Origin of the sequence: Acinetobacter sp. AOR34_HL, assembly GCF_027854795.1 — a bacterium.
Lineage (GTDB): Bacteria > Pseudomonadota > Gammaproteobacteria > Pseudomonadales > Moraxellaceae > Acinetobacter > Acinetobacter junii.
In genome coordinates this window covers 57,672-115,342 of sequence record NZ_JAKTID010000031.1, presented here as the reverse complement: position 1 = coordinate 115,342, position 57,671 = coordinate 57,672, and the positions used below count along the sequence as shown (strand labels likewise).

Here is a 57,671-nt window from a genome sequence, read left to right as displayed (position 1 = left end):
CCTGTAACGGATGACGAAACTTATTTCTTATTATCTGATACTAAAGCACAAAAGATGCCGCATTGGATGGTTCCTAAATCAATGCACAACGAAGGGAACTATGTCATTTCTCTTGGTAACGTTGTTCGTTGGTTAGGTCAAAAAGCTGAAGAATTAGAAGTTTCTATTTTCCCTGGTTTTGCTGCATCTGAAGTACTTTATCATGAAGATGGTACTGTAAAAGGCATCCAAACAGGTGATATGGGTATTGGCAAAAATGGTGAGCCAACACACAACTTTACTCCTGGTTATGAACTTCATGCGAAATATACATTATTCGCTGAAGGTTGCCGTGGTCACCTCGGTAAGCGTTTAATTGCTAAATACAATTTAGATAAAGATGCTGATCCACAACATTATGGTATTGGTATCAAAGAACTTTGGGAAATCGATCCTGCAAAACACAAGCCTGGTCTTGTAATGCATGGTGCGGGTTGGCCTTTGTCTGAGACAGGTTCTGCAGGTGGTTGGTGGTTATATCACGCTGAAAATAACCAAGTTACTTTGGGTATGATTGTAGACTTATCTTACGAAAACCCTCACATGTATCCATTCATGGAAATGCAACGTTGGAAAACACACCCAACGATTAAGCAATTCCTAGAGGGTGGTAAGCGTATTTCTTACGGCGCGCGTGCGGTAGTGAAAGGTGGTTTCAACTCTTTACCTAAACTAACATTCCCAGGCGGTTGCTTGATCGGTGATGATGCTGGTTTCTTGAACTTCTCAAAAATCAAAGGCTCACACACTGCAATGAAGTCAGGCATGTTATGTGGCGAGGCTGTATTTGAAGCCATCGCTGCTGGTGTAGCAAAAGGTGGTGATCTTGCCATTGCTCGTGTACTTGAAGGCGATGATCATTTTGCTAAAGAGTTAACTGCTTATACAGATAAATATAACAACTCTTGGTTAAAAGAAGAGTTATATCAAGCGCGTAACTTTGGTCCAGCGATGCATAAGTTTGGTACATGGATTGGTGGTGCGTTCAACTTTATTGACCAAAATGTCTTTAAAGTACCATTTACATTACATGACTTAAAACAAGACTTTGCTGTACTTAAAACTGTAGATGCGTCAACATTCAAACCTAACTATCCGAAAGCTGATGGCAAGTTAGTATTTGATCGTTTATCTTCTGTCTTTATTTCAAATACTGTACACGAAGAGAATCAACCAGCTCACTTGAAGCTGACTGATCCATCTATTCCAGTCAACGTAAACTTACCAAAATGGGATGAGCCTGCTCAACGTTATTGCCCTGCTGGTGTTTATGAAGTGATGGAAAATGATGACGGTTCTAAACGCTTCCAAATCAACGCTGCGAACTGTGTACACTGTAAGACTTGTGATATTAAAGACCCATCACAGAACATTACATGGGTAACGCCAGAAGGTGGCGGTGGTCCAAACTACCCGAATATGTAATTTTTAATTTGTGCTGAAACTCAGTTTTTAGTACGAATTAAGCTAAGAAAGCCTCATGAAATATGAGGCTTTCTTATTTTAATCTTTCTGTTTTTCATCAAATTTTTTATATTGTTTTGATAACAAACTTAAGCTCTTCATCTGCTTGCCAAAACGTCGACACGAACTACACATCACCACATGAAACTGTAAGGCACTCATTTCTTTGAAGTTCAGTGTCCGATCTTGTTTTTCTGAAAGCAATTGGGTCGCTTCTCGGCACGTCAACATGAACAATCCTCCTGAAGTAACCATTTGTTTTCTAAGCATTCACGTAGTCTGGTTCGACTGCGATACATTAAAACGTTCAAGTTTGAGACACTTAGCTCTAATTTCTCACAGATTTCATCTGAACTAAGTTCAATCATTTCCCGCAACATAAACACTTGTGCATACTTTGCTGGTAAATGATTCAAACAGGTATCGAAAATCATCCAAAAATCTTGCTGCTCCATCATTTCCTCAGGATTCAACCATGCTTTTGGTCTTTCTGATTTTTGCCAATGCCCTGAAGCATCAAACAACTCATCCACGCTTCGCTCATTTTCTTCCGTATCAAACAATTCAGACATACTGACTAAACGTTGCTTCTGACGAATCAGATCAACAATTTTATTTTTTAAAATAGCAAATACCCATGTTTTAAATGCTGATCGACCAGAAAAAGAACCTGAATGTTGTAAAGCACTGACTAAAGCTTCTTGCACAACATCCTCAGCTTGATGAAATGAAGAAAGTTGCAATACTGCAAATTTCATCATTTGTTGTCGTAGTTCCATCAGAAAATCATCGTTATACAGTTGCTGCGATGCATTAGCATTCGATGTTGTCATTTCAGGCATCGCGTTTCTCACTATGCTAGTCAGGTTTGTATAACAATTCTAAGCGGATCAAATCTTCTGCAAGTTCATCCAGTTGAGTATTCACTTCACTGAACGATAGATCAGGAATTATTTGCTGGATAAACTCAGCGAGTGCTATTCGCGGCAATGGTTGTTGTGCTAATTGCTCTATTAGATAAGCGGTTAATGGAGTCAATAATTCAACACAAACCCGATCATGTTTGTTTCGCCAAACCATGATGGCACTTGGAGCGGGATCTTTGTTAATTTGATTGATTGACCACTGGTAAACAGGATATTGATACACCAACACCCAAACTTGTGTAGTCAGCTGCCAATTTAATTCGGCATTCAAAGTAACATCTTCAATTTCAAGTGTATCCAAGTACAGTTCAAGCCATTCGTATTGCAACAGCTCAGTAAGCCACGGATATTCAAATAAAATAGGATGCTGTTTTTCTGTGAGAAACTCTCTGAATTGCAATGAGATATCGTTATAAAGCGGAGACTGATTCTGAGATTCTCGAAAAAAATCCGCCAGTAACTGTTGCCATTGCTGCTCAGGCAATAAAGATCGAGCCACCGGATAAACCAAATTGATAAATGAGCAAACATTGTTGAACAACAGTTCTCGATAAACTTGCATACGATCCAAAGCAAAAGGCACTGCTTTTACTGAATTTGGATCACGCAGCCAGTTACAAAAAACATGTTGGGTCTGCTGAAAAGTATGCTCATTCATACTCATACATTCACCCCATCGACCAAATTCTGGCTCATTGGGATTAGTGTGTGTTGATTTGAATATTGATGCTGTAACTGCTGAATCTTATTCAATTCACTCTGAAGTTGCTGCCATGTTGGGATATTAAAATCGCGCTCTAATAACGTTGGTTTCACACCACATACCTGATAAGTGTATTCCAACAATGCCCACACGGGATCACATACTTCAGCACCATGAGTATCAATGAGTAAATCTGTACTCACCTGTTCATGCCCTGCTATATGTAAATAACGAATACGTTGTTTCGGCATAGCTTCAATGAAAGCATAAGCATCTGATTGGTGGTTGATACTATTTACATAAACGTTATTCACGTCCAACAATAATTCGCAATCTGCTTGTGTGATTACTTCACGGACAAACTCTGCCTCAGACATTTCAGCATTCGGCATAAGATAAGTAGAAACATTTTCTAATACTAATCTTCGCCCTAAAATATCTTGAACTTGAGAAATTCGTTCCACTACATACTTCACAGCAGCTTCAGTCATTGGGATAGGCAAGAGATCGTATAGATAGCCACCATCATTGGTATAACTCAGATGTTCCGAATAAATCTCGACTTGATAAGTATCTAAGAATTTTTTGATTTGATGAATAAAATCAATATTTAAGGGATGAGGACCACCAATCGACAAAGAGAGTCCGTGACAAATTAATGGAGATTTTTCTACACACTGAGCTAGAAGTTTCGCATGTCGACCACCAAAGCCCATCCAATTTTCTGGAGCAACTTCAATAAAGTCAGGATGGTGAGTCGCACCTAAAAATGCCTCGATAAAATCTCGTCTTAGACCAAGACCCACACTTGTGATTGCATCCATAAAGAATCCTTTTGGTGAATGACAGCCATCTTTTTAGATGCTGTCATCTACCGTCTGCTTAAGGCTTAATGAGCGCCACACTTCCCATCAGCCACTTTTTTGTCTGCTCCACATTTTGCATCTGCCATCTTTTTGTCTGCACCGCATTTAGCATCCGCAGCTTTTTTATCTGCGCCGCATTTTGCATCAGTAGTTTTGTGTTGTTTTTTCGCTTTATCTGAACCACATTTCGCTTCACCACATTTTGCATCTGCAGTTTTAGTCACATGTGTTTCAGTCGTCGTCGATGCTGCCGAAACTTGGGTTGCTGCACCAACCATAGATAATGCAACTAAAGCGGCAACCGAAGTCATTGAGTTTAATTTATTCATTGTGAAGTTCCTTTTAAGTAAATATTGCTTTTGTACTAGGTACATAAAATTAGACGTGCGAACAATCAAATTATTACAGTCAAATTTAGATTTTTTTTGTGTAAGAAATCAAAAATTCAAACGACTAATAACTAATAAAACTTATTCGTTGTGAATTTCTCATGAAAAATCTAATTTATTCTTTACATAAACGCTATCAGAATTTGGGTTCCAACTTAAATTATTTTGATGGAATCGCTTCTTTAGCGCTTCGCCTATATTTAATTCCTATTTTTTGGATGGCTGGACACAATAAACTACAACATTTCAATGATACAGTTGAATGGTTTGGCAATAGTGAATGGGGCTTGGGCTTACCCTTCCCATTGGTTATGGCTAGCCTTGCAATTTCGGCTGAGTTAGGTGGTGCTGTCTTACTTGCCTTAGGTCTTGCAACGCGACTGATTTGTATTCCATTGATTATCACTATGCTGGTCGCTATCTTTACTGTACACATTCAAAATGGATGGCAAGCCATTGCTGATCCACATGCTCCTTTTGCAAATATGCAAGTAATTGAATCGGCTGAAAAACTAGAGAAAGCGAGAGAGATTCTGAGCACTTATGGAAATTATGATTGGCTTACATCAAGTGGCTCATTTGTCATATTGAATAATGGCGTTGAGTTTGCAGTGACCTATTTGGTTATGTTGGGTGCACTACTGGTTCTTGGCGGTGGAAGATATGTAAGTTGTGATTACTGGATCAGTCGAAAAGTAATTAAATCAAAAAGATAGGTGCATAAACACCTATCTTAATAGTGAAAGTGCGATCAACCACATGATACAGCCAATCAATAGATCTAAGACTTTCCAAGCTTTAGGATTTGCAAATACAGGACGCAATAATCTCGCCCCAAATCCTAAACTAAAAAAGAATAAAAATGACGCTGATACTGCCCCACTAGCAAAAGAGATCTTATCTGCATATTGAGCAGATATTGAACCTAATAATACAACCGTGTCTAAGTAGACATGCGGATTTAACCAAGAGAAACTGAGACATAAAACTATCGTTTGCCAGAAAGTCGTTGTTTCTTGTTCAGAGGCAATTAAACCTGACTGCGAATTATAAGCATTGTAAAAGCTGCGGGCGCCGTAAATAAATAAAAAAAGTGCGCCGAAATACTTCATAGCTTGAATCAACCATGCTTGTTGACTCAATATTGAAGCAAATCCAAACACACCTAAACAAATTAAAAATGCGTCAGATAAAGCACAGATCAGACATACCCAAAATACATGCTGTTTGAGCAATCCCTGCTTTAAAACAAAAGCATTTTGTGCACCAATTGCGAGAATAAGTGAAAGTCCCAGCGCAAAACCTGAGAAATAGGTCGAAAGCAAACGATTAACCTTTTTGTACTAAATAATGATATTCAGTATTGCTATTTTCATCTAAAGACTCTTCTTTCAACAGTAATTCATGCCCTAGATGCATGCAGAATTTAGGAATATCCCAAGAAGTTGAAGGGTCTGTTGCAAAAACTTCTACCACATCCCCAGATTTTGCTTTACGAATCGCTTGATGCAGCATCATCACTGGTTCAGGACAACGTAAACCACGGGTATTAAGTTGTACTGTTGGGAGTTTGGTTTGTTCAGACATCATATAACTCAAATATGCTAATTTTCACATTTTATCATAAAGTCATACTGTAGAAATCACCTGCACTTTTTTGAAAAACTGTACATTTCTTGCATCGTTTTATTGATGCATATCCGCTTTTTCTTCGGTATGATGAAAATCATCTAATTGATATAGAGAGTCTTTAGGAAAGATCATGGTCGATGAATCCAGTCCGTCGTGGGGTATGCGTGGCTTAAGAAAATGGTTAGGTACTGCACCTGAAACTCGCGATGAATTACTTAAGTTAGTTCAAGATTCACGTCGCTTCTTAGAACCCGACACAGTCGCAATGCTTGAAGGTGTTCTAGATCTGCCAGCAACGAAGATTCGAGAGGTTATGACACCTCGTACTGCAATTATTAGCTTACAAGAAGATGATCAACTGCTTGACATCTTGCATGTTTTAATTGAATCAGCACACTCTCGCTTTCCCGTTTTTTCTGCTGATCAAACTGACAATGTTGTGGGCATTCTTCTCGCAAAAGACTTATTGCCATTTCTCACTGAACGCAATGTCAAAGTCGACATTCGCTCATTGATGCGCCAACCTGTGTTTGTTCCTGAAAGTGCGCGATCAGATCAAGTGCTTCGTATGTTAAAAAACACACAAACGCATATCGCCATTGTGATTGATGAATATGGTTCAACTTCTGGTTTAGTTACTCTGGAAGATATTCTTGAAGAGATCGTTGGTGAAATTGAAGATGAACATGACATTGCTGATGAAGAAGCTTTGTACATTGTTCCTGACAATGATCCAACCACAGCAAATACTTGGATTGTTCAAGCACTTACACCAATTGAACATTTCAACACAATTTTAGATGCAGATTTTTCTGACGATGAAGTTGAAACTATGGGCGGTTTACTGCTGCAAGAAATCGGTTTAGTGAGCGATCTACAAGGTCAGACGATTGAACTTGGTGATTGGGAATTTACCATTATTGAAGCAGATGCACGCACTATTCATCTGATTCGAGCTGTCCGTCAATGAGAAGCTACTTTGAAAAGCTGTTCAACCCATCCCAAACCCACAAACAGCTTCCGTTTATCTTTCCACTCCTGATTGCACTTATTTCAGGTGCAATCTTTAGTTTTGCGCTCGCACCGTATTACTTTTGGTGGTTAGCAATCTTATCTCCTGCTTTACTCTATGCCGTATTACGCCAGCGTAATCCTAGACAGGCATTTGTATTGGGCTGGGCATACGGATTCGGATTGTGGTTCGTAGGTGCATTTTGGTTATATACCTCCATTCACGTCTATGGTGATACTAACTCCTTTTTAAGCGTTTTGATGATTGCCTTTATGGCAGCCGCAATGGGCTTATTTACCGCTTTTCAGACTTGGCTTTACCGTCGATTTTTCCCTGAAACTCCACTGACATTTGCACCACTTTGGGTTTTATTTGAATGGGCAAAGACATGGGTCTTCACAGGATTTCCATGGCTTTTTGCAGGCTATGCATTCACAGAACGATTATTAGATGGTTATGCGCCTTTATTTGGGGTCTATGCTGTATCGTTTGTCGTGATCGTGCTCGCATGTGCTCTTGTCGAAATCCTCAATCGTCGTTGGTTTTGGGCCATCCCATCTGGTTTACTGATCTTAGGTGCATGGGGTGCGGGTTTCATTCAATTTGTACAACCCAAAACAGAAAAACCGCTCAGTGTTTCATTAATCCAAGGCAATATTCCTCAAGACCTGAAATGGTTGACTGAATATCAAATTAAAACCTTGGAAATCTATGCCAACCTGAGTCGTGCTGAATGGGGACGTGATTTAATTGTTTGGCCTGAATCTTCGATTCCTCTGTTTCAAACAGACATTCCTGACTTTTTAAAAACAATGGATGCACAGGCTAAAAAATCAGATACTGCTTGGGTTACGGGTATTCCTTATTGGGACATCCCTAAATCACAACAAGTAGGTGAGCCTTTGTACTACAACAGTATCATGGCTTCTGGTAGTGAATCGTCTGGCTTATATAAAAAGCAACGCCTCGTACCCTTTGGTGAATACATTCCGTTGTCTGGAATGTTGAAATGGGTACTTCCTGCAATGCAGAACGATGTAAGTATGAGTGGTTTTTCTCGCGGAGAATCAGATCAAAAACCATTGTCTGTGAAAGGACATGCGCTTGCAGCTGCAATTTGTTATGAAGTGGCTTATCCAAATCTCACTCGCCGTAATGCGCTCAATAGCGACTTTTTAATCACAGTTTCAAATGATGCTTGGTTTACAGGAACGGCTGGACCTTGGCAACATTTACAAATGGTGCAAATGCGTGCCAAAGAAAATGGTCGTTGGTTTATTCGTGCAACCAATACAGGCGTCACGGCCTTTATTGATCAGAATGGTCATATTGTGAAACAGGCTCCTATGGATCACGAAGCGGTATTACGTGGTGATTTACCAGCGATGCAAGGTCAAACACTTTATAATCGTTTAAGTGATTTCCCGATTCTTATTTTCTCTGTTCTACTTTTAATTATCGGTTGGATATATCGTCCTAGAAAAGTCGATATTTCATTTAAATCACGTCGATAATTTCCAAAGAGCGTTTTGAATCCAAAGCGCTCTTTTTTTATTCATAATATTCAAATTAAAATAAGATTGAAAACTGTACCGTGAGATACGCGACTAAACCAGATAAGAAAAACATCGGCAAAGCTCGATAAGCCTTAAAAATGAATTGTTCATATTTTGGAATTAGATTACTAATATTCCAAATACTGGTTTTCAAAGCACTTAAGAAACAAACAATAAACCACGTACTCAATAAACTGATCGCAAAAAAGCCAATGACGATTTGACTACTTCCTTCAGCCGCTTGCCATAAGTTTAATGCCCCTTCACAGACAGGTAATAAACTTAAAATGAGCAATACAGATTTAAGCATTGCCCAATGAAACTGATTCAGTTCATCTAACAAAAAAAATGCTTTCATCTGATTTCTCCATCACCCATTTAAATGATCTGAATTTATTATGCAAAGCTTTAATCTAAATAAAAAGTTTAATTTAATGAATCACTTCTGTTTCTTGTAACTATTAAATATGGGAATAATTCTTATTATAAATCTCAAATTAGTTTGATTATATTATTATCATGTTTTTCATAAATTTATGATTATTTTATGAATTAAGAAACATTATCACTTCACTCTTGATTTATTTATTCTAAAAGTGAAGTGATCGTTTTAATTAGAATTTATGGTTGATAATAAATATCTGCATCATTACCCTCACCACCCTCTTTTCCATCTGCACCAAACGAATACAAATCAAAAGAGCGACCTTCACGACCTGGAATCACATATTGTAAGTCATTTTCCCAGCTGTCTTTAGGATAACCACCTTTCACATAGCCACCAGGCAACCAATTTTTTGCGGTTGCAGGTTGATTCACTAATGCATCTAAACCACCATCTTGCATCGATGGGTAACGCCCATTATCTAATTTATATTGATCTAAAGCGCCAGCAACACCTTTTAAAGTAATTTGCGTGGTATCAACTTTAGCTTTTTCGCCGCGTCCCATCACGTTCGGAACGATCAATGCAGCTAGAACACCTAAAATGACAATCACAACCATCACTTCAATTAACGTGAAGCCAGATTGCTTCATATACATTTTTTGCTTATTCATTTTCATCTCTTTCATGCAATTCATCAAATCATATTGTTCATATTAATAATTGGCAACATTACCGCAATCACGATCACCAATACAATCGCTGCCATAAAAACCAACATCAGAGGTTCTAGCAGTGCCAATAAGGTGGAGATAAAAGTCGTGACTTCTCGATCTTGCATCGTAGATGCACGATCCAACATGCGGTCTAACTCACCTGAAGCCTCACCACTACGAATCATTTGTACCATCATTGGTGGAAAATAACCGCAACGTTCTAACTGTGTTGCCAAATTACCACCTTCTGTTACACGCTCCATTGCGACTTCAATCGAATCACGTATCACCCAATTGTTACTCACCTCTGCACCAATGCGCAAAGCCTCAACCAAAGGAACACCTGAACGTGTCAAAATTGATAGTGTGCTGGCAAACCGTGCAGCATTTATACCACGTGAAAGTTTACCAAATAGTGGCAATTTGAGTGTTAATCGGTCAAATGCATAATGCCCTGCAGTTGTTCTTAAAAACCTCGTAAACAGAATGAGAGCAATAAAACCAATGATCAACATGCCTATCCATGTTTGACGAATAAACGCACTAATTTTCATCAATAACACGGTGATCCAAGGCAATGCCTCTTTACTTTGTTCAAAGGTTTTTACGATTTCAGGAACAACATAAGTCATCAATCCCATCACGATCCCAAATGACATCAACATCAAGATAATCGGATAGATCATTGCACCTTGAATTTTCTTCTGCATCGCAAAACGATTTTCAGTGTAATCAGAAAGCTGATCCAAGATCAGATCCAGATGTCCAGACCTTTCGCCAGCAGCAACCGTCGCAATATACAATTCTGGAAACCGTCCTGATTGTTGCATTGCTTGTGCCAGTGAATGTCCTTCCAAAACCTTTGATCGAACCGAAATTAAAAGGTTTTGAACGTGTGACTTTTCACTCTGCTTGCTCACAGCTCGCAGTGCTTCTTCCAAAGGAATGCCTGCTGCGACTAAAACAGATAACTGTCGTGTCATCAGTGCCAAATCGTAAGCACTAAAGCTTTTTCTAAACCATGATCGCTGTTGTTGCTTGTCTTTTTGCTCAACCGCATCAACAGCAATCGGTGTCCACGCTTTGTCACGCAACTGTTGACGAATTTGTCGAGCGGAATCGCCTTCCAGCACACCTTTGTGTTGCTTTCCAGCAGCATCGATTGCAGTAAATTGATAAGCAGGCATGGTTCTGTTCTAATTGTCCAAAAATAGTTGTCGTTACTGTTGCATCCATGTAAGGAATAAGGAACGATAGTTCCATTCTATATTCATCAAGATCGTAAAATTACTGTTTTGATTTGAATATTTGATACGCCTTGTGCAAAGCACTTTAGCATAATTCCATGATATGACGTCATGCCATTTTACACGTGAATAAAGCCAATATGCCTACCGAAAATTCTAACGCTATTCTTTACCGTATTCGAGTTGCATTACCCGTCTATGTGTATGACACGTTTGACTATACGGTCAGTGCAGAGCAATACCTGCAAGCTCAAATAGGCGCACGTGTTTCTGTTTCATTTGGTCGCCAAAACCTGATCGGTATCATTACTGAGAAAGTTGATCCAAATGAGCCGTTTACAGGGCAGTTCAAACTTAAACCGATTACAGCACTTCTTGATGAAGATGCTATCTTAGACCAACAAGTTTTAACTTTGTTGACATGGTCTGCGCAGTATTATCAATTCCCGATTGGTGAAGTGATGCAAAGTGCACTTCCTGCACTTTTAAGACAGGGTCGTGCCTTAGATATTTTATTTCACCACTGGAATATTCTTGCGCATGACGATCCAGAATCTTTATTAAAACGTTCTCAAAAGCAATACGATGCCTATCAGATTCTAAAACTTCATCCACATGGCGCTACCGAAAATATTTTAAATCTTAGTGGTGTAGAAACTGCAACATTAAAGGCATTGGAAAAAAAAGGACTGGTTGAATGTCAGCTTGAAGCTCATGACTTTACACCGATGCCTGTACAACTTGCACAAATGCCTTTAACGCCGAACGAAGATCAAAAGCGAGCAATCCAACAAATACTCAAAGCTCAACAACGTTACCAAGCCTTTTTACTAGATGGACTTACAGGCAGCGGTAAAACCGAAGTCTATTTGCAAGTCATGCATGAGGTTCTAAAGCAAGGTAAACAAGTCTTGGTGTTGGTGCCTGAAATTGGTTTGACACCTCAAACAGTCGCACGCTTCAAATCACGTTTTCATTGCGATGTTGCTTTACTGCACTCGGGACTTAATGATTCAAAACGTTTGCAAGCTTGGCAACATGCACAAACTGGTAAAGCATCTATCATCATTGGAACGCGTTCTGCGATTTACACCCCTTTGCCGCATCTAGGTTTGATCATTTTAGATGAAGAACACGATCTCTCTTATAAACAACAAGAGGGTTTCCGTTATCACACTCGTGATGTCGCCCTTTATCGTGGTCATTTACACAATTGCCCTGTGATTTTGGGTTCTGCTACACCAAGTATTGATAGTTATTATCTAGTGGAGTCTGGTAAATTGCATTTACTTGAACTCAATCAACGTGCTGGAACTGCGGTCTTACCGAAAATGCATGTGATTGATCTAAAAGTAGCAAAGAAGAAAAATGGCATCAGTCAAAACCTAATTGATCAAATTAAATTAACTTTAGAGCGCAAAGAACAGGTTCTTATCTTTCTAAACCGTCGAGGTTACGCTCCTGTTTTACTGTGTGAAAGTTGTGGGTGGCAAGCAAATTGCCCACATTGTGATGCACATTTCACTGTACATTCACAGCCTTATTCTTATTTACACTGTCATCATTGCGGTACGATCAATCGCCTGCCAGACGAATGCCCTGCTTGTAAACATCAAACCTTAAAAAGCATTGGTGCTGGAACTGCAAAAGTTGAAGAACAGTTACACGAGTTATTCCCCCATCATGAAGTAATTCGGGTAGATCGTGACAGTACAAGTCGTGTGGGTAGTTGGCAAAAAATCTATGATCGAATTCAACAGAATAAACCAAGCATCTTGTTAGGTACTCAAATGCTGGCGAAGGGACATCATTTCCCACACGTCACATTAGTCGCTATTCTGGATATCGACTCAGGATTATTAAGCGTAGACCCAAGAGCACCTGAGCGCACAGCACAATTAATCATACAAGTTGCAGGACGTGCAGGACGTGGTGAACATAAAGGCAGCGTATATTTACAAAGTTTAAGACCCGATCATCCAATGCTCACAACCTTGATTGAACAAGACTATCGTGCTGTTGCAAAACAAATGCTGAGTGAGCGTAAAGTTGCGATGTTACCGCCTTATCGTTACGCTGTTTTAGTCCGTGTGGAGTCGAAAGATCGTGATTACAGTCAACAGTTTTTGATGGAAGCAGCACAAAGCTTAAGAGCTATTGCAGCAAATATTATTGAAATTTGGGGACCTATTCCTGCCCCAATGGAACGCAAAGCAGGGCGTTATCGAGCGCATATGGTGATTTTATCTGCCGACCGAGCAAAACTGCATTTTTATTTACGTCAATGGTGGCAACAAGTGGTACATTTACCTCGCCAACATCAACTCAGATTATCAATTGATGTTGATCCACAAGAGTTTAGTTGAATTCACGATAAGAATTTTAGATTCGAGGCATTAAATGTCTTTATTGATTACTGTCCTTTTTTTCCTCGTAGCAGCATTAATTTTTGCACCTATCGCAAAGCGTTATACATTCTCAACGATTTTAGGCTTTACGATTGCAGGACTGTTGTTAGGTCCTAGTGTTTTCAAACTGATTGATGATGTTGATGAAATTCAACTTTTAACCGACTTAGGCATGTTGGCCGTTTTGTTTTTCCTAGGTTTTTATTTAAAACCTAAACAACTGTGGCAACAACGTCATCGTGTCTTAAAGCTCTATGCTATGCCTTTGGCTTTGATTAGCATTGTTCTCTGTGTCGTATGCTTTCTCTTGTTGGATCAGTTGTTACTAGGCTGTCTTTTGGGGCTATCCCTGAGCTTTTCATCTGTCTTTTTAGTACAACAATTTATAGAGCAAAAAAATCAGGTTCATAGTCAATTAGGACAAAATAGTTTAACCGCAGCTCAACTACAAAGTTGTTTCGCTGTTATTGTTATTATCCTGTTTCCATTACTCGAAGATACCGCAACTACACGTCATGGTATCGCCTATTTTGCTGCAATCATTGCAACAATCTCGGGGTTATTTTTAGCAAGCCGCTATCTAGTGCGTCCAGCTTTTCATTATTTAGCGCGTCATAAAAGTCTGGAACTTCTTCCCATCCTCAGCACGCTGGTTTTACTCAGTATTTTTTTGATACTACAGATTTTAAATATTCATATCTTAATCGCTGCCTTTTTAGCAGGTCTAGTGCTTGCTGAAACTGATTTTCGTACTGAGATCGGAAACTTTATTCAACCCTTTAAACATGCGCTCATCGGACTTCTGTTTTTTGCTTTAGGATTGAACCTAACACTCAATCCCTTATTCCAAACTCCTGTTTTTATTGTCGCTGCGATCGTTGGGCTTGTGGTGATTAAAGCAAGCATTATTGGAGTGACAAGCTATTTTCAACAACGCCAACTAAAACTCAGTAACCTGTCCGCTGTATTGCTGGCACAAAGTGGAGAGTTAACCTTTATCTTGCTCAAAATTGCTGAAAGTGAAAAAGTCATCAGTACGCAAATATTACAGCCAACTCTAGTCGTGGTATTTGGGTCAATGCTTTTGACTCCACCTTTATTTTGGCTGGTGAATTCTAAAGTTTTACCTTTGATCTTGAAAAAGCCAGTTCAGCCCGATTCAGACGAAGTTGCGCAACATCCGATTCTAATTCTAGGTTTCGGGCGCTTTGGGCAAATCATCGCTAGAGTATTACATGCGCAAGGTCAACACTTTAGCGTCATTGATAGCAATCAACCTGCTGCTCATTTTATAGAACAATATGGACATCGCTTTATTGATGCTGACGTGACTCAAATCGAGAATCTTCGTATCGCTGGTATAGAACACTGTAAGCTGGCAATTTTAGTGATTGATGATGTTGAGGATAGTATGAATCTCGCTCGTCACCTTCGTTTGAATTATCCAGAATTAATTTTATTTGCACGTGCTCGTGATCGACATCATGCCCACCTACTGCATCAATTAGGCGTGCAACAAATTTATCGTGAAACCTATCTCTCATCTTTAGGTATGGCGGAAGATGTGCTGATCGAAACAGGTCTATCAATTGATGAGACAAAAACTCGAATTGAAGAGTTTAAACAGCACGATCAGATGCTTTTGAGATCGCATTACAGTACATATGATGAAGACGATCAAATAGAGCGCTACCCGAATGCACTTGCAGAACTTGAATATTTATTTGAAAACACATCTATTTTAGCAAAACATCGTTTGATGAATGAGCAAAATACACAAAGTGAAGCAAATTCTCAGCAGGAAATATCTTGAGTTTTCGTAAACTGACACCATTATTGACTGCATAACCATTCACCTTCTTATAAAGCCATAAGCGCTTTTCAAGGCAAAGCATTGCTTTGTTTTCCCCTAACGGGGTATTGGAGAAAAATATGTCTGATTTACGCCAACGCTTTTATATCGAAGACTGTCCTGTTCGTGGTGAAGTGGTTCATCTAGAAGAAACATTACAAACGATTTTGGCTCAAAGAGAATACATGCCTGCGGTTAAAAGCCTTTTAGGTGAGATGCTCAGCGCAACGGCATTACTTGCAAGCACGCTTAAAATTCGTGGGCGCATCAGCCTACAAATTCAGGCGAGCGGGACATTCAAATGGGCAATGGCGGAGTGTAATCATTTAGGTGAAGTACGTGCATTAGCTGATTACGAAGAAGATCCAAGATTTAATGAAGGTAGTGACAGTCGAACTGTTTTGGCAGCCCTCACCACCCCTGTTCTTTTTATCAATATCGAACCTGAACATGGTGAACGTTACCAAGGGATTGTACCTCTTGATCAACCGACTTTAGCAGGTTGTCTAATGCAATATTATGATTTGTCAGCGCAAATCCCAACACATATTGTACTAGCAACCAATGGAGAGCGTTCTGGTGGTCTTTTAATCCAGCTCTTACCTCGAAACGATGAGGAAGAACAAAAACTTGTTGATGAAGATATATGGCCACGTTTGAGAATGTTAACTGAAACACTCAAATCAGAAGAACTAACAGATCTTCCAGCCAATGAGATTTTGTATCGACTATACAATGAGGAAGAGGTTCGCTTACCAGAAGTTGAACAGCTCAAATTCGGCTGTACTTGTTCAAAAGAGCGTTGTGCCAATGCATTGATTCAAATTGGTGTTCATGCAGTTCATGAAACGCTTGAAGCACAAAACCCAATCCAAATGGATTGCCAGTTCTGTAATGCACGCTATGAATTTACCGCCGAAGAAGCATTAGGCTTATTTGGTGAACATTTGAGTTAATTGATTTTTCTCATAAAAAAGACGGGCTGCCGTCTTTTTTTATTTTACGTTAAGGTCTACTGGATAAGGCATTATCCAAAACTCTATCTCAGTTAAAGTTATAGCCCAATGGATATCATGATCGGTGTCAGCCAAGCCAAAGTGCTGGCATTTTTTCCAAAACAACAAAACAAGTCTTATACAATCCAGCCTATTGAAATCTTGGCAATTCGTTTCATAATAAAAGAAACATCTCATTATTATATTTAAGATCATGGCAAAAAATTATTATGAAGAGCTCGGTGTTTCAAGAGATGCTTCAGCAGACGAAATCAAAAAAGCATATCGTAAACTGGCAAAGAAATATCATCCAGATATTAGTAAAGAGGCAGATGCTGAAGCCAAAATGCAGGCGATTAATGTCGCCTACGATACCTTGGGTGATGCCACTAAAAAGGCTGAATATGACCAGATGCTGGATCATCCACAGGGTTTTGCTGGCTTTGGTCAGGGTGCAGGCGGATTTGGTCAAGGCACGGGTGGTTTTGACGGTTCCCAGTTCTATCGCCAAAGTTCAGGCGATGGGGGTGCAGACTTTAGTGGTTTTGAAGACTTGTTTGGCCGTTTTGGCGCAGGGTTTGGTGGCGGGCAGCAGCGTTCGCAACGCCAGCAACGCAGTTACAAGGGCGAAGACCAGCATGCCAGCATTCAAGTTGATTTAGATATTGCCTATCACGGTTCAACCCAGCAGATTACCTTGCAAATTCCAACTTATAACGTCTATGGTGAGCCTGAAATACAGCGAAAAACCTTGCAGGTTAAGATTCCAAAAGGAATGAAAGAAGGTCAGCAAATTCGCTTAAATGGCCAAGGACAAAGTGGTATCAATGGTGGTGAAAATGGTGATCTTTATATTGAAATCCAATATAAAGATACCGACCGCATTCGTATTCAAGGGGCTGATGTCTATCAAACTATTGATGTAACTCCGTGGGAAGCAGCTCTAGGACAAAGCATTGAAGTCAATACTCCCGCAGGGCAACTCAAAGTCAATTTACCTAAAAATGCCAAAAATGGACAACAATTACGTCTCAAAGATAAAGGGATACCAAATAAAACTGCAGGGCATTTATATCTAATTATTAATATTGTTTTACCACCAGCACACAGCGAACAAGAGCAACGAGCTTATCAACAGTTTGCAGATGCTTTTGCTTCATTCAGACCTCGTGCATCATAAGGAGTAAGATCATGACAACTATTCAATACAAAGAAATTCAATATGACGGTCACTGCCAAGTTGAAATCATTGATGAACAATTGGCACTTGATCTTGAGCACTTTGCCGAAGCCTGTGGTCAAAGCACCGACTGGGTACTCAAGCTGATCGACTACGATATTTTGCAGATTCAGGTTGATCCACAAAGCCACCAGTTTATTGGTGAAGATGTTGCTCGCGCCCGTCGTGCCTATCGCCTGCAACGAGATTTCGATGCTAGTCTCTCAGCTGTGGCGGTAATGTTGGATTTAATTGATGAAGTTCAACAATTAAGAAGACAACTCAAACATTTCCACTGAGTAAAATACACAGACCAAATTCATCATTTTAATTTGGTCATTTTCTCAACTTCCTTCAGTGTTTGTTTGATTGGCTCATAATCTAAGAACCAAAGCAGATTAATATTTCGCTGCTTGTTTTGTTGTGCGAGCAAATCAATCACACTACGCTCACCACGACCAACCAAATGTTGCTGATAAAAGTAATAAAGTAGCAAGACTGTACTCAGCAACATCACCCCTAACATAATCCAAAAACCTACGGGTGATTTAAGACCAGGAATAAACTCAAAGTTCATTCCATAAATTCCCGTAAGTAAAGTTAATGGTGCAAAAACTGCCGTGATAATTGCCAGTATTCGCATATTCTCGTTAGTTTGGTTCGCAATCGCAGAAAAATGTAGATCAATTGCAGATTGCACAGCATTGCGAAGCCTCAAAGTATGCTTTTGCACGCGTTCGACATGACTCATCAAATCATTTAAACGAACTAACAGAATATCTTGAGTTTTGTGCTTATGTTCTCCAACCACATGATGATAATTATCTACAAGCTCATCCCGAAACTCTTGTAAAGTTTCAATTTGCTCTTCACATAGATTTTCAATCTGCTGAAATGCCATGTCTTCATGAAACAACTGATGCCATTGTTTAAATCGACGATTTCCTTGCAATAACTGTTGCTGCCAATATTCAACACGTCGTGTTAATGGGGTTCTTAGATTTAGATAACCATCAATCATACTGTTTAATAAACGAAGTGATAAATCAGCAGGTGTACTTGGTAATTTACGAGGTTTGTTTTGTTCAGCTATGGGTTTTTCCATAATCATCTGAATACGTTGGATATAACTCTCTACCGCTTTATTGCCCTGCTCTCTAAGACTAATCAAAATATGAGGCGTTAAAATAAAACTGATAGGCGTTGTCGCCAAACCAAACACGCTTTCATGAGATTCAGATGCTTCATTTTCATAAATTTGGTCATCTGGCGTGATTAACTTACGAAAAACTAGAAGATCATATTCTTCAACAGTATCAAAAGCACACGGATGTTCGATATTTAATAAATCTCGCATATGAAACTCATTGAGCACCACACCAGTATGCTCATAAATGTTCTTTTGCCACATCTCGTTATGATTCACTAAATCTTGTCTTAAACTATCGACCCATAAAAACTCTAGATGATGTTCTGCTTGTTCTTCTGCACTAATAAAAATCGTATTTTCACTGTTATGTCGATAAAAATAATAAAGCTGCATAACTCTAATGTTCAGATTAAATTTTAAAAAGATGATGCCATAAAAAAGTCCGCATTTAGCGGACTTTTTGTATATTGAGAAGCTTACGCTTGTTCAATATCTTTCATTGTTAACTTGATACGACCACGGTTATCAACATCCGCAACCTGTACTTTCACATCTTGACCTTCTTTCAATACGTCAGTCACGTTTGCAATACGCTCATTTGAGATTTGCGAAATGTGAAGTAAACCATCAGTACCTGGCATGATGTTTACAAACGCACCAAACTCAACGATACGGATTACTTTACCGTCATAGATCTTACCTGGTTCAACTTCAGCAGTAAGTGCTTGGATTTTTGCAATCGCAGCACGAGCAGCAGCTTTAGTTTCACCGAATACACGAACTGTACCATTGTCTTCGATATCAATCGCAGCTTTAGTCTCTTCTGTAATGGCACGAATCGTTGCGCCACCTTTACCAATGACATCACGAATCTTGTCTGGGTTAATGCTGATCACTTCAAAAGTAGGAGCATGCATTGAAATTTCAGGACGAGCACGTGAAATTACTTTGTTCATTTCATTAAGGATGTGCATACGACCAGCAAATGCTTGGTTTAACGCAACTTCCATAATTTCTTCAGTGATCCCTTCAATCTTAATGTCCATTTGAAGCGCAGTAATACCGTTTGCTGAACCTGCTACTTTAAAGTCCATATCACCAAGATGATCTTCATCACCTAAGATGTCAGAAAGAACTGCGAAACGTTCACCTTCTTTCACTAAGCCCATTGCAATACCAGCAACTGGCGCTTTAAGTGGAACACCTGCATCCATAAGTGATAATGAAGCACCACATACAGAAGCCATAGAAGATGAACCGTTTGATTCAGTAATATCAGATACGATACGAATCACGTACGGGAAACGATCAGCAGCAGGAAGAACAGCTTGAACACCACGACGTGCTAAACGACCATGACCGATTTCGCGACGTTTAGGTCCCGATTCACGACCAGTCTCACCTACAGAGTATGCAGGGAAGTTGTAGTGCAACATGAAGTTGTCAGTTTTAGTACCAGCAAGGGTATCAACCATCAACGCATCACGAGTATTACCCAAAGTTGTTGTTACCAAGGCCTGAGTTTCACCACGTGTAAATAACGCAGAACCGTGAGCACGATCTAATACACCGACTTGAACATCGATCGCACGAACAGTTTTAGTATCACGACCATCAATACGTGGTTTACCTGACAAGATGTTGTCACGTACTGTACGATATTTAAGGTCTTCAAATAATTCATTTACTTCATCAGCGATACCAGTTTCGTCATTTTCAGGAACGAACTGTGCAACTGCTTCAGCATACAATGCATCTAATGCTGTATAACGATCTTGTTTAACTGCAATCGTATAAGCTTCAGAAATTTTTGCTTCGAAAGCTTCTTTCAATTTTGCACGAAGCTCTTCATTTTTAACTGGAGCAACCCAAGTTGATTCAACTGCGCCAGCGGCAGCAGCAAATTCTTTAATGGCTTGAATTGCAATTTGCATTTCGTCATGACCAAAAAGTACAGCACCCAACATTTGGTCTTCTGAAAGTTCTTTCGCTTCAGACTCAACCATTAATACTGCTGATTCTGTACCCGCAACAACTAAATCAAGATCAGATTGTGCAAGTTGTTCAAAGTTCGGGTTTAAAACGTATTCGCCATTAATCAAACCAACACGAGCACCACCGATTGGACCACGGAAAGGTGTACCAGCGATTGATAATGCAGCTGATGTACCTAGCATAGCGGCAATATCAGCATCCATCGTCTTATCAGAAGAAACAACAGTCGCTGTTACTTGAATTTCGTTGAAATAACCTTCTGGGAATAACGGACGAATTGGACGGTCGATTAGACGTGAAATCAAAGTTTCAGCTTCAGATGCACGACCTTCACGTTTACCGTAACCACCTGGAATACGACCCGCTGCATATTGTTTTTCTTGATAGTTAACAGTCAACGGGAAAAAATCTTGACCTGCTTTTGCTTTAGGTTGCGCAACAACCGCAACTAAAACAGTTACACCACCCATAGTGACTAAAACTGTATTTGCTTGACGTGCAACGCGACCCGTTTCTAAAACAACTTGGTGTTGACCAAATTGGAATTCTTTACGAACTATATTAAACATAGACATGTATTGTATTTTCCTAATTTTATTCTAGTGAGACCCCTAAGGTTTGGCATTCAGACCACAACTGCTGTGTAGATAAATGACAAAGCTTAGAAGCCATCGCACTAGATCAAATATTTAAAAAAGTTAAACGCAAAGAAGGAGCGAACAAGCGCCCCTTCTTAAAATCACCTAAAATAAATTAGATGAAACTCTCTTTTCAGCGATAAAGCATAACAACATGCGAAATAGCGAAAACAAAGTAAAATCGAATTAACGACGTAAACCTAATGCGCCGATCAAAGCAACATAACGACCGTGATCTTTACCGTTTAAGTAGTCAAGTAATTTACGACGTTGGTTAACCATACGAATCAAACCACGACGGCTGTGGTGGTCATGTTTGTGCTCTTTAAAGTGACCTTGCAAATCATTGATTTGAGCAGTCAACAAAGCAACTTGTACTTCTGGTGAACCAGTGTCATTTTCAGCACGAGCAAATTTAGCGATGATCTCTGCGCGATCAGTATTAGTTAAAGCCATTCGATTTCTCCGAGATGCTTAAAAGTTAAATGATAATGATCAGTTGCGAGCAACCGACTGCCGTGCATCACTACAGCAAGGTGCTATTTTAAGTGATCTATCGTTATATTGCAAAAATGTTTTATGTTTACTGGCAATTCGGCAGCTGACAGCGTTGAACAAAAACGGCACACTAGGATGAATCTGTTTTCAATTTATAACAGAAGTGAAAGAAAACGAAAAAATTCGAGGGAATCGTGAAAATTTTATCTACCAATACCTGTTATGTTCCAAAAGACCTGAATCAAGTTATTCGCTCCAAAGATGAGGTCGCAGCTGAATTGGGTGGGATGACGGAACGTCAAATCCAAAAAATTTGGAATAGTGTCGAACAACTTTATAAAACAGGTAATTACCCGCTTGTAACCCTGTGCTTACGTCGTAATGGACAGATTCTACTCAACCGAAGTATTGGCTATGCACGGGGAAATGCGCCAGAAGGTTTAGCTGCTGATGCGCAAATCGGAACACCAGATACTCCAATTTGTTTATTTTCAGCATCGAAAATGGTCACAGCGATGCTCATCCATATGTTAGATGAGCGTGGTGATCTAAATTTACTAGATCCAATCAGCTACTATATCCCTGAATATGGTGTCAACGGAAAGCGTCGTGCCACCATTTTTCATCTACTTTCTCACCGTGGTGGAATCCCTCGTATTGATCAAGAAGTTACTCCAGAACTTCTGTTCAACCAAGATGAAGTTTTAAAGTTACTTTGTGCTGCTAAACCTGTTTCACCATCAGGTACTCACCTCGCCTATCATGCAGTTACCGCAGGTTATATCTTGGGTGAAATCGTTAAACGTGTAACAGGACAAAATGTTCGTGACTTTTTGGCTGAACAAATCGAAAAACCAATGGGGCTTAACTATTTTAACTACGGTCTCAAACCAGAATATCGTGCCGATGCGGCATTAAACTATGCCACAGGAATCCATCCAAGTTTAGGGACGGATCACTATCTACACCACGTATTAGGTGGTGGACTACAACTTGCAGTTGATGTAACCAATGACAACCGTTTTATGGATACCATCTGTCCAGCGGGAAATATTTACACCAGTGCTGAACAAGCAGGACGTTTCTTTGAAATGTTGTTGAGTGGTGGTGAATATGAAGGCAAACAAATTATGTCGCCACAAACGGTATTCCGTTCAACTCTGCCAACTTCTGGAGTTAGCTTAGATCGTACCTTATTAGCCCCTATGCGCTATGCGTTAGGACCTATGCTTGGAAGCAATCCAATTGGCTTATTTGGTCCAATGACTGGACAAGCATTTGGGCATATCGGGTTCTCAAATATTTTATGTTGGGCAGACCCAGAGCGCGACATCAGTGTTTCTCTACTCACAACAGGCAAATCAGTCGTCGGAACTCATTTACCCGGATTAGCAAAGACCCTCTATCAAATCTCAACCAACTGCCCAAAAATTCCAAAGAATCAGCGACGCTCATTGTTTGCAACTGATCGTACTGAAAATGATAAAGTTTAATTTGAAGCGTTCACGCATAAAAAAGCCCAAGTTAGACTTGGGCTTCTGCGCGTAATTATAGTTATCACTATTCTTCTAATTTTCTTTTCTTGTTTTGCTACATTCAACCCTCTGAACGTATGAGCACATCATTTTCTTGGTGTACTATGCAGTTATTAGAGCTCGTTCCTCTTTATGCTTACTATTCTCTCAGAATCAATTGTGGAGAAAAATAGCATTTTTCTTATCTCTATGTAAGAAAAAACGTACAGGTCTGTATAACATTTAACTTAATAATACAAATTTGTTGTCCTACAATCATTTTTTTAGATTAAATAATAATCTAAATTTTAAAATGACTCAGAGTGAATATTAACGTGTTGCAAGTTAAACAAACTAAATTGCAATTTGATGAAATCAGATAAATAAAAATCAAGAAAATAAAAAAGCCTTGTAGTCTCTCCCAAAACTACAAGGCTTAGCGGCTGTAAATTTCCTCTTTTATCACTTACTTCACTGTAAGTTCGCTGTCATACCGACTTTATTATTATCTTTGTGCGATTTACCTAGCATTCCTTGCTAGGCTGTTTGTGGTTATATAATCTCAAAAACACGTATTTAGCTCTAGCGACAATATCTCGAATCTGTGTAAGCTTTTGCTTACAAAAACCCTCATTTTAAAGAATAATTTCACAATCAGTCTAAATTAATCTTTTGAACTAAACCACTACGACGAACTGTTCGAATCGTAAGGGCTGCTCCTAATGATTTCTGTGTCGCTAAAATACTCACGACTTTTTTCGCTCTTGTAATTGCTGTATAGATCAATTCCTGACTCAACAATTTTTCTGCATGTGCATCTAAGACAATTGCAGTGTGAGAGAATTCAGAACCTTGAGATTTGTGAATGGTCAATGCAAACGCTGTTTGCATATTACGCGGTAGTCGATGTGCTGCAATCCACTTATTTAAACTCGGAAAGTACACTTCAAATTGTTGTGCTTGGCTTCGATGTTTAAAACAAATCCCAATATCACCATTTGAAATCCCTAACTGATAGTCGTTATAGGTCATCATCACAGGGCGTCCGACATACCATTCTGCAACTGCAATTTGTTTAAGCTGCTGATTCACCCAACGTTCAGCATAGCGATTGAGTTGTTCGATCCCCAAAGCACCATGTTTCACTGCCACTAAAATTCGATAATCATCAAAGACCTGAATAACCTGTTGAATATATGATTCTGGTTGGTCGGCTTCTATATAGTTTTTTAATACGTCGACATAATCTTGAAAGCCATACATTAGTTTTTGTTGATACTGCTCAGCATCTATATCCTGTTGCTCAGGTAAATATTCCAACTGAATAAAATCAGGCATTTCTTTACTGAGTTTAATCTGCTGAAGTAAAGCAGGCTTTACAATTTCACTTTCAAGTTTAGATAAAACTAAATGAGAGTCAGCAGAAGCCGATTGTGCTTGAATAAAACGAGCTAACTGACCAATTTTGGCTTCATCAGAAAAACGGCGACTATTTTTTAGCTCTACTCGATTATCTGCCAAGCCTTTCACCTGCTGTAAATCTGCTAAAACTGCTCCCACATCGACGGATGCTAATTGATTGGCATCTCCCAATAAAATAATTCGACATGACTCAGGAACCGCTTCAAATAACGCGGTCGCAAGACTCAAATCTAACATCGACGCCTCATCCACTACGATGACATCATAAGGTAATGGTTGTTTGAGATTGAAGCGTGGAACTTGTCGATTCCCCATTCCTAACAATCGATGCAATGTTTGGGTACTTTGGTGTCGTAGGTTATCCGTTACTAGCCCAGACTCAAGCAGCTTGGGATCCTTAAATGAGTTTTGCAATGCTTCTTGCATACGTTGCGCTGCCTTACCAGTAGGTGCAGCCATGGCAATCCGAATATCAGGGATTGTTTGATTTAATGCAGCAATAATGCGTGCCAAAGTATAGGTTTTACCTGTACCTGGTCCTCCTGTAATGATGCTGAGCCATTGTTGCAACACCATACTTAAAGCTTTCTGCTGAAATTCATCACTCAATAAATGTTGATAAACAGAAATATCAACCTCTGGTACCATTTGTCGCTTTAATCGACAAATCTGATGAGCGAGGCGTTGTTCTAATTGCCAATATCGGTATAATGCCAAGCCCTGCTGATCATAGACGCATGGGGCAACCTGAGTCATTGCGATTTCACTGGAAACCACTAGATCACCTAATGCTTCAAGCTGTATTGCTTCAAAATCAATACAACTGTCGCCTTGTAAACTGGCTTCCATCAATTGCTCTAATATTTTCGCAGCATTCGATGGTTGAGCAGATTGAGAGAACGGTGCTTGAGAAAGATAGCGACTCCACACATTCAACCACTGGTTTTGTTCTGGTTGCTGACTAATTCTTTTGTCCACAGAGTTATCCTCAAACTTACCCACACGCTTGTCCACAAGGTTATAGACAGACTTATTCACAAGATAAGCTTTTGTTTAATTTAAAATTACACACTTTATCTACATTATTTTCTGATTTTTATCCTCAGAAAAATATCCCAGTATTGCATCTAATCGTAAAATAAACTCATCATTTGGCTTCCAATAAAAATAGCCTTGCTGAGCCTGTCCATTCATACCACGCAAATACAGATAAGATGCACCACCTAGATGTTCTGCAATATTATAATTTTGCAGTTTAACGCGAAGATAGCGATGCAAAGCGACTAAATATAACCCTGCCTGAAGCCAATAACTGGACAATGACATACTGTCAGCAATCTGTTCAGCACCATAATCTGATTGATCTGCACCTAAATAATTACTTTTATAATCGGCAATATGGTAGCGCTGACCATCAAAATAAACCAAGTCAATAGAACCATTTAGATAACGTGCTGATTTCGCTTCCAATAGTTCAGGCATATAAATGTCATATTCTTCAAACAACTGCTGTATGCGTTGCATTGCTAATACACGATCAGATAAAGACAGATAAAATGGACATTCCGATAGATACTGTCCTGCTATTAACTGCTTTAACTGAAACTCACCATTCAGAGGTGTAGCCAAAACATCTTGTAGCCATTCCGCAATCCACTGATATAACAGCTGCTCAGCTTGTAGCTGTTCTGGGAACTGCTGTTGATATAAGCTAAAAAGATCAGACCATAAACTTTGATAAGTATTCTTAAAACGGCGACGAATTTCTTCGACCCAAGTATCAGGTTGTTGAAAATCAATCAGCTCAAAAATCTCATGTAAGAAATTACCTGCCAAAGCACCCTTTGGAAAATTTTGTTTAATCCATGCGATTGGCTGCGAAACCGGTCTCTCATCAATGATGATTTGTGTGAGCTCTAATTCATCTTCAGCCTGTTGTAGATTCTGATCCATATTTGCCAAGCGATCCATACGATTGGCTTTATGTTTTAAATGTTGTGCCAAATAACTAAAGCTAGTTTTGCCGCGTGCATAAAAACGTTGTGTCGGTAAAGGCTGTGCGGCAAGTGTCAAATCTTGAGACATTTTTGCAGTACGAAGAGTTGCAGGACGTTCCTGAAGACACGCCTCATCCGCACTATAGATGTGCTGAAAAACCTCAGCTTGGTTTTTCCAAAAAGCTAAGGCAGATGCTTTGGCTTTATCCCCTTTTTCAGGTTCAAAAACAGCATAAACACGATGACTAGCACGCGTTAGTGCGACATACCATAAACGGTTTTGTTCGGCTTGAGCACGTTGTTGATGCTGATTGATTTCTGTATCTTGAAGAAAATTCTTATCGGCGATCGCAACGACACGTTGTGTTCGGATTTGTCCTGTTTCAGGGAGTTGAATCTCTGTAGTGGAAAAGTTTAAAGCTTCTGATTGATTTGAGGGTGATTTATTTGCACCCAATAAAAAGACGATTTTGAACTCCAATCCTTTAGATTGATGAATCGTCATGAGTTGTACACCAGCTTCACTGGATAGTTTATGTTCCAGTTCCCACTCTCGATCACTTGGCGAATTCAGCTGTTTAAGATACCAATGATAGAGATTCTGTGGTCCTTGTACATGTTCGCTATGCTGACTCAAAATATCGGTCAAATGACGTAAATTTACCACGGCACGTTCATTATCTTTACTTTGAGTGATCACCAATTGCTGCCAAATCTCGAATTGATTTAGACATTGTTGCCACGCCACCAAGAAACCTTGGTTAATCCACAGTTCACGAAGATCATCAAAGGATTGCATGTACTCACTTAACCCAATTGGGCTCTGCTCGAGTACCAACAAGCGTTTGAGATCAAATCCAAATAAACGGCTAAGTAAGGCTCGTTTCAACTTAGCCTCATCAAAGGGATGAAGTAGAGCCGTCAATAAAGCTGCCACATCTTGTGCGATAGGCGAGTCAAATACGCTGCGTTTTGATGGTCGATTGACACGAATTCCCAAATGCTGCAATGCCTGTTGTACTTCGTCTAGCTGTCTGTGACTACGTGAAAGTACAGCAATATCATCTTCGTCAATTGCTTTCCGAGTTTCACCTTGAAGATACAGTTGATTTAAGTGTGCTTGATTGAGCAAACTTTGAATTTTCCATGCGACCTGAGTCGCTTGTTCTTTTGAGTCTGCGAGCTGTAACCAACGTAAAGGGGCAGGATTAATTTGATGATCATCGATTAAGGCAGGATGTGGTCGCTCTCCTGCTTGAATCGGGTCATAGATCACTTGCTCGCCAAAATCTATTTGTTGTTGAAATAAAGCATCCACTACTTCGACCAGTTCTTTGACTGATCGATGGTTATGAATCAATTTATATTCACGTCCCTGTTTTGCCATAATATCTTGATAGGCGTTCAGAAAGGTCAGCATGTCCCCGCCACGGAACCCATAAATCGCCTGTTTACGGTCACCAACCATAATCATGCAGCCCTTTTGATAACGCTGTGGATGCCGCCAAATACTCGCCAACATATCATCCTGATCTTGGTTTGTGTCCTGAAACTCATCTACCAAAATAAGCGGATATCGGGCTTGTACAAAGACTGCAAAACGTTGCCCCTGCTCACCCTTTAAAGCATCTGACAAGGTTTTAATTTGCTGAGCAAAAGTAGTTTCTCCCTTTTGTTGTAATATTTGTGGCAAACGTTTTTTAACCTCAACACATAAATAAGCTTTTAAATAAACTTGTAATTGTTCGAATTGTTGTTGAGTCTGCTGCAGAGATTGAAGTAATCGTTGTAGTTGTAAAAGGGTTGGATGTTGATAAAAACCTTCTGAAATATCAGCTGGACATTTCTTAAATATTTTTTGCTCATTGAGCTTATCTAAAAATTTAAATGCGGCATCACGTTGACTGGAAAAATAAGCATCAAAAACTTGTAAATTCTCCGTCTCAATAAGTGTTTTTAATAGTTGAGGCAGAGACTCACTGAACAGTTTATTAAATGCATGATTACGAAAAGAAGTTCCATTGATATGTGAATAATGTGCACCATCCAAATTAAAATATTCAGCCAAGCAATTAAGTTCAATTTGCTGTGCTTGTTGCCGCCATTGTTGCAGTTGAGCCCATTCAATCTCAGGAAAATTCGGCAACTTAAATTGTGCTGAACTAAAATTTAGTGAACTTTCGACCATACCAATAAAGTAATCGACATTCTTTAATCCGCCCACCATATAAAGTGTATCAATCAACGGTTGGGGCTGGGCTTGAATCCATTCACGCAGTACATCGTGGATCAATTGACGGGTATAGGCTTTTGCATCTTCCGTAATTTGTGCGCGTTCGATCTTTCCACTTTCAAAAGCGAATTCTCGTAATAATTTCTGACTAAAACTATCTAATGTGCCAACAAATAACTCATCTAACTGATCTATTACTAGCTTTAACCGTTCACAAGCATAAGCAATACGCGGTGCGAAAGTTTGTAAAATATGTTGCTTTAATGGATCATTTTCTTGCAAGGCAAACTGATAAATATCCGCTTCCAATACATTTCGAAATGGTTCCAAAAACTGTTGAACCTCAACTAAACGCGCGCGTATCCGCGTTTTTAACTCTGCTGCTGCTGCGCGAGTAAATGTTGTAGCTATCACCTGATGTGGCAAATATTTTTCTAAAAATATCCGCACCATAAGACTCGACAAGGTATAAGTCTTACCTGTTCCTGCCGAAGCTTCAATTAAATGTAAACCTTCGAATTGAATATCACGAATCGGTTGGTAAGACACTGGAAATTGTGAATGCATGTCTTACTCCACTCGTAAAAATTCAAAAATCGGTTGATATAAAGCATAAGAATAATGATCACAGGCGAATTGCAACAATGCCGTTGCATCCTGTTCCTGCAAAATAAACTGCCAATCTCGATGCTGTTGATTCGCCTCATCTTGACTGAAATCAACAAAGCCTGTGTTGTAGGTATTTTTCCAGATTTTCAGCAAATCATTTTGGCTCTCTTCACTCAGCGTATGTAGTGTATCCTGTTCAACCCAGTCATATGCTTTCCCTTTTTCTAAAGGCTTTAATAACAATGCCGCAGGCAGCACCACAGGTTGCTGTTGGGCCTGTTGCCAAAGCTTTAACCAATGCTGTAGATAGTGCTTCGCCTGATGTGAACTCACCCCTTCACAAATCACGGTTTGATCACTAAATACCACCACACGACGTTTTTCAGAGGCCGTCTCTTGATCCAAAATGACAAGCCACAGCAAATACTCAAGCCAAACTTTGGCAAAGCGTTTAGCACGTGCACTCGAAGCATCTAAGCTAATCCAGTCTTGCGCGATGTGTTTGGGCGTAACGCAACTGATCTGAAGTTGTTTCGATACTCGCCAAACACGTTGCGTGGTTTCTGTTGGGGAAGTTGCATAGTCTTGCAAACGTTCTAACAAACGTTGTTGCTCAATACGACTTTGTTGCCATGCGCTGTGTTGCACTTTTCCGACAGGTAACTGATCTTGTAATAAAGCAGGTGCCGTAGCATCAATGTTTTGTTGTAAAAAATGACGAATCGCGTATTTACCTAGACCATCGAGCATCAGAGGTTCAGTCTGATCCAGTACTTCTGTAGCACTTAGATTTTCAATACCCAGCGTTTTAAGATACAAACGTGCAGGGAAAATCACGTCCTGAATCCATGAATGAGCATCTAGAATGATCATGTCTTGCTGTTCAAGTGGATAACTTGTATTGACCCAAGCCTGACGTTCACCCTTAACCTGCTGCAACTGGGATGCCACCTTAAACCAATGATCTTGATAGCGTATATGTCTTTGCTCAGCGATAAATCCTAATGGATCAAAAGGTTGTAAGCGATGCAAATGATAAAGTGGATAAAGTTTTGACGGGATTTGCAAAGCTTTATAATCATCCGTGCAAGAAGTTTCTGTATTGGCAAATGAGTCAGCGAGATCAGGCTTTATAATCAATCCCAAATGATCTCGAAACCCCTGCAATACACTTGATGGCTCACGTACCTCACCATCATTTACATCAAAACCATTATAGAATAGCCAAAGCTGCTCTTGTGCTAGCAAAACTGCATCCAAAAATGCACCTTGATCATCTTCCAGTCGAGAACGATCACCTAATTGCTGACGAAGAGCATCCATTAAATCAAAGGGGATATGACTATCTCGATTAGGGAACTTACCCGTATCTAAATTCAAAAGCACAATCAATCGATAAGGAATCGGGCGAATCTGACCAATTTGGCTAAATGTAATTTGCCCTGTCGGTTCGACTTGTGCAGATTGGCTTTCTAAAGCTCGTTGAATTTCATCAACGATATAAGGCAAAGGCAGTGAAATCTGACGTAATTGAGTTTCAGCATCATCATAATAGCTCGCCAAAGTCAGCATTCGCTCTTGCTTATGGACAATATCGCGTACTGCTTTCAAGGCAACAATATCAGCTTGTTCAAACTCGTGGATGTCTTCCTTTAGCTTTTTCAACCAAGCTTCTACAGTAAAACTCTGCCCTAACTCATGTGCAATCCACCAATTACGTCGAGCTGATAAATCTTGATAAATTTCAATCAACAAACCTATCAACTCGAAGTCACTTGGCTGAACATCTGCATAACTTAAAGTCTGCTGCACCATCACATGAGCTGGGATGGCAATCCCTAGTGCTAATCGATCTAAAGCAAACTTAAAACTATAGCGATAGTCGTCATCGCTAGCACTTAAGCTTTGCTTTAAATGTGCTGCATCCAAGCCACGCTTGAAGCCTGCATCATTTAACAAAGCTAAAATGCGTTGAGCTTGACTATAATCAAGACCATAACGTTGTTGAGTTGCGGCTAGATTCAACCAATCTGCAAAATCATTCTGAGTAAAACGCCCTTGTGGTAATTGAATCCGACCTAAAACAGCTCGCCATGCGTTGAGTGCATCTAGTTGTGCCACCCCAGCAATTTTGACGGGTAAAAACACCTCTTGAGTATGAGCAACCGCAGGGAACACACTGCGGATTAAAGGTTCTAATTCAGTTAGATTAGGCGTTAATACCAATACATCACTCGCACGGCGTGGTATGTCATCTGCTTCAGATAACCAATGCACCAATTGCTCTTTCAGCACTTCAAGTTGTCTTAAACTGGAATGACACACATGAATCTGAATCGACTGATCATTTTCAGCTAACTGATACTGTTCAGCTTTGGGTTCAGCAAGATAGAAAATATCTGACTGCACTTTACCCAATAAAGTTTCTGGAAAATGATCCACAAAGGCATCGACCCATTTTCCTTCCTCACCTGTTGCCAATTGTGATAAAAGTGAGAAATGATCTCGAGCTTGTTTACCCAGTCGAGTCAATAAAGGATGACGTGACTCACGGGCCTGCGCATTAAAAAACAAAGTGAATTGTTCAAAAAAGGCCGTTATTTCTGCATCTGTCGCCTTTGGATTTTTAAGAATAAAGCGCTCTTTGACACCAAGATCGTAACGCTGCTTCCATTGCGGATCGACACTGTCTGCCCAATACTCTTGTGACGGGTTGAAATGCAAAATCAACACATCAAGATACTGCCCTAAACGGCGTAAAAACTGTAATTGGCTAGGTGGTAAATCTAATAGAGTAAATATAATGATCTGCTTGGGAAGTTGAGCCAAAGCCTTCGCTCTTGTGTCCTCATTGTCTAAAAGTTTCCAAAAATCGGTATCAATACGCTGCATTTCCACAAAATCCTCATGGAAATAATGCTGCCACAACCAACGCTGCCAAGCCTCTAACTGTTCGATTTGGTTCAAACTAAACGCAGACGTCTGTTGATCTGTTGTCGAGATTAACTTTTCAATATCGAGGGCTTGATTACGCCCCCATTTAGACAACCAGTTACTCGCACAACTACAATCCTGTACGCAGTCACGTTGGCAACTTCCGCGATAAATCATGTAGTTATTAAAAAGATGGGAGACTTGCTCAGCGACCCAATACAGTATGCTTTGCTTTTTTAACTGCTTCTCTGTGCCATCTTGTAATTGGTCGGCACTGTCATAAATACGCTGCACAATCGAATATAAAGGATGATCTTCAAGCAAGCTGATCTGTGCAGACTGAATAAAAGGTTGTAAAGCCTGGTATATACGCCATTTTAAAATCAAACGAGGAATATTGGCTTTACGAACTTGTTCTTTATTTTCAAGCACCTGTTGATAGGCATACCATTGAAAACCACGAATACGCTGGTGAAATTGGTAATTCGCTGACATGCCTTGCTGCTCAGCAATTTTTTGCGTTAGCCATTGTTCTTGAGCAGGGCTAGGAACTATAAAATGCTGCGTTTGAAAAACTTGAAATGGTGACGAACTCGGCTGATTCATCGAGGCCATCACCCCTTGTAATAATACATCTAGGCGCTGACTTTGAATGACATGAATACCCATGTGTTAAAGAAACCTCTTTAATAAATCACCATTCGAATGCACAAATTCGTACACAATCATCACTATACAACTTCAACAAACTATGTCACGTTAATCCAACAATCAAATAAAAAATTTGTTTTGAAATTCATCATTCAATACGATTGAATGTACTATCAAGGGATAGACATTAGGTATAACTTTATGAAAATCGAAAAAATTCCTGATTCAATAGATCCAAGTTTGAACTTGGAGCAAATCCGAGAGGAATGTTTAGAATTAACAAAAAAACGTGCATATTGGTCTGCTGGTGCAGCAATTGTACCGATTCCATTTTTTGACGTTGTTGTCGACTTAGGCATGTTGACGCAAATCATTCCGCATATTAATGCACGCTTTGGTTTAGCCCCTGAACATATTAGTGTTTACGATCCTGAAACCAAGAAAATCCATTGGGACGAATTACGCAAACGTGGTTTTGAGTTCTCTGGTTTCGTTGTCGCACGCACAGCAATGAAAAAATCTTTTAACGGCTTTTTTACCAAAATTGCCACTAAACAAGTGACCAAATTTATCCCTTTGGGTGGTCAACTGATCGCAGCAAGCCTTGGTTATTTTATGATGCGTAAAATCACTGAAGCACATATCCAAGATTGCTATAACTTGGCAAAACGTATTCAGCAAAAAAGTCGAAGCACCATCGTGGCTTAAATTTAAGAATGACTAGATCACATTTCTTAGATGTGATCTAGTCATTACTACACACTTTTTCAATGAACACAATCATCTACCTCGCCTGACGATACCACTCTTTCACCTTGTATGATCGTCGTTCTTTCGGTAGTCAACTTGCCATTTTCCCATGTACAGCTAATACTTATATTTCCTTCATCCGAGGGATGAATTCCATAAATCATGTAAATATAAAATCCAATAAAAAAAACAAAAGCGAGCAGAAGTATGGAGCTTAAAGTTAATCCTATTTTTAACAATTTCTTCCACATATTCACAAACTCATCAGAAGTTTAGTCTTACCCAACTTTCAACTGTTTTAGAATCGCTTTCAACACCTCGATTCTTGCTGTATTTTTATCATCAGTCGCAATCACATACCAAGGTGCATAGTCAGTATTCGTTCGCTCAAACATATCTGCCGCAGCGTCTAAATAATCATCCCACTTTTCACGATTTCGCCAATCTTCAGGAGTGATCTTAAAACGTTTATGAGGTGTTTCTTCCCTTTCTTTAAATCGAACCGCCTGTTCATCTTTACTGATCGCAAGCCAAATCTTCACCACTATGGTTTGACTATCGACTAAGCTTTGCTCAAAGCGATTAATCTCATCATAAGCACGTTGCCATTCTACAGTAGTTGCATATTCTTCAATTCTTTCGACTAAAACACGCCCATACCATGTGCGATCAAAAATCGTAATTTTCTCCCCATCATTGAGCTTATTCCAAAATCTCCAAAGATAAGGACGACGTAGCTCATACCGTTCTGGAGCTCCTATCGTATGAATTTCATATTCACGAGGGTCTAGCTTCTTCACAATCCGTTTGATTGCTCCGCCTTTGCCTGCGGCATCCATTCCTTCCAATGCAACAATCACTTTACGGTCATCATATCGAAGTGCATCAGCCACCTTTTTGGTGAGTTTACTAAGCTCATCCTTATACTGATCTTTATCCAAAACTTGTTTGGATGGCTCTAATAGCTCGTTTGGAATTTTGGCTTGTTGCCACTTCTCAGTGACTTTAGTTTGATGAACAGGGAGCTCTTGTAAAGTCTGCAAAATATATTGAGCAAAACATTGATCACGTCGCTCTGCATCTTCACCATCAATCACATACCAGTCATCGGTAAATCGTTGGCTGAGACTCTGCAATGTATCGTATTGTTTTTTATTACGCCAATCTAAGCCATGCAATTTATGCCAATGCCGCTCAGATGCATCGATTTGGTCTAATCGTTTTTGTAATGATTTCCAAGATAAATCAAACCAGACCTTAATGACATGGACATTATTGTTTTGCAAATCATGTTCAAATGATCGCATCTGCTCAACATAAGCATCAAACAGTGTTTCATCCAAAGGCTTCGCAACATGCATCGCAGTAGATAACAAATCACTATACCAATTACCAAACATCACGACGATTTGCCCTTCAGCAGGAATAAACCGAGTATAGGATTGCCAGAATGTTTCATCGGCACTCAACAACTTAGGCGCATCAGCTTTCACTTTAAGATAACGAGGATCAAGCCATTCACGTAATTGCTTAACCGCTTCGCCCTTACCTGCAAGTTCAATTCCGCTGACAAGGATTAATACGCTTTTGGCATTTTTTTTATCTTGGCTATCTTTTAAAGCATATTGTGCCTCAATCAAATCCAAAGAAAGTTCTTCTTCTGATCGTAGTTCAAATGTCGGTTGTTGTGTGCTCATATTTAATTCTAAATGTTTAATTATTAACAATAAGTATAGTTAAATCTGATAAAAAGGCATCAAATCCCGTGTACAGTTTATGTAGATTAGATTCAGTGCATATCTCGACTGACCGATTGTTAAAGATTTTAGGTTTGTGCTGTCATAGTTCTAAGTTATCATCACGCCTATGATTTTAAGGTTTTATTTCTTTTGAGTTCGAACATGTCAAAACTCGCTGCATTTGATCAACTTTTATTACAATACCAAAGCTTAAATTACCATCAAGATCCAGTTCTAGCTCAGCGTTTACATGACGTACAAGCATGGATGAAAGCACGTATTGCTGCCACACACCAAGAGTTTTTTGCCCAACCTGAAAATCAGTTGATGGCACAATACTTTTTAAACCGTTTGTATGGTGGACCAGATTTTGATGCAATGGCACAGCAGATCGAACGTCTATTGAAATATGCACACAAAGCAGAAAGTCTATTGCCAGATAATGCAATTAAAACGGGAACTAAATCGGTTAGCCTAGCTGTCTTAGCAACACGTTTGGATGAGCAAGTTGCTGTACAACTTTTACAAGATTACCCAGCTGAAACTGTATTGACTGATGAAATTATGCGTCAAACGCTCATCAAATTGGATCAAGGAGAAGATCGTTATGAGCAATTACATCTTTTGGATGAGTTAGGTGTCGCATTAGATAAATATATGCGTTCAACTATGATGTACGCTGCATTTAAAATGTGTAAAGGCATTGCCCATAAATACCAATTCGAACGCATGTATGACTTTATTCAAGAAGGTTTTGCAGCGATGAAACCAATGAAATCAGCGGCTAACTTCATCAAAACTTTCACTGAAAAAGAGCGTGAAATTATTGAGAAGGTTCACGCAGGTCACCCAGACCCATTTCGCCCTTAAACATCAGCGTCATCTCTGCTAATTTTTATTGAGAGATGACGCATAAGCATTTTTCGATTTAGAAACTCTTTTTAGTCACTGACTTTCTGTATATTATTCATAACAATTACATGCTAAGCCCTGTAAAAAATTACAAAATCTGTCATCATGCATGTTGATTCGTATCGCTAGAACGAGAGTTTAGGAGAAAACAATGTCTAACGAAAACCAACAGCCTACCCCAGAAGTTGAGCAAAAACCGAGTTCAGACAAAGTCAGTCCATTCCTAAGTTCACCGCTTCCGCAAGGCACACCGCAAGGTCAACAACAATCATTACAACAAGGACTTGCATCTACCCCTACAGGTGGCTCTGTACCAAAATACAACTTACCGCGTGGTGCCAATACTGGCAATGTCGGCGCGACCACACACTTTGGCTATCAGACTGTTAGCAGTGATGAGAAAGCTCAAAAAGTTGCTGAAGTCTTCCATTCAGTTGCGAGTAAATACGACATCATGAATGACTTGATGTCATTTGGTATTCACCGTCTATGGAAACGCTTTGCGATCAACATGTCAGGCGTTCGTCGTGGGCAGCATGTCTTGGATATTGCAGGCGGTACAGGTGATTTAGCGAAAGTCTTTAGCCGTGAAGTCGGTCCTCAAGGGCATGTGGTACTTTCAGATATTAATGAATCTATGTTGAATGTTGGTCGTGATCGTTTGATTGATGCGGGCTGCACCAATGTTGATTTCGTACTTGCCAATGCAGAAACATTAGAACCTTTTGCGGATAATAGTTTTGATTTAGTGACGATCAGTTTTGGTTTACGTAACGTGACTGACAAAGATGCGGCTTTACAAGCGATGTATCGCGTACTTAAGCCAGGTGGTCGTTTATTGGTACTTGAGTTCTCAAAACCTGTTTTTGAGCCATTTTCAAAACTCTACGATTTTTACTCATTCACCGCACTTCCGATGATGGGTAAATTGGTGGCGAATGATTCTGAAAGTTATAAATACCTTGCCGAATCTATTCGTATGCACCCAGACCAACGTACACTTAAAGGCATGATGGAAAATGCAGGCTTCCAAAGCTGTGATTACCACAACTTAACAGGTGGTATTGTTGCAGTTCACCGTGGATTCAAACTGTAAGGCTTAAGATATGTGGTCGATTTTAGCACTCGGTGCAGTCGAACGTATCATTCATCATGTGATTGATTTGGATGCGATTACGCGTATCCAACTGAATCAATTACAAGGTCAACTATTACGAGTTGTGATCGATAGTCCACAACTCTCAGTTGATGTTTTCTTTGATGAAAATAAAGTTCGTCTAGAACCCACTGTCACTGGACAGAGTCAAACTCCTTCTATTTTTGAGCAGCGCCCCTTCGATCATCAAAATAAGATCACCGATGCCACTGCAACCTTACATGTTGCAAACGTGGTAGAACTGATTCGACTTTTGCTAAGTGATATGGATCAAATCGGTAATATTCCTTTACAGGGTGATTATCATTTATTGCAAGATATCCAGCGCATCATGCAACAGGCGGAACCTGATCTCGCTGCACATTTATCCCCTTGGATTGGTCCACAACTCGCACATGAGTTAGGAAAAATTCAGCTTGCGCCTCAGCAAATAAAGCGCTCGTTGCAAAGTCATTTGTTCTTTGTCGAAGATACACTTAAAGAAGATAGTGGTTTGTTTGCGCCACGTTGGCAAATGGATGATCTGAATCGAGAAACTCGTCAGCTCAATCAAGAAATTGATCGCTTAGAAGCAAAATTTCAGCAATTAAAATCTCAGTTTAATCCCACACAAGACTAGGTAAAATTCCATATGATTCCGCATATTACACGGTTACTCGAACTCTGGCGTATTGCAGCACATTACCGCCTTGACACCTTGTTTCCTGCGGAAGAGTTACCAGTTAAAGCACGTCATGCATTAAACATCATCAAAATGCATCCTGCGGCGTGGTCAAGTCGTGAGAAAAAGAATCCTCTCAAGTTAAAAGAAGCCCTAGAGGATATGGGTCCTTTGGCCATTAAACTTGGGCAATTGCTTTCGACTCGCCGAGATTTGATCCCGCCTGAAGTGTTATCACAATTGGTTTTATTACAAGATCGTGTAAAACCTTATGACACACAATTGGCGAAACAGCGCATTCAAGACTCATTAAAAGCAGATATTTCAACACTCTTTCTACGTTTTGATGAACAACCCCTTGCGGCTGCATCGATTGCACAAGTTCATACTGCGGCTTTGCACGATGGACGTGAAGTAATCGTTAAAGTCACTCGTCCTGATATTCGCAGTCAAATTTTGCAAGACTTTGAGATTTTGGCATGGTTGGGCGATTGGCTAGAAAACCGTTTAGAAGCTGCGCGTGCACTGCATTTATCTGAAATCATTCAAGATTATCGTCAAATTATCTTAAATGAACTTGATCTAAGTCTAGAAGCAGACAACACTCGCCGCATGCGTGATTACTTTACTGGCTCAAGCATGATGTATGTGCCAGAAGTCTATATGGACAGTAAAGACGTGATGGTCGCAGAACGCATCACTGGTGTTCCAATTTCAGATACCGCAACTTTTGATCGTCTAGGCATGGATCGTGCTGATTTGGCGGAAAAAGGTTTAACAATTTTCTTCACCCAAGTATTCCGTGACAACTTTTTCCACGCTGACATGCATCCCGGTAATGTGTTTGTGGAAACAATTAACCCAAGTAACCCACGCTTTATCGCGTTGGACTGCGCCATTATGGGTGAGTTGTCAAAACATGACCAAATGACCGTAGCGCGGATGCTACTTGCTGTCATGAACAGTAACTTCATGCAATTGATTCAGATCGTACATCAAGCAGGTTGGATTCCACCTGGTACTGACCAAGATGCTTTATCTCGTGAGATGCGCCGCACTGTAGGCCCAATGGTCTCAAAACCAATGGATCAATTAGATTTTGCAGGTATTTTGATTCAAGTCATGGATATTGCGCGTCGATTCCATTTAGAAATCCCACCGCAACTGATGTTGTTGTTGAAAACCTTAGTCCATGTAGAGGGCTTAGGAACTGATCTTTACCCTCAACTTGATATTTGGAAATTGGCAAAACCGATTTTGACTGAATGGGTCAAAGCCAATATGAACCCAGTTAAAAATATCAAAGAGATTGGACAACAAATCCCAGACTTACTTTTGGGTGCTCAGGATTTACCAACTTTACTCATTGATAGTTTGAATGGTTTAAAAAACCAGTCGGCATGGCAAGACAAACAACTGCGCGAAATACAACAAATGCGTTTGCAAATGCAACAGCAACAACGTCGTAGCTGGATGTTTGGCAGCACGATGTTGATTATGTTAACAATCGCAATTATAAGCCCTTGGTTTGTTTCGATCATTCTGATCGTCTTAAGTAGCCTTTTGGCACTGTGGCGGATTGTGAAATAAGTTCCAAAGCCCTTGTACATACAAGGGCTTTTTTATAAGTCAGTTTTTTAATCTTTTTCAAAATATAGATATCAGTTAAGATCAGGACTAGATCAATATACAAATACTTTAAAAGAAAAAATAATGAAAACACCTCATTTTGCAATTATTGGCGCAGGCACAGCAGGACTCGCCACTGCGATTTTGCTTGCACGTGAAGGTCATCAAGTCACGATCTTTGAACACGTTGATGAACTCTCTCCTGTTGGTGCTGGTTTACTTTTACAACCTGCTGGCTTAGCTGTTTTCGAACATCTTGGTGTACTTGATCAAGCATTGAAATTAGGTGCAAAAGTCACAGGTTTAGAAGGTCAACTTGCAGATAAACGTCTATTGGTGAATAGTCATTATCACCAAGCTGAGGCTCTTCGTTTTGGTCTTGGTATCCATCGTGCCACCTTATGTCACGTCTTAACTGAAAAATTGGCTGAATATTCGAGTCATGTCACTTGGAGAATGGGACATCGTATCGACGGACTTGAGGAACTACAAAGTGAAGTTCGAATCTTTGGCCCATGCAAACACCAATTCTTCGATGATTGTTTTGATGCGGTACTGATTGCCAACGGTGCAAGAAGCCAACTTCGACCTAAAGCATGGGTTAAAATCGATCAACCCTATCCTTGGGGAGCTGCATGGACAATCGTGCCTGAATGCTTAAGCTTGAATCCTGAAATTCTGCATCAATTTTATGATCGCTCTAACATTATGATGGGAATATTACCGACAGGAGCTATTCCTACAGCACCACAACAACGGCTTTCAAGTGTGTTTTGGAGTTTACCAACATCGCAACTGCAATCTTTCTTAAAAGATGAATCTACAAAGCAGCAATGGCTAAAACAAGTTTCAGATCGCTGGCCAGATGTGGCTGAGTGGTTCAGTCAACTTTTATTAGACCAACAAAATCAACCGCAATGGTTATCAGCTCAATATCGTGATGTGGTGATGTCAAAATTTGGTCAAAGTCGAATCGGGGTCATCGGTGATGCAGCGCACGCCATGAGCCCTCAGTTGGGGCAAGGTGCCAATATGGCTCTGTTAGATGCATGGGCTTTTTCGCAATCATTGCGCCTCGCTCAGAAAAACCAGCAGATTGATTGGTCGATATTATGGCAACACTATCACCAACATCGCCGCTCCTCGACTCAGTTCTATCAATTTCTCAGCCGTTTACTGACTCCTCTTTATCAATCCAACCACTGGTGGGCAGGTAGTTTACGTGACTTAATTTTCCCGTGGATGTATCAAATCCCCTATTTTCGTAAAGAAATGGCAATCACCATTTCAGGCTTAAAAAAAGGACCTCTTCAACAAATGAGTTATCAGCAAATTGCTGAGTATCAACACCATGAAAATCGTTTGATTACAAACAATCAATCCTTACCTGAATGTGAATAAAAAATAAAGAGAGTTGAATTAAATATGAAAATTAGCCATTTAGACCATTTTGTTTTGACCGTTGCTAATATTGAAATCACCTGCCAGTTTTATCAATCAGTCCTGAATTTTGAAGTCGTTACTTTTGCCGAAAACCGAAAAGCACTGCAATTCGGCAATCAAAAAATCAATCTACATCAAGCTGGTAAAGAATTTGAACCTAAAGCATATTGTCCAACCGCAGGATCGGCCGATTTATGTTTTATTGCGGAAACACCACTCCATGAAGTGATTGCGCACCTTCAGGCACAGCACATTAAAATCATTGAAGGTCCAATCGAAAGAACAGGTGCGATGGGAAAAATCCTTTCGATTTATTTTCGTGATCCAGATCAGAACTTGATTGAAATCTCAAACTATCTTTAAAGCCTGATCCATGACTTTTTACCCAACAAGCATAGCCAACCTAAGCCACAAACGCTACACTAACGGCTTTCCACTCAATGGATTTTTCACTCATGTCAAACTGGTTAGATGAAGTTAAATTTGATTCCAATGGTCTTGTTCCTGCCATTGCACAACATCATCAAACTGGTCGAGTGTTAATGGTTGCATGGATGAACCGTGAAGCATTACAACTGACGGCTGAAAAGAATCAAGCGGTGTATTACTCACGTTCACGTCAAAAATTGTGGCACAAAGGCGAAGAATCTGGACACTTTCAAACAGTACATGAAATCCGTCTCGATTGCGATGCTGACGTTATTATTCTACAAATTGAACAACATGGTGGTATTGCTTGTCATACAGGTCGTGAATCTTGTTTCTATCGCAAACTGACCCCTCAAGGTTGGGAGATTGTAGATGCCCAGCTGAAAGATCCAACGGCGATTTATGGTGTATCAGCGAAAGTAGAAACTCACGAGCATAACCACAGTGAACAAGTCGATGTACTTGCGTATTTAGGTCGCTTGATGCAAGAGCGTAAAAATGCTGCCGCAGATAGTTCTTATATTGCGAGTCTATACAAAAAAGGCATCAATAAAATTCTAGAGAAAGTCGGTGAAGAAAGTGTTGAAAGCATTATTGCAGCCAAAGATTATGCCGCACTAGCCTCTCTCGAAAACAAACATGACCTCATTTATGAAGTTGCCGATTTATGGTTCCACAGTATTGTCATGTTGGGCTATTTCGATCTTGATCCGCAAGAAGTTTTAGATGAACTTGCTCGCCGTCAAGGTCTATCTGGTTTGGTTGAAAAAGCAAATCGTAGCAAAGAAGCGTAATTAGAGCCTGTGTCAAATCACGAGAAACCCAAAGCTACCTACGAGCAAGCGATTGCCATAGATAATGCTCGTTTAGGACAATCATTTAAAGTGATTGCGTATGCTGGCACAGGTAAAACCACGACGTTGCAAATGATTAGTGATGCCATGCCTGAACGTCGTGGTATGTATTTAGCATTCAACAAAGCCATCGCATCTGAAGCGCAAAATAAATTTCATGGCAATGTGAATTGCAGAACCTTTCACTCACTTGCTTTTCGCAGTGTACCTCGTGGCGTCACTGATAAATTACGCTTACCACGTTTAAGCCCAAGTTTTATCGCTAAAGAATATCGTCTTGAGCCGATTACATTACGTCGCCTTATGGGGGGACGTTATGAAAAATATGTACTGATGCCTAGTCGACTTGCGAGTTTAGTGGCAAATGCAGTCAGTTATTTTTGCTCGACAAGTTCGCAATATCCTGCGCCTCGTCATATTCAAGCACCTAGCTGGTTGCACCAAGATGATATTGAGTCATTACAACAACACCTTTACCCTGCAGTAGAAAGACGTTGGTTAGAATCGATTGATCCAAATCATCAAGCAGGTATTGGGCATGACATTTATCTGAAATTATGGGCTTTATCTGAACCCAATATTCCAACAGATTATGTCTTGTTTGATGAAGCACAAGATGCAGATCCTCTGATGCTTGGCATATTACTTCGTCAAAAAAGTACCCAAGTGATTTATGTGGGTGATGCACATCAGCAGATTTATGCATGGCGTGGCGCAGTCAATGCAATGCAACAAATGCCCTTACATGAAAGTCGCTTGACGACTTCATTCCGTTTTGGTGATGCGATTGCTGAGGTAGCAAACTCCATACTAGGTGCGTTGAATGAAACTGTCCCTTTACTCGGCAATCCAAATGTTAAGTCCAATGTCGTCAACAAACCGCATACCAAAATGCGCGATGCGATTTTATGTCGGACGAATGCACGAGCGATGGAGTTATTACTTTCAGGTTTAGTCCATGGTGATAAAGTCAGCTTACAAGCTGATCACCAAAAACTGAGTCGTTTTGTTGATGCTGCCAGTTTACTCAAACAAGGTAAACGCATCACCGATGTACCAGAGCTTGCTTGGTTTAACTCATGGCATGATGTACATGAATACTGTGAAACGAATGATGGCAGTGATATCAAACCCTTAGTGAAACTAGTTGACGATCATGGGACTGAGCCACTCAAACGCGCTTTAGCTAAAATCACCCCGATTGAACAAGCTGATTATGTCATTTCAACCGCTCATAAAGCCAAAGGCTTAGAGTGGAATCGCGTGCATATCGAAGATGACTATCAATTTAAAATAAATGGCTTGGAACATAAAATTACAGATGAAGAGCTGAGATTACTTTACGTTGCGTGTACACGTGCTAAAGTAAGTCTAAATATTCATCATCTATATGACTTAATACAACAATTAAAACGATGCGCTCCCTCAACTCTTCGCCAGTCCGCAGGATAAAGCGCTCAGGATTGAGGTGAGCTTATGCAACTAGAGTCGGTTCAATTTAAACATGTCGGAATGTTCCGAGATTTAACTGTTGAATTTCACCCTGCACAACGCCCAATTACCTTAATCCTTGGTGATCAGGCGACAGGCAAAACCACAGTTTTAAAAAATATTTACCAAGCCCTGACTTGGTTTTCAGCACGTTTCAAAGATATTCGAACCGCAGGCGTAGTGATCTCTGATCAAGATATTATGCTGACTAGACTTCAAGCAAAAGTTCAAGTCAACGTTAGAATCAGTTCTGAGTTAAATGGTGCTCTTGCTGAAAGTAGTTCTGCTCTAGAAACAGATACGCATAGTTGCTCATGGAAATTATTTAAAACATTTAATAGTCAAGGCGTTGGTATCAGTCAGGTTGAAACTCAACAACTAGATCAAGTGGTGAATCTTTATCAGAAAACCAGCCTGCAAGATCCTTTGTTCGGCTTACCCCTGATTGCCTACTATCCTGCTGAACGCTTCGTCCAAGAAGTCAATCTACAAAGCAAAAATGTTCCAGGTATTTTGCAAGAAATTGCGGCATATGATTTAACAGCACTTCCCTACACAACCTTTGCACGTTTTTTTGAATGGTTAAGAGAAATCAGTGACGTGGAAAATGCGCACTCAGCTCATATTGTTCGACGCTTAATGGGGAATGATTTCAAACAACAAAATCAGTCTGAAATTTTACAGCAGCTTCAACAAGAACTTGCTAATCATCCCAAACAACTATCTGCACCAAACTTATATGCTCTGAAAAAAAGTCTACATACAGTTTTTCCAGAAGTTACTGATTTATTTATACAATATGTACCAAAACTGCAATTGATGGTGCGCTACAAAGAGCAGCTCATTCCATTTCAACAATTATCAGCCTCCCTCAAAACATGGATCGCACTGATCGGTGATGTGACACGTCGCTTATGTTTACTTAACCAACATTGCTTCGATCCATGCTTAGAAGGTGATGGGATTTTATTAATTGATCAGGTTGATCATCAACTCGATCAAAACTTCTCAGCAGAAATTCTACAGCGACTACATCTTGCATTCCCTAGACTACAAATCATCGTAACAGGCAACCGAGATGAGCTTTTAGAACATGCGCTTGATTATCAATGTTTACGTTTGGATGCCAACGAAATCTACGAAATCAATCTTGCACAATCTCAAAACCAACTCTCGCAACTTTATAATCAACTGGTATGGAGTGAAGGAACTAACGTTGCTCAAACGCATAATTTGTTAGAAACAGAAACCCTTGTAAGTAAAGTGGGTGAGTTATTTCATCAAATACAGGAACTTAATCCACAAGAAAAAACTGATTTATTCAATCTGTTAAAAATAGATGATACCCCTCAAGAGACTTCACTTTAATTGATTGTTTTGGTGAACGATTTTTGGCTTTTGAGTTGCTAGAATGTTGTTACTTCATGTAATACCATCGGGTTTTTGTTGATGTTTTATAGTAAGATAAAACTCATTTTTTATTTTCAAGTTGTGCAATACAACTTGCTGCCTCCGTTAACTTGATTGGGTTTCGAGATTTGAAACTTTGGCAATCTCTTTGAATGCCTGTGAATCTTGGAAGAAAATTCACCCTTAGGTCCTTTGATCTAAATCATCGACATGGATACCAGTGTGCTACCGATTATTATCTTATTACCGCTTATACTCGGCACCACCCTTGTCTCACAGCTGCAACGTTTTTCACGTGGTGTGACGGCACTAGGGGCGATAGGCATTAGCCTGAGTTGTTTTTTATTACTGCTAACTCAAGCAGAAACGGTTCTTCAGGGCACACCGCTCATACAAAGCTGGGACTGGCTTCCGCAATTTGGGATCAATTTAAGCTTTCGTTTAGATGCTTTAGGTTTATTGTTTAGTTTACTGATTAGCGGTATCGGTACGCTTATTTATATTTATGCTTATTATTATTTAAGTCCTAAAAATTCGTTAGCTAAACTGTATCAACTTTTGATGTTGTTCATGGCAGCGATGCTCGGGATTTCACTCTCAAACAACTTGATGATCCTTTTAGTTTTTTGGGAGCTTACCAGTATTTCATCATTTCTTTTAGTGGGTTACTGGAGTCAGTACGATGCTGCTCAACGTGGCGCACGTATGGCTCTCACCATTACGGGGATGGGTGGATTAGCGATGCTAGGTGGATTTGTTCTTTTGGGGCAAATTACGGGAACTTATCAAATCGATCAACTGGTATTGATGAAAGATGAAATTCAACAACATGCCTTATTCGTTCCGACACTATTATTAATTTTATTAGGTGCATTTACCAAAAGTGCCCAGTTTCCATTCCACTTTTGGTTACCGAATGCGATGGCTGCACCAACGCCTGTTTCAGCATATCTACATTCAGCGACTATGGTAAAAGCAGGTATTTTTCTACTTGCTCGTTTAGCACCTATTTTTATTGGTGCTGCGCTTTATCACAATATCGTAACTTTTGTTGGTCTGTTCACCTTGTGTATGGCAGCAGGTTTCGCGATTTTCAAAGAAGATCTCAAAGGTTTATTGGCTTATTCAACAATTAGTCACTTGGGTTTAATTGTTTGTTTACTTGGTATTGGTTCTCCTCTTGCTGTAGCAGCCGCAATCTTCCATATCATTAACCATGCAACCTTTAAAGCTGCATTGTTTATGATCGCTGGTATTATTGATCATGAAAGCGGCACGCGAGATTTACGCAAGCTTAGTGGTCTTTGGCAATTATTACCGTTCACTGGCACATTAACTATGATCACAGCTGCCTCAATGGCAGGTGTTCCACTGACCAATGGTTTTATTTCCAAAGAAATGTTCTTTACCGAATTGCTCGCTAATTTGTCAGGACCCGTGATGGTCATTTCAGCTATCGTTGCAACTTTGGCCGGCATATTTGCAGTCAGTTACTCGATTCGCCTAGTTCACGGGGTGTTCTTCGACGGCGAGCTTGGAAATCAAGTGCCAAATAAAGATGCGCATGAACCACCTTTAGGTATGCGTTTACCTGCAATTTTTCTTGCGACTTTATGTATTTTAGTCGGTATTTTCCCTGCCCTTCTTGCAGGTACGATGGTCAACAGCGTGACACGTGCCAGTCTCATGCAACCAAATTTTGAAGGGACACATCTCGCGATTTGGCACGGTATTAATGCTCCATTGCTAATGAGTGTGGTTGCATTAATTGGCGGGGCAATTTTCTATTTTAGCCTCGCCAAAGATGGTCGCATTCGTAAAATCGATTTAGATCCGTATTTAGGCAAGTTTCAAGGAAAGATTTTATTCGAGTTATTCCTTAAACATTTATTATTGAATAGCCGCAAACTTAAGCAAAAAACTGAAAATGGTTCATTACAAAGCTATTTGCTCTGGATCGTTTTGTTCAGCATCATCATGGTCGCCTTACCTTTGTTCAATCAAGGCTTAACCACTGGTACTAGAGAACTTACACATGCACCTTGGATCGCAATCGTTCTTTGGCTTACTCTATTCTCAGCATGTTGGATGATGCTGTGGTTCCATCATGAACGTATCAAGGCAGTGTTAATCAGCGGAGCCGTTGGTTTAGTCGTGACCATGGTTTTCGTGACTTTATCTGCTCCAGATCTTGCATTAACTCAAATCACAGTTGATGTTGTCACTACTGTATTGCTTCTCATGAGCCTATCATTACTTCCGCAATTAACACCATACGAATCAAGTCGTCCTCGTCGTTGGCGTGATGCAAGCTTGGCAATTGCTGGAGGTTTTGGCATCGGTTGGATTACATGGTTAATCCTAACCAGAGACCATAATTCTATCTCTTGGTTCTTCTTGCAACAGTCAATCCCATTAGGCGGTGGCTCAAATGTTGTCAACGTGATCCTCGTTGATTTCCGTGGATTCGATACTTTTGGGGAAATTGCAGTACTTGGTATTGCTGCAATCGGTGCCCTATGTCTAATGGATGGTATGCGTGCTCATGGTACGACCATGACGCAAGGTCTTAGCTATCGTTTTAATCCGTCACCGTTAATGTTACGTATTACTGCTTCGTGGGTACTTCCTCTCGCATTAGTGGTTAGTGTTTATATTTTCTTGCGTGGTCATAACTATCCTGGTGGTGGCTTTATTGCAGGATTGATTACTTCGATGGCATTGATTATTCAATATATCGTTTTAGGTCAAGATCAGGCAGAGCAAATGATCAAAGCTAAATCTGGTCGCCTTTATGAGGTATGGATTGGTTCTGGACTCACGATTGCAGGTTTAACAGGGATTGCCGCTTGGTATTGGGCACGTCCATTCTTGACCAGTGCTCATATTTATGTTGAGCCTCCGCTTCTAGGCAAAATGCATTTAGCTTCTGCGGCTGCATTTGATTTAGGCGTATACATCACTGTTGTGGGTGCCACGATGCTGTTAATTTCAGTTTTAGGTGACTCTCGCCACTCAAGTATGTCGGGTCCAATCCCAAGTGGAGATAAATAAAATGGTAAGTATTGAATTTTTACTCGCATCGGGAATTGGATTACTGACTGCAACAGGCATTTATTTGATTTTGCGTGCAAGGACATTTCCTGTCGTTCTTGGACTTGCCATGATTGGTTATGCGGTGAATTTATTTTTATTTGCAATGGGCCGCTTACAAGTCAACGCGCCTGCAATTTTAACTGAAGCAACCAAAGTAACCGATCCACTTCCTCAAGCATTAGTTTTGACAGCAATTGTAATTGGTTTTGCAACAACCGCATTTATTGTGCAATTGGCGTTACGCAGTCGTTATGAGTCTGGTACGGATCATGTTGACTCCAAAGAGGAACCAACCTTGACATATGACCCACGCGAGGATGAGCCATAATGTTCAATTTTTCAAATTTTTGGCTAAGTCACGCTCCAATTTTTAGTATTTTAATTCCTGCATTTACAAGTTTCCTTCTATTAATTTTAGGAAATCCTGGTTCTGGTTCTTTAAAACAAGATTGGCGTCAACCATGGCGACGGAGTATTAGTTTAGGTTCAATCACTTTGGGGCTGATTACTGCAGTGAGCTATTTACTGTTAGCGAGCACAGGTCAGATAACGGTTTATCAACTCAGTGAGTGGTCTGCACCTTTTGGTATTGTTTTAGTCTTAGATCGACTTTCAGCTTTCATGCTGGTATTAACTTATGGTTTGGCGCTCCCTATACTTTGGTATGCCAGTGATAATTGGGATACTCGTGGTCGCTATTTCCATGCAATGTTCCACTTCCTACTCATGGGATTATCTGGTGCATTCTTAACAGGTGACTTGTTCAACCTATTCGTATTTTTTGAAATCTTGTTGATGGCATCGTACGTATTATTACTGCATGGTCAAGGTCGTCCTCGCTTTCAACTTGGCGTTCATTACGTCACGATTAATTTACTTGCCTCGGCGCTTTTCCTCATCGGTTTAGGCATGATCTATGGAAGTGTCGGTAGTTTAAACATGGCTGATGTCAGCCGTCTTGTCCCTACCCTAGACAATGATCAGCACAAACTCGCGATTGCTGGTGGTTTTTTGTTATTCGTTGTCTTTGGTATCAAAGCCGCAATGTTGCCCGTGGGTTTTTGGCTACCGAAAACATATGCTGTAGCGAGCACGCCTGTTGCAGCGATTTTCACAATCATGACCAAAGTAGGTATCTATGCCATATTACGTGTCAATGGAACGGTATTCGATGATGCGATGGCAAAAGACATCTTAAAGCATGTCTTACTGGTTATTGGATTAATTACATCTCTATATGGTGTAATTGGTGCGCTTGGAGCAGATCGCTTACGTCGTTTTGTTGGGTTTATGGTGCTATCGTCAATTGGAACATTACTGATTGCGATCGCTATGCTAAACACCCAAGCTTGGGCAGCAGGTCTTTATTATTTAGTGCATAGTACATTAATCGCTGCAGCATTTTATCTATTCTGTGGCTGGATGACTTCACAACGTGGCGAGTTTAAAGATCATTTAAAAATCGCACCCAAAATAAAGCAAGAAAAAGCAGCTGCATTTACCTATTTCACCATCGCACTTATGATGGCTGGATTACCTCCGTTTAGCGGTTTTTTAGGTAAAGTCTTTATTCTTCAAGCAACAGCTGAAACAGCTTATCAAGGTTGGATTATTGCTGTGATTCTAGTTGTCAGCTTACTGAGTATCATCGCATTAACACGTGTAGGTTTTATTCTGTTCTGGCGAGCGACCTCACCTGAAGACAATCCTGATGAAGCAGCATTTGTTACTTATCAAGATTTACCTGAAAAAGCACCTAATCGTAATGACACCGTGATTTATGTCATTTTATTCGGCTTGATGAGTTATGTCGTTTTTGCTGCCCCAGTACAAAATTATATGACTGCGACTGCACAGCAAATTCAAAATCATGCACTTTATAATGAAGCAATATTAAAACTTGATGATCAAGGTCGCCCTATTAGCGTACAACCTTATGATCCTAGCTATTTGCCAGAAACGAAATATGGTGGTGAAGTAGAAGATCATAATGCGCTGTTGATTCCAAATGTGATTTCTAAACCAACATTGCAAGGTGAGCACATTTCGGAATACAAACAACGTCAGATTGCAGAGCAAACACTTGAAGCACCAACAATTCCAAATGCCAGTCAATTAAAACCAATGGAGGAACACTAACATGCAAAAAATCACTTTGCTTGATCGGTGGTTTCCACACCCATTTGTTTCATTTATGGTATTTCTCAGTTGGTTAATGTTGTCAGGAAGCGTTGAACTATCAACATTATTTCTAGCTACCTTGTTAGCCATTATTATTCCACGATTAGTACGCCCTTTCATCGCACGCACACCACATATACATTGGATACCTGCTATCAAATTATTCTTTGTTGTGTTTTGGGATATCGTGATTTCAAACTTTCGTGTTGCACGGATGGTGCTTGGACCAATAGATCACTTACAACCTAAATGGTATCGAGTACCGCTTGAAACGGAACATGAAGAAGTTAATACATTACTGGCGATGATCATCACCACAACACCAGGTACAGTTTCAGCAGGTATTGATCAAGAGCGAGGTGATATTCTAGTTCATGCACTCAGTTCAGATAATGCAGAAGTTGATATTCAAGAAATCAAAAATAGATATGAAACACCTTTATTGGAGATTTTTAATGTCAAGCCAATGCAAGGAGTAGAACAATGACAATCTTGCCTTATGCTCTTGGTATTTGCTTAATTGCGATTACGATCTCTATGTTTCTTTGCCTAATTCGCTTAATCATAGGACCATCAGTGATTGATCGATTATTGGCGTTGGATACGCTTTTCCTGAACGCGACTTGTCTAATTATCGTTTTAGGTGTGTATTGGGTCAGCACGAATGTCTTTGAAGGCGCACTACTGGTTGCCATGTTGGGCTTTGTGTCAACTGCGGCTCTTGCTCGTTACTTTACAACGGGTCATGTGATCGATTAAGGAGATATATCATGCAATTTGTTTTTGAAATAATTATTTCCTTCTTTTTGATTTTTGGTGCATTTTTTATGCTGGTGGGTTCCATCGGCATGATTCGTTTACCTGATTTATTTATGCGCCTACACGCACCCACAAAATCAAGCACACTAGGTTTAGGTAGTTTTTTAATTGCAGCTATGGTATTTGGAGCGACTCAAGGTCGTTTCGGTTTTGCTGAATTATTGATTACTTTATTTGCCTTTATTACTGCCCCAGTATCTGCAAATTTAATGGCACAAGCTGCAATTCATTTACGTTTGCGTTCAACCAGTGGTGATGTTCCAGAAGCTTTAAATCGTCCGCTACCGTGGCAACGTTATCGTCGTACAGCAAATAAAGAAGATCAGAACTAAATCTTGTGATTTAAACAATATATTCTCATCGTAAAAAAGCCACCCGAAGGTGGCTTTTTTAAATTTATTCTTTATCTTCTTGCCCTTGTTCAGGCAGATCCTTGACAGCTTCCGCGATCAAACCAAACATGTAGTTACCATATGCATTGGTTTTATCATAATGGAAACGCAATCTAGGGGTAATACGTGTCTTAATACGACGACTTAGCTCATGACGCAGGAAACCAGATGCTTTATTTAATACATCTAAAGTTTCTTTATTTGCTGCTTCACTTTGCTCATCACCAAGCTCACGCCCCATCACGGTTACATAAACTTCAGCATATCCTAAGTCAGCACTGACTTTGACCGCAGAGATGGTCACTAGACCACCTAAGCGTGGATCTTTAAGCTCCTGACGGATCAACTCTGACAACTCACGTTGTACTGAATCCGCCATGCGCTTTAAGCGTTGGCTACCCGCCATTAAAGACTCCGTTTAACCAATTGAACATCATAAACTTCGATTTTATCAAGTTCTTTGATGTCGTTATAACCTTTAACCGCAAGACCACATTCCATACCAGCACGAACTTCTTCTACTACATCCTTATAACGACGTAATGACTCAAGCTCACCTTGGAATACAACCACATCATCACGTAAGACGCGGATTGGTTTGTTACGGTGGATTACACCTTCCATTACCATACAGCCTGCAGCAGCACCAAACTTACTTGAACGGAACACTTCACGAACTTGAGCAACACCCAAGATTGTTTCACGATGTTCAGGAGCAAGTTTACCGCTCATTGCTGCTTTCACGTCATCAATTAATTGATAGATAACGCTGTAGTAACGAATGTCGATACCATCTTGGTCAGATTTTTGACGCGCTGTGTTATCTGCACGAACGTTAAAGCCTAATAAAACAGCTTCAGAAGATTCTGCAAGAGTAACGTCAGATTCTGTAATCGCACCAACACCTGAACCAATTACACGTACTTTCACTTCATCAGTAGATAACTCATCAAGTGCAACATGTAATGCTTCTAAAGTACCGCGCACATCAGTCTTAAGTACAACATTCACAGTTGGAACATCTTTCTTACCCATAGACGCCATGATGTTTTCAAGACGCATAGAGCTTGCACGTTCAAGACGTTTTTGACGTTCACGATCTGCACGAGCATCAGCAACTTCACGTGCTTTCTTCTCGTCATTTACGACTAGAACTTCATCACCCGCCATTGGTGCTTCAGGTAAACCTAAAATTTCAACTGGAATTGATGGTCCAGCCGAAGTAATACGTTGACCATTTTCATCAGACATCGCACGTACACGGCCATAAGATGAACCAGCCAATACAAGATCACCAATATTCAAAGTACCGTTTTGTACTAGAATAGAAGTAACTGCACCACGACCTTTATCAACACGCGCTTCAATTACTACACCTTGTGCCGCGCCTTCTGCTGAAGCTTTAAGCTCCATCAATTCTGCTTGGATCAAGATAAGGTCAAGTAAGCTATCGATACCAGCACCTGAATGCGCAGATACTTTCGCAACTGGAACATCACCGCCCCATTCTTCAGGCACGATACCTTTTGTAGTCAACTCATTAAGTACACGGTCAACGTCAGCTGATTCTTTATCCATCTTGTTGATTGCAACAATGATCGGCGTACCCGCTGCACGAGCATGATCAATCGCTTCCGCTGTTTGTGGCATTACACCATCATCAGCAGCAACAACTAGAACTACGATATCTGTTGCTTTCGCACCACGAGCACGCATAGACGTAAACGCTGCGTGTCCAGGCGTATCTAGGAAAGTAATAATACCTTTCTCAGTTTCAACATGGTAAGCACCAATGTGCTGAGTGATACCACCCGCCTCGCCAGCTGCCACTTTAGAGCGACGAATACGATCTAATAATGACGTTTTACCATGGTCAACGTGCCCCATAATTGTTACAACAGGCGGACGAGTTGTTTGCTCACCACGTGCTTCTTCAGCAGCTTCAAGTAAGTTGTCTTCCGCTTGAGTATCAGAAACTAGAACTGGATTATGACCCAACTCTTCGACGACCAGTACAGCTGTATCTTGATCGATTGCTTGGTTCTGAGTAACTAACTCACCCATTTTCATGAGTGTTTTGATTACTTCACGGACTTTAACTGCCATTTTTTGAGCAAGATCAGCAACAATGATTTTCTCACCGATCTCAACATCATAAATCTGCTTCTTAACAGGTTTTTCAAAACCATGTTTATTCGCTTGGCTCGTTTTCAAACCACGCTTGTGATGGCTCTTACTGAAACTTTGCTCTGCTTGAGCATCGCCACCACGACCGCTTTTCTTACCAGCACGCGGATTTGCAGTTGCACCACCACGTTTGATTTCACGGTCTTCTTTGTTGAATGAATCTTCATATGCTTGACCAACAAGACCAGCAGCTAAAGGAGAGTCATCAATCACGCGAATCGTAGTCGTAGCATCATCATTTGAATATTTTGATGCCATTTTACGCATTTGCTCAAGTGTACGCTGTTGTGCTTCTTCAGCAGCTTTACGACGTACAGCTTCTTCAGTAGCTTTTAATTGAGCCGCTTGAGCTTCACGAGCTTTTTTCTGTTCTGGCGTTTCTGTTGGCTTAACAACAGGTGCTTTAATAATCTTGTCACTGTTACGTTTTTTAACGACAACAGCTGTTTTAGCTGGTGCTTGTGTTGAACTGTCAGAAGTATGCTCTGCACGCATTGCTTCTAAAGTTGCATTGGCTTTTTGCTCAGCACTATCACGGGCTTTCTGTTCAGCTTCAACACGTGTTTTTTGTTCAACACGTACTTTCTGATCAGCTTCAGCTCGCGCTTTTGCTTCTGCTGCAAGTAACTCAGGGCTCGGTTTCGCAAATACTTGTTTTTTGCGCACTTCAACATTAATGTTTTTAGCTTTACCCGATGTACTTGTTACTTTAGCAGTACTCGTTGTTTTACGTTTCAACGCAATTTTTCCTGTGTTACCACTTTCCTGACCATGTACTTTTTTCAAATAATTGACCAAAGTATCTTGCTGTTCAGTGGTAATAATGTCATCTGCTTTACGCTGTGGTAGACCTGCATCGCGAACCTGCTCTAGGAGTTTCTCTACAGGACGTTCTACGCTGAGCGCTAACTCTTGAATCGACTTGTCCGTCATCTATTATCTCCTAATTAAACCATGATTCACGTGCTTTCATAATTAACTGACCTGCTTTGTCATGACCTAAACCTTCGATATCTGAGATATCGTCAGTCGCTTGGTCAGCCAAATCATCAATCGTAATCACACCACGCGCCGCCAATGCATATGCAATCTCAGTCGTCATACCTTCCATACCGAGAAGTTCTGCACTTGGCTCTTGAATATTTTCTTGCTGTTTTAACGCATCCGTTAATGCAGCTTCTTTCGCACGACTTTGTAACAATTCAACTAAATCAGCCTCAAGCTCGATTTCATCAAATGTTTCAGCTGGAACATAAGCAATTTCTTCTAATGAAGTAAAGCCCATCTCAACCAATGCCATTGCTAAATCTTCATCAATATCAAGACGAGAAACAAACATATCGAGATATTGTTGAGCTTCATTTTGCTGACGAGCACGATACTCTTCTTCTAACATCATGTCGAGTTTATAACCCGTCAATTCAGATGCCAAACGAACATTTTGTCCTTGTGAACCAATCGCACGCGCCAATTGATCATTGGTCGCAAAAATGATGTCTGCACTGCGTGCATCTTCATCTAATACGATACCAGATACATCTGCTGGCTCTAAAGCACTTGCGATATATTGCGCTGGATCATCAGACCACACCACAACATCGATACGCTCACCATTTAACTCTTGTTGTACTGCTTGAATACGTGTACCACGCATACCAATACAAGCACCAACAGGATCAATACGGTGGTCGTTAGTTTTCACTGCAATTTTAGCACGAACGCCTGGTTGACGTGCTGCTGCTTTAATCTCAATGATTTCTTCTGAAATTTCAGGAATTTCTTTTTTCATCAATGCAATCAGCATTTCTGGACGTGAGCGAGACAACAAAAGTTGTGCGCCACGACCTTCACGATTCACGCTATATAAAATTGCATTGATACGTTGTTTAGGACGCAAAATTTCTTTATGGATCGTTTCTTCACGCGCCAAGTAAGCTTCTGCATTGTCGCCTAGATCAATGATAAAGCCATCTTTCGTTTGCTTTTTCACTTCACCGTAAATCAACTCACCGACTTTCGATTCATAAGCATCAGCAACCAATGCACGCTCAGCTTCACGAATCTTTTGTACAATCACTTGTTTTGCGATCTGTGCAGCAATACGACCAAACTCGATTGACTCAACTTCAAGTTCGCGCACATCACCAATCGACCATTTCGATGGATCTACATCTGAAATTGCATCTTGGCAAGCTGGCATTTCATGATCTTCATCCGCAACAACTGTCCACTGACGAAAAGTGCGGTAATCACCTGTTTTACGATCAATCTCAACGCGAAGTTGAGCTTCTTCTGAATGTGTACCTTCGTAAAACTTTTTCTTCGTTGCTGCAACAAGGGCTTGCTCTAACGCTTGGAAGATCGCTTCACGACTAACACCTTTTTCATTACTAACCGTTTCTGCAACGGTAAGAATTTCGCGGCCCATAAGTCACCTACCGATTTCTTATAAAATTAAGTTAATATTAGTCTTGATAGATTAAATTTGCTTTATCAATGTTATTGCTATCAATTTCAAGCACGTGTTTACCTTCCACTTCAACTTGGATCAGTTCATTTTCCAAATCTACAGAAAGTAATTTCGCCTGAAACTTACGACGGTTTTCGACGGCAGCAATCAAGCGTAAAGCCACTTGTTGTCCAATATATGCTGGTAATTGATTTAATTGAAAGAATGGTCGATCCCAACCAGGTGATGATACTTCAAGAGCATATTCACCAGAAATAGGATCATGAACATCAAGCATTGCACCCACTTGTTGTGTAACGAGCACACAATCTTGAACGCCAATACCACGCCCTTGTTCTAATTCACCATCTTCATTAAGAATAGGTTCTGCGTTCTCATCGACAGGTTTATCGATATAAATACGTAATAAAGAACGCTTTCCTTGTGGAAGGAATTCAATCCCCCACAGATCTACACCACACGCAGCTACAGCTGGCGCGATAAGATCATGCAATGCTTGAGATTTATTTGATAATTTCATTTACTCTCGTCGCTCTCATGCGAGCCAATCAATCTTAACCGTATAGTGAAGCACGACTATTTGACCAATTGATGTCGAACACTACACGATAGCTAAACAACCAATAAAAAAGGGCGTAAATCGCCCCTATGTTACACAGAAAAGCATTGCCCACTGTGCAAAAAGGCCCACCTTATTGTGAGCCTCTTTTAAGAAACTTGGTAGCGGGAGCTGGATTTGAACCAACGACCTTCGGGTTATGAGCCCGACGAGCTACCAGACTGCTCCATCCCGCATCAACGTGCAAAAATTATATACAGATATGAAAAAAAGTCAATTCAAGTTTTCATACTTGCTTGATTAAGTTGCACCTTAATCAAATGGTAGCGGGAGCTGGATTTGAACCAACGACCTTCGGGTTATGAGCCCGACGAGCTACCAGACTGCTCCATCCCGCATCAACAAAACACTGCATACACCAAACTTACTGGTTATTAAGTTTG

General features: G+C 40.2%; 47 protein-coding genes and 3 tRNA genes (2 of these 50 cut by a window edge). 26 read left to right on the top strand and 24 right to left on the bottom strand.

Translation table 11 applies throughout. The features are described 5' to 3' along the window. On the top strand, positions 1–1,464 hold the 3' portion of the coding sequence (locus MKL32_RS04870) for an electron transfer flavoprotein-ubiquinone oxidoreductase (protein ID WP_270900273.1). Its footprint begins 249 nt before the window's first position; 1,464 of the gene's 1,713 nt are visible here — the last part of the coding sequence; its start codon lies off the left edge, out of view; its stop codon occupies positions 1,462–1,464. Positions 1,465–1,542: 78 nt separating this feature from the next. Here the strand turns inward: MKL32_RS04870 and MKL32_RS04865 are convergent, their stop codons facing one another. The 5 genes from MKL32_RS04865 to MKL32_RS04845 form a co-directional block, all read right to left on the bottom strand. After that, the gene (locus MKL32_RS04865; RefSeq protein WP_004916718.1) at positions 1,543–1,734 is read right to left on the bottom strand and encodes a zf-HC2 domain-containing protein; all 192 of its coding nucleotides are present in this window, start codon (positions 1,732–1,734) and stop codon (positions 1,543–1,545) included. Beyond that, positions 1,728–2,345, bottom strand: a complete 618-nt coding sequence (locus MKL32_RS04860) for an RNA polymerase factor sigma-70 (protein ID WP_004958699.1) — start codon at positions 2,343–2,345, stop codon at positions 1,728–1,730. Before MKL32_RS04860 ends, MKL32_RS04865 begins: the two co-directional genes overlap by 7 nt. Positions 2,346–2,361: 16 nt before the next feature. Further along, positions 2,362–3,093, bottom strand: a complete 732-nt coding sequence (locus MKL32_RS04855) for an HvfC family RiPP maturation protein (RefSeq protein ID WP_270900272.1) — start codon at positions 3,091–3,093, stop codon at positions 2,362–2,364. Next, entirely contained in the window at positions 3,090–3,956 is an 867-nt protein-coding gene (locus MKL32_RS04850; protein WP_042893800.1) for an HvfB family MNIO-type RiPP peptide maturase, read from the bottom strand. The genes MKL32_RS04855 and MKL32_RS04850 overlap by 4 nt, the downstream gene beginning before the upstream one ends. Before the next feature lie 65 nt (positions 3,957–4,021). After that, on the bottom strand, positions 4,022–4,327 hold the full coding sequence (locus tag MKL32_RS04845; RefSeq protein ID WP_004916729.1) for an HvfA family oxazolone/thioamide-modified RiPP metallophore: 306 nt from the start codon (positions 4,325–4,327) through the stop codon (positions 4,022–4,024). A 161-nt stretch (positions 4,328–4,488) separates the two neighbouring features. On the opposite strand from MKL32_RS04845, the gene MKL32_RS04840 reads away from it, so the two are divergent. Continuing rightward, complete coding sequence (locus MKL32_RS04840) at positions 4,489–5,103, top strand: HvfX family Cu-binding RiPP maturation protein (protein WP_004916732.1); 615 nt, start codon at positions 4,489–4,491, stop codon at positions 5,101–5,103. Between the two features lie 12 nt (positions 5,104–5,115). Here the strand turns inward: MKL32_RS04840 and MKL32_RS04835 are convergent, their stop codons facing one another. Beyond that, positions 5,116–5,712: a LysE/ArgO family amino acid transporter gene (locus tag MKL32_RS04835; protein ID WP_004916736.1), complete on the bottom strand. Its 597-nt coding sequence runs from the start codon at positions 5,710–5,712 to the stop codon at positions 5,116–5,118. A gap of 4 nt (positions 5,713–5,716) precedes the next feature. Beyond that, positions 5,717–5,974: a sulfurtransferase TusA gene (gene tusA / locus MKL32_RS04830; protein ID WP_004916739.1), complete on the bottom strand. Its 258-nt coding sequence runs from the start codon at positions 5,972–5,974 to the stop codon at positions 5,717–5,719. A 175-nt stretch (positions 5,975–6,149) separates the two neighbouring features. Here tusA and MKL32_RS04825 point away from each other — a divergent pair, with 175 nt between their 5' ends. Together MKL32_RS04825 and lnt are read left to right on the top strand one after the other, a co-directional pair. Beyond that, positions 6,150–6,989, top strand: a complete 840-nt coding sequence (locus MKL32_RS04825; protein WP_004916742.1) for an HlyC/CorC family transporter — start codon at positions 6,150–6,152, stop codon at positions 6,987–6,989. Further along, positions 6,986–8,545 (top strand): apolipoprotein N-acyltransferase, encoded by a 1,560-nt coding sequence (lnt, locus tag MKL32_RS04820; protein ID WP_126131676.1) that lies wholly within the window; start codon positions 6,986–6,988, stop codon positions 8,543–8,545. The genes MKL32_RS04825 and lnt overlap by 4 nt, the downstream gene beginning before the upstream one ends. 55 nt (positions 8,546–8,600) lie before the next feature. Here lnt and MKL32_RS04815 read toward each other — a convergent pair whose 3' ends face one another. The 3 genes from MKL32_RS04815 to gspF form a co-directional block, all read right to left on the bottom strand. Further along, positions 8,601–8,945 (bottom strand): hypothetical protein, encoded by a 345-nt coding sequence (locus MKL32_RS04815; RefSeq protein ID WP_126131677.1) that lies wholly within the window; start codon positions 8,943–8,945, stop codon positions 8,601–8,603. Positions 8,946–9,208: 263 nt separating this feature from the next. Beyond that, positions 9,209–9,646 (bottom strand): type II secretion system major pseudopilin GspG, encoded by a 438-nt coding sequence (gene gspG, locus MKL32_RS04810; protein ID WP_004916750.1) that lies wholly within the window; start codon positions 9,644–9,646, stop codon positions 9,209–9,211. Between the two features lie 23 nt (positions 9,647–9,669). Further along, positions 9,670–10,875 carry a type II secretion system inner membrane protein GspF gene (gene gspF / locus MKL32_RS04805; protein WP_004957567.1) on the bottom strand — a complete coding sequence of 402 codons (1,206 nt, stop codon included), beginning with the start codon at positions 10,873–10,875 and terminating at the stop codon, positions 9,670–9,672. Between the two features lie 200 nt (positions 10,876–11,075). On the opposite strand from gspF, the gene MKL32_RS04800 reads away from it, so the two are divergent. The 5 genes from MKL32_RS04800 to MKL32_RS04780 all read left to right on the top strand — a co-directional run bounded on the left by MKL32_RS04800 (position 11,076) and on the right by MKL32_RS04780 (position 17,708). Continuing rightward, the gene (locus tag MKL32_RS04800) at positions 11,076–13,301 is read left to right on the top strand and encodes a primosomal protein N' (RefSeq protein WP_164546258.1); all 2,226 of its coding nucleotides are present in this window, start codon (positions 11,076–11,078) and stop codon (positions 13,299–13,301) included. A gap of 34 nt (positions 13,302–13,335) precedes the next feature. Beyond that, a complete protein-coding gene (locus MKL32_RS04795) occupies positions 13,336–15,156 on the top strand; it encodes a cation:proton antiporter domain-containing protein (RefSeq protein WP_126131678.1) in 1,821 nt (606 codons plus the stop codon). 119 nt (positions 15,157–15,275) lie between these two features. Continuing rightward, positions 15,276–16,151, top strand: coding sequence for an Hsp33 family molecular chaperone HslO (gene hslO, locus MKL32_RS04790; protein ID WP_004958672.1), 876 nt, complete (start codon positions 15,276–15,278; stop codon positions 16,149–16,151). Positions 16,152–16,404: 253 nt separating this feature from the next. Next, entirely contained in the window at positions 16,405–17,370 is a 966-nt protein-coding gene (locus tag MKL32_RS04785; RefSeq protein WP_005403596.1) for a DnaJ C-terminal domain-containing protein, read from the top strand. Between the two features lie 11 nt (positions 17,371–17,381). Beyond that, positions 17,382–17,708: a chaperone modulator CbpM gene (locus tag MKL32_RS04780; protein ID WP_004763725.1), complete on the top strand. Its 327-nt coding sequence runs from the start codon at positions 17,382–17,384 to the stop codon at positions 17,706–17,708. 23 nt (positions 17,709–17,731) lie between these two features. Here MKL32_RS04780 and MKL32_RS04775 read toward each other — a convergent pair whose 3' ends face one another. The 3 genes from MKL32_RS04775 to rpsO all read right to left on the bottom strand — a co-directional run bounded on the left by MKL32_RS04775 (position 17,732) and on the right by rpsO (position 21,648). Continuing rightward, positions 17,732–18,952: a magnesium transporter CorA family protein gene (locus MKL32_RS04775; RefSeq protein ID WP_039047672.1), complete on the bottom strand. Its 1,221-nt coding sequence runs from the start codon at positions 18,950–18,952 to the stop codon at positions 17,732–17,734. A gap of 83 nt (positions 18,953–19,035) precedes the next feature. Further along, positions 19,036–21,123 (bottom strand): polyribonucleotide nucleotidyltransferase, encoded by a 2,088-nt coding sequence (gene pnp / locus MKL32_RS04770; RefSeq protein WP_171053834.1) that lies wholly within the window; start codon positions 21,121–21,123, stop codon positions 19,036–19,038. A gap of 255 nt (positions 21,124–21,378) precedes the next feature. Beyond that, on the bottom strand, positions 21,379–21,648 hold the full coding sequence (gene rpsO, locus MKL32_RS04765) for a 30S ribosomal protein S15 (protein WP_004656162.1): 270 nt from the start codon (positions 21,646–21,648) through the stop codon (positions 21,379–21,381). Positions 21,649–21,884: 236 nt separating this feature from the next. On the opposite strand from rpsO, the gene MKL32_RS04760 reads away from it, so the two are divergent. Continuing rightward, positions 21,885–23,183 (top strand): serine hydrolase domain-containing protein, encoded by a 1,299-nt coding sequence (locus tag MKL32_RS04760; protein WP_126131679.1) that lies wholly within the window; start codon positions 21,885–21,887, stop codon positions 23,181–23,183. A 675-nt stretch (positions 23,184–23,858) separates the two neighbouring features. Here the strand turns inward: MKL32_RS04760 and recD are convergent. The 3 genes from recD to MKL32_RS04745 all read right to left on the bottom strand — a co-directional run bounded on the left by recD (position 23,859) and on the right by MKL32_RS04745 (position 33,068). Further along, complete coding sequence (recD, locus tag MKL32_RS04755; RefSeq protein ID WP_270900271.1) at positions 23,859–25,604, bottom strand: exodeoxyribonuclease V subunit alpha; 1,746 nt, start codon at positions 25,602–25,604, stop codon at positions 23,859–23,861. A gap of 99 nt (positions 25,605–25,703) precedes the next feature. After that, positions 25,704–29,423: a UvrD-helicase domain-containing protein gene (locus tag MKL32_RS04750; RefSeq protein WP_270900270.1), complete on the bottom strand. Its 3,720-nt coding sequence runs from the start codon at positions 29,421–29,423 to the stop codon at positions 25,704–25,706. Between the two features lie 3 nt (positions 29,424–29,426). Then, positions 29,427–33,068, bottom strand: coding sequence for an exodeoxyribonuclease V subunit gamma (locus MKL32_RS04745; protein ID WP_270900269.1), 3,642 nt, complete (start codon positions 33,066–33,068; stop codon positions 29,427–29,429). Positions 33,069–33,251: 183 nt separating this feature from the next. Here MKL32_RS04745 and MKL32_RS04740 point away from each other — a divergent pair, with 183 nt between their 5' ends. Further along, positions 33,252–33,758 carry a hypothetical protein gene (locus tag MKL32_RS04740; protein WP_004916789.1) on the top strand — a complete coding sequence of 169 codons (507 nt, stop codon included), beginning with the start codon at positions 33,252–33,254 and terminating at the stop codon, positions 33,756–33,758. Positions 33,759–34,078: 320 nt separating this feature from the next. Here the strand turns inward: MKL32_RS04740 and pap are convergent, their stop codons facing one another. After that, positions 34,079–35,497 (bottom strand): polyphosphate:AMP phosphotransferase, encoded by a 1,419-nt coding sequence (pap, locus tag MKL32_RS04735; protein ID WP_075696847.1) that lies wholly within the window; start codon positions 35,495–35,497, stop codon positions 34,079–34,081. Positions 35,498–35,701: 204 nt separating this feature from the next. Between pap and MKL32_RS04730 the strand changes: the two genes are divergently transcribed. The 15 genes from MKL32_RS04730 to MKL32_RS04660 all read left to right on the top strand — a co-directional run bounded on the left by MKL32_RS04730 (position 35,702) and on the right by MKL32_RS04660 (position 51,952). Further along, complete coding sequence (locus MKL32_RS04730) at positions 35,702–36,409, top strand: FFLEELY motif protein (protein WP_005403589.1); 708 nt, start codon at positions 35,702–35,704, stop codon at positions 36,407–36,409. A 193-nt stretch (positions 36,410–36,602) separates the two neighbouring features. Continuing rightward, positions 36,603–37,547, top strand: coding sequence for a bifunctional demethylmenaquinone methyltransferase/2-methoxy-6-polyprenyl-1,4-benzoquinol methylase UbiE (ubiE, locus tag MKL32_RS04725; RefSeq protein WP_004916798.1), 945 nt, complete (start codon positions 36,603–36,605; stop codon positions 37,545–37,547). A 10-nt stretch (positions 37,548–37,557) separates the two neighbouring features. Beyond that, positions 37,558–38,226 (top strand): ubiquinone biosynthesis accessory factor UbiJ, encoded by a 669-nt coding sequence (locus MKL32_RS04720; protein WP_004958639.1) that lies wholly within the window; start codon positions 37,558–37,560, stop codon positions 38,224–38,226. Between the two features lie 12 nt (positions 38,227–38,238). Continuing rightward, positions 38,239–39,858: an ABC1 kinase family protein gene (locus MKL32_RS04715; RefSeq protein ID WP_125272059.1), complete on the top strand. Its 1,620-nt coding sequence runs from the start codon at positions 38,239–38,241 to the stop codon at positions 39,856–39,858. A 123-nt stretch (positions 39,859–39,981) separates the two neighbouring features. After that, the gene (locus MKL32_RS04710) at positions 39,982–41,298 is read left to right on the top strand and encodes an FAD-dependent oxidoreductase (RefSeq protein WP_212387965.1); all 1,317 of its coding nucleotides are present in this window, start codon (positions 39,982–39,984) and stop codon (positions 41,296–41,298) included. A 24-nt stretch (positions 41,299–41,322) separates the two neighbouring features. Beyond that, positions 41,323–41,703, top strand: a complete 381-nt coding sequence (locus tag MKL32_RS04705) for a VOC family protein (RefSeq protein ID WP_270900268.1) — start codon at positions 41,323–41,325, stop codon at positions 41,701–41,703. A gap of 92 nt (positions 41,704–41,795) precedes the next feature. After that, a complete protein-coding gene (gene hisIE, locus MKL32_RS04700) occupies positions 41,796–42,563 on the top strand; it encodes a bifunctional phosphoribosyl-AMP cyclohydrolase/phosphoribosyl-ATP diphosphatase HisIE (RefSeq protein WP_270900267.1) in 768 nt (255 codons plus the stop codon). A 9-nt stretch (positions 42,564–42,572) separates the two neighbouring features. Next, positions 42,573–44,075 (top strand): UvrD-helicase domain-containing protein, encoded by a 1,503-nt coding sequence (locus MKL32_RS04695; protein WP_270900266.1) that lies wholly within the window; start codon positions 42,573–42,575, stop codon positions 44,073–44,075. A gap of 24 nt (positions 44,076–44,099) precedes the next feature. Continuing rightward, positions 44,100–45,482, top strand: coding sequence for an AAA family ATPase (locus MKL32_RS04690; RefSeq protein WP_270900265.1), 1,383 nt, complete (start codon positions 44,100–44,102; stop codon positions 45,480–45,482). A 252-nt stretch (positions 45,483–45,734) separates the two neighbouring features. Beyond that, on the top strand, positions 45,735–48,578 hold the full coding sequence (locus MKL32_RS04685; RefSeq protein WP_005403582.1) for a monovalent cation/H+ antiporter subunit A: 2,844 nt from the start codon (positions 45,735–45,737) through the stop codon (positions 48,576–48,578). Position 48,579: 1 nt separating this feature from the next. After that, positions 48,580–48,948, top strand: coding sequence for a Na+/H+ antiporter subunit C (locus MKL32_RS04680; RefSeq protein ID WP_004876507.1), 369 nt, complete (start codon positions 48,580–48,582; stop codon positions 48,946–48,948). Next, the gene (locus tag MKL32_RS04675) at positions 48,948–50,759 is read left to right on the top strand and encodes a monovalent cation/H+ antiporter subunit D (RefSeq protein WP_270900264.1); all 1,812 of its coding nucleotides are present in this window, start codon (positions 48,948–48,950) and stop codon (positions 50,757–50,759) included. Before MKL32_RS04680 ends, MKL32_RS04675 begins: the two co-directional genes overlap by 1 nt. A 1-nt stretch (position 50,760) precedes the next feature. Then, positions 50,761–51,288: a Na+/H+ antiporter subunit E gene (locus MKL32_RS04670; protein ID WP_151805439.1), complete on the top strand. Its 528-nt coding sequence runs from the start codon at positions 50,761–50,763 to the stop codon at positions 51,286–51,288. After that, positions 51,285–51,560: a monovalent cation/H+ antiporter subunit F gene (locus tag MKL32_RS04665; protein ID WP_004916826.1), complete on the top strand. Its 276-nt coding sequence runs from the start codon at positions 51,285–51,287 to the stop codon at positions 51,558–51,560. The genes MKL32_RS04670 and MKL32_RS04665 overlap by 4 nt, the downstream gene beginning before the upstream one ends. Before the next feature lie 11 nt (positions 51,561–51,571). Next, entirely contained in the window at positions 51,572–51,952 is a 381-nt protein-coding gene (locus MKL32_RS04660) for a Na+/H+ antiporter subunit G (protein ID WP_005403578.1), read from the top strand. A 64-nt stretch (positions 51,953–52,016) separates the two neighbouring features. On the opposite strand, the gene MKL32_RS04655 is transcribed toward MKL32_RS04660, so the two are convergent. From MKL32_RS04655 to MKL32_RS04625, 7 genes are all read right to left on the bottom strand, one after another. Next, positions 52,017–52,418: a ribosome-binding factor A gene (locus MKL32_RS04655; RefSeq protein WP_004916834.1), complete on the bottom strand. Its 402-nt coding sequence runs from the start codon at positions 52,416–52,418 to the stop codon at positions 52,017–52,019. Next, positions 52,418–55,132 carry a translation initiation factor IF-2 gene (infB, locus tag MKL32_RS04650; RefSeq protein ID WP_004957499.1) on the bottom strand — a complete coding sequence of 905 codons (2,715 nt, stop codon included), beginning with the start codon at positions 55,130–55,132 and terminating at the stop codon, positions 52,418–52,420. The genes MKL32_RS04655 and infB overlap by 1 nt, the downstream gene beginning before the upstream one ends. Before the next feature lie 10 nt (positions 55,133–55,142). Continuing rightward, on the bottom strand, positions 55,143–56,627 hold the full coding sequence (gene nusA, locus MKL32_RS04645) for a transcription termination factor NusA (RefSeq protein WP_004916840.1): 1,485 nt from the start codon (positions 56,625–56,627) through the stop codon (positions 55,143–55,145). 37 nt (positions 56,628–56,664) lie between these two features. Further along, positions 56,665–57,189 (bottom strand): ribosome maturation factor RimP, encoded by a 525-nt coding sequence (gene rimP / locus MKL32_RS04640; protein WP_004916844.1) that lies wholly within the window; start codon positions 57,187–57,189, stop codon positions 56,665–56,667. Positions 57,190–57,387: 198 nt separating this feature from the next. Next, positions 57,388–57,464, bottom strand: a tRNA-Met gene (locus tag MKL32_RS04635). An 85-nt stretch (positions 57,465–57,549) separates the two neighbouring features. Continuing rightward, a tRNA-Met gene (locus MKL32_RS04630) sits at positions 57,550–57,626 on the bottom strand. A 43-nt stretch (positions 57,627–57,669) separates the two neighbouring features. Further along, positions 57,670–57,671, bottom strand: a tRNA-Leu gene (locus tag MKL32_RS04625); it runs 83 nt beyond the window's last position.

What these genes read in the sequence shown, in the direction of transcription:
- MKL32_RS04865 (WP_004916718.1), bottom strand. Translation starts at nt 1,734, where the DNA reads ATGTTGACGTGCCGAGAAGCGACCCAATTGCTTTCAGAAAAACAAGAT.
- MKL32_RS04860 (WP_004958699.1), bottom strand. Translation starts at nt 2,345, where the DNA reads ATGCCTGAAATGACAACATCGAATGCTAATGCATCGCAGCAACTGTAT.
- MKL32_RS04855 (WP_270900272.1), bottom strand. Translation starts at nt 3,093, where the DNA reads ATGAGTATGAATGAGCATACTTTTCAGCAGACCCAACATGTTTTTTGT.
- MKL32_RS04850 (WP_042893800.1), bottom strand. Translation starts at nt 3,956, where the DNA reads ATGGATGCAATCACAAGTGTGGGTCTTGGTCTAAGACGAGATTTTATC.
- MKL32_RS04845 (WP_004916729.1), bottom strand. Translation starts at nt 4,327, where the DNA reads ATGAATAAATTAAACTCAATGACTTCGGTTGCCGCTTTAGTTGCATTA.
- MKL32_RS04840 (WP_004916732.1), top strand. Translation starts at nt 4,489, where the DNA reads ATGAAAAATCTAATTTATTCTTTACATAAACGCTATCAGAATTTGGGT.
- tusA (WP_004916739.1), bottom strand. Translation starts at nt 5,974, where the DNA reads ATGTCTGAACAAACCAAACTCCCAACAGTACAACTTAATACCCGTGGT.
- MKL32_RS04825 (WP_004916742.1), top strand. Translation starts at nt 6,150, where the DNA reads ATGGTCGATGAATCCAGTCCGTCGTGGGGTATGCGTGGCTTAAGAAAA.
- lnt (WP_126131676.1), top strand. Translation starts at nt 6,986, where the DNA reads ATGAGAAGCTACTTTGAAAAGCTGTTCAACCCATCCCAAACCCACAAA.
- MKL32_RS04815 (WP_126131677.1), bottom strand. Translation starts at nt 8,945, where the DNA reads ATGAAAGCATTTTTTTTGTTAGATGAACTGAATCAGTTTCATTGGGCA.
- gspG (WP_004916750.1), bottom strand. Translation starts at nt 9,646, where the DNA reads ATGAATAAGCAAAAAATGTATATGAAGCAATCTGGCTTCACGTTAATT.
- gspF (WP_004957567.1), bottom strand. Translation starts at nt 10,875, where the DNA reads ATGCCTGCTTATCAATTTACTGCAATCGATGCTGCTGGAAAGCAACAC.
- MKL32_RS04800 (WP_164546258.1), top strand. Translation starts at nt 11,076, where the DNA reads ATGCCTACCGAAAATTCTAACGCTATTCTTTACCGTATTCGAGTTGCA.
- MKL32_RS04795 (WP_126131678.1), top strand. Translation starts at nt 13,336, where the DNA reads ATGTCTTTATTGATTACTGTCCTTTTTTTCCTCGTAGCAGCATTAATT.
- hslO (WP_004958672.1), top strand. Translation starts at nt 15,276, where the DNA reads ATGTCTGATTTACGCCAACGCTTTTATATCGAAGACTGTCCTGTTCGT.
- MKL32_RS04785 (WP_005403596.1), top strand. Translation starts at nt 16,405, where the DNA reads ATGGCAAAAAATTATTATGAAGAGCTCGGTGTTTCAAGAGATGCTTCA.
- MKL32_RS04780 (WP_004763725.1), top strand. Translation starts at nt 17,382, where the DNA reads ATGACAACTATTCAATACAAAGAAATTCAATATGACGGTCACTGCCAA.
- MKL32_RS04775 (WP_039047672.1), bottom strand. Translation starts at nt 18,952, where the DNA reads ATGCAGCTTTATTATTTTTATCGACATAACAGTGAAAATACGATTTTT.
- pnp (WP_171053834.1), bottom strand. Translation starts at nt 21,123, where the DNA reads ATGTTTAATATAGTTCGTAAAGAATTCCAATTTGGTCAACACCAAGTT.
- rpsO (WP_004656162.1), bottom strand. Translation starts at nt 21,648, where the DNA reads ATGGCTTTAACTAATACTGATCGCGCAGAGATCATCGCTAAATTTGCT.
- MKL32_RS04750 (WP_270900270.1), bottom strand. Translation starts at nt 29,423, where the DNA reads ATGCATTCACAATTTCCAGTGTCTTACCAACCGATTCGTGATATTCAA.
- MKL32_RS04745 (WP_270900269.1), bottom strand. Translation starts at nt 33,068, where the DNA reads ATGGGTATTCATGTCATTCAAAGTCAGCGCCTAGATGTATTATTACAA.
- MKL32_RS04740 (WP_004916789.1), top strand. Translation starts at nt 33,252, where the DNA reads ATGAAAATCGAAAAAATTCCTGATTCAATAGATCCAAGTTTGAACTTG.
- pap (WP_075696847.1), bottom strand. Translation starts at nt 35,497, where the DNA reads ATGAGCACACAACAACCGACATTTGAACTACGATCAGAAGAAGAACTT.
- MKL32_RS04730 (WP_005403589.1), top strand. Translation starts at nt 35,702, where the DNA reads ATGTCAAAACTCGCTGCATTTGATCAACTTTTATTACAATACCAAAGC.
- ubiE (WP_004916798.1), top strand. Translation starts at nt 36,603, where the DNA reads ATGTCTAACGAAAACCAACAGCCTACCCCAGAAGTTGAGCAAAAACCG.
- MKL32_RS04720 (WP_004958639.1), top strand. Translation starts at nt 37,558, where the DNA reads ATGTGGTCGATTTTAGCACTCGGTGCAGTCGAACGTATCATTCATCAT.
- MKL32_RS04715 (WP_125272059.1), top strand. Translation starts at nt 38,239, where the DNA reads ATGATTCCGCATATTACACGGTTACTCGAACTCTGGCGTATTGCAGCA.
- MKL32_RS04710 (WP_212387965.1), top strand. Translation starts at nt 39,982, where the DNA reads ATGAAAACACCTCATTTTGCAATTATTGGCGCAGGCACAGCAGGACTC.
- MKL32_RS04705 (WP_270900268.1), top strand. Translation starts at nt 41,323, where the DNA reads ATGAAAATTAGCCATTTAGACCATTTTGTTTTGACCGTTGCTAATATT.
- hisIE (WP_270900267.1), top strand. Translation starts at nt 41,796, where the DNA reads ATGTCAAACTGGTTAGATGAAGTTAAATTTGATTCCAATGGTCTTGTT.
- MKL32_RS04690 (WP_270900265.1), top strand. Translation starts at nt 44,100, where the DNA reads ATGCAACTAGAGTCGGTTCAATTTAAACATGTCGGAATGTTCCGAGAT.
- MKL32_RS04685 (WP_005403582.1), top strand. Translation starts at nt 45,735, where the DNA reads ATGGATACCAGTGTGCTACCGATTATTATCTTATTACCGCTTATACTC.
- MKL32_RS04680 (WP_004876507.1), top strand. Translation starts at nt 48,580, where the DNA reads ATGGTAAGTATTGAATTTTTACTCGCATCGGGAATTGGATTACTGACT.
- MKL32_RS04675 (WP_270900264.1), top strand. Translation starts at nt 48,948, where the DNA reads ATGTTCAATTTTTCAAATTTTTGGCTAAGTCACGCTCCAATTTTTAGT.
- MKL32_RS04670 (WP_151805439.1), top strand. Translation starts at nt 50,761, where the DNA reads ATGCAAAAAATCACTTTGCTTGATCGGTGGTTTCCACACCCATTTGTT.
- MKL32_RS04665 (WP_004916826.1), top strand. Translation starts at nt 51,285, where the DNA reads ATGACAATCTTGCCTTATGCTCTTGGTATTTGCTTAATTGCGATTACG.
- MKL32_RS04660 (WP_005403578.1), top strand. Translation starts at nt 51,572, where the DNA reads ATGCAATTTGTTTTTGAAATAATTATTTCCTTCTTTTTGATTTTTGGT.
- MKL32_RS04655 (WP_004916834.1), bottom strand. Translation starts at nt 52,418, where the DNA reads ATGGCGGGTAGCCAACGCTTAAAGCGCATGGCGGATTCAGTACAACGT.
- infB (WP_004957499.1), bottom strand. Translation starts at nt 55,132, where the DNA reads ATGACGGACAAGTCGATTCAAGAGTTAGCGCTCAGCGTAGAACGTCCT.
- nusA (WP_004916840.1), bottom strand. Translation starts at nt 56,627, where the DNA reads ATGGGCCGCGAAATTCTTACCGTTGCAGAAACGGTTAGTAATGAAAAA.
- rimP (WP_004916844.1), bottom strand. Translation starts at nt 57,189, where the DNA reads ATGAAATTATCAAATAAATCTCAAGCATTGCATGATCTTATCGCGCCA.